This is a genomic window from uncultured Proteiniphilum sp. (genome assembly GCF_937873925.1).
Taxonomy (GTDB): Bacteria; Bacteroidota; Bacteroidia; order Bacteroidales; family Dysgonomonadaceae; genus Proteiniphilum.
Window position 1 is genome coordinate 1 of sequence record NZ_CALNAT010000126.1, and the last position, 42,698, is coordinate 42,698.

35 protein-coding genes and 1 pseudogene are annotated in these 42,698 nt (G+C 45.1%); 16 read left to right on the forward strand and 20 right to left on the reverse strand.

Features of this window, described 5'->3' with window-relative positions; all coding sequences use genetic code 11:
* The 11 genes from Q0502_RS08130 to Q0502_RS08180 form a co-directional block, all read right to left on the reverse strand.
* Positions 1 to 757: MauE/DoxX family redox-associated membrane protein (locus Q0502_RS08130; RefSeq protein WP_366521778.1), on the reverse strand; the 757-nt coding region annotated here is incomplete at its 3' end.
* Between the two features lie 482 nt (positions 758 to 1,239).
* Complete coding sequence (locus Q0502_RS08135; protein WP_298649447.1) at positions 1,240 to 2,088, reverse strand: SDR family oxidoreductase; 849 nt, start codon at positions 2,086 to 2,088, stop codon at positions 1,240 to 1,242.
* Between the two features lie 48 nt (positions 2,089 to 2,136).
* Positions 2,137 to 2,547, reverse strand: a complete 411-nt coding sequence (locus Q0502_RS08140) for an Rrf2 family transcriptional regulator (RefSeq protein ID WP_298649450.1) — start codon at positions 2,545 to 2,547, stop codon at positions 2,137 to 2,139.
* Positions 2,548 to 2,765: 218 nt separating this feature from the next.
* Complete coding sequence (locus Q0502_RS08145) at positions 2,766 to 3,413, reverse strand: Vat family streptogramin A O-acetyltransferase (RefSeq protein WP_298649453.1); 648 nt, start codon at positions 3,411 to 3,413, stop codon at positions 2,766 to 2,768.
* Positions 3,414 to 3,433: 20 nt separating this feature from the next.
* Complete coding sequence (locus tag Q0502_RS08150; protein ID WP_298649455.1) at positions 3,434 to 4,147, reverse strand: DNA alkylation repair protein; 714 nt, start codon at positions 4,145 to 4,147, stop codon at positions 3,434 to 3,436.
* A gap of 129 nt (positions 4,148 to 4,276) precedes the next feature.
* Positions 4,277 to 4,912, reverse strand: coding sequence for a class I SAM-dependent methyltransferase (locus tag Q0502_RS08155; protein ID WP_298649457.1), 636 nt, complete (start codon positions 4,910 to 4,912; stop codon positions 4,277 to 4,279).
* A gap of 18 nt (positions 4,913 to 4,930) precedes the next feature.
* Positions 4,931 to 5,353, reverse strand: coding sequence for a DUF3788 family protein (locus Q0502_RS08160; RefSeq protein ID WP_298649458.1), 423 nt, complete (start codon positions 5,351 to 5,353; stop codon positions 4,931 to 4,933).
* A 50-nt stretch (positions 5,354 to 5,403) separates the two neighbouring features.
* Positions 5,404 to 6,402 (reverse strand): type I glyceraldehyde-3-phosphate dehydrogenase, encoded by a 999-nt coding sequence (gap, locus tag Q0502_RS08165; protein ID WP_298649460.1) that lies wholly within the window; start codon positions 6,400 to 6,402, stop codon positions 5,404 to 5,406.
* Positions 6,403 to 6,596: 194 nt separating this feature from the next.
* The gene (locus tag Q0502_RS08170; RefSeq protein WP_298649462.1) at positions 6,597 to 8,585 is read right to left on the reverse strand and encodes a gamma-glutamyltransferase; all 1,989 of its coding nucleotides are present in this window, start codon (positions 8,583 to 8,585) and stop codon (positions 6,597 to 6,599) included.
* 166 nt (positions 8,586 to 8,751) lie between these two features.
* Positions 8,752 to 10,875, reverse strand: coding sequence for a UvrD-helicase domain-containing protein (locus Q0502_RS08175; RefSeq protein ID WP_298649463.1), 2,124 nt, complete (start codon positions 10,873 to 10,875; stop codon positions 8,752 to 8,754).
* A gap of 303 nt (positions 10,876 to 11,178) precedes the next feature.
* Positions 11,179 to 11,730 carry a CDP-alcohol phosphatidyltransferase family protein gene (locus tag Q0502_RS08180; RefSeq protein ID WP_298649466.1) on the reverse strand — a complete coding sequence of 184 codons (552 nt, stop codon included), beginning with the start codon at positions 11,728 to 11,730 and terminating at the stop codon, positions 11,179 to 11,181.
* 312 nt (positions 11,731 to 12,042) lie between these two features.
* Between Q0502_RS08180 and Q0502_RS08185 the strand changes: the two genes are divergently transcribed.
* The 3 genes from Q0502_RS08185 (at position 12,043) to Q0502_RS08195 (ending at position 16,325) form a co-directional block, all read left to right on the forward strand.
* Positions 12,043 to 13,752, forward strand: coding sequence for a site-specific DNA-methyltransferase (locus Q0502_RS08185; RefSeq protein WP_298649469.1), 1,710 nt, complete (start codon positions 12,043 to 12,045; stop codon positions 13,750 to 13,752).
* 423 nt (positions 13,753 to 14,175) lie between these two features.
* Positions 14,176 to 14,703, forward strand: coding sequence for a hypothetical protein (locus tag Q0502_RS08190; protein WP_298649471.1), 528 nt, complete (start codon positions 14,176 to 14,178; stop codon positions 14,701 to 14,703).
* 407 nt (positions 14,704 to 15,110) lie between these two features.
* On the forward strand, positions 15,111 to 16,325 hold the full coding sequence (locus Q0502_RS08195; RefSeq protein WP_298649475.1) for a PLP-dependent aspartate aminotransferase family protein: 1,215 nt from the start codon (positions 15,111 to 15,113) through the stop codon (positions 16,323 to 16,325).
* 106 nt (positions 16,326 to 16,431) lie between these two features.
* On the opposite strand, the gene Q0502_RS08200 is transcribed toward Q0502_RS08195, so the two are convergent.
* Positions 16,432 to 17,424 (reverse strand): HAMP domain-containing sensor histidine kinase, encoded by a 993-nt coding sequence (locus tag Q0502_RS08200; protein WP_298649477.1) that lies wholly within the window; start codon positions 17,422 to 17,424, stop codon positions 16,432 to 16,434.
* Between the two features lie 33 nt (positions 17,425 to 17,457).
* Positions 17,458 to 18,516: pseudogene (locus Q0502_RS08205) on the reverse strand (sigma-54 dependent transcriptional regulator); the annotation flags it as partial.
* 256 nt (positions 18,517 to 18,772) lie between these two features.
* Between Q0502_RS08205 and Q0502_RS08210 the strand changes: the two are divergent.
* From Q0502_RS08210 to Q0502_RS08235, 6 genes are all read left to right on the forward strand, one after another.
* Positions 18,773 to 19,414 carry an FtsX-like permease family protein gene (locus Q0502_RS08210; RefSeq protein WP_298649480.1) on the forward strand — a complete coding sequence of 214 codons (642 nt, stop codon included), beginning with the start codon at positions 18,773 to 18,775 and terminating at the stop codon, positions 19,412 to 19,414.
* Positions 19,415 to 19,567: 153 nt separating this feature from the next.
* Positions 19,568 to 19,933, forward strand: a complete 366-nt coding sequence (locus tag Q0502_RS08215) for a hypothetical protein (protein ID WP_298649484.1) — start codon at positions 19,568 to 19,570, stop codon at positions 19,931 to 19,933.
* Positions 19,872 to 20,396, forward strand: a complete 525-nt coding sequence (locus Q0502_RS08220) for an FtsX-like permease family protein (RefSeq protein WP_298649487.1) — start codon at positions 19,872 to 19,874, stop codon at positions 20,394 to 20,396. Before Q0502_RS08215 ends, Q0502_RS08220 begins: the two co-directional genes overlap by 62 nt.
* A gap of 200 nt (positions 20,397 to 20,596) precedes the next feature.
* A complete protein-coding gene (locus Q0502_RS08225; RefSeq protein ID WP_298649489.1) occupies positions 20,597 to 22,042 on the forward strand; it encodes a TlpA disulfide reductase family protein in 1,446 nt (481 codons plus the stop codon).
* Between the two features lie 179 nt (positions 22,043 to 22,221).
* Positions 22,222 to 24,294 (forward strand): thioredoxin-like domain-containing protein, encoded by a 2,073-nt coding sequence (locus Q0502_RS08230; RefSeq protein ID WP_298649492.1) that lies wholly within the window; start codon positions 22,222 to 22,224, stop codon positions 24,292 to 24,294.
* Between the two features lie 190 nt (positions 24,295 to 24,484).
* Positions 24,485 to 25,978: a TlpA disulfide reductase family protein gene (locus tag Q0502_RS08235; protein WP_298649494.1), complete on the forward strand. Its 1,494-nt coding sequence runs from the start codon at positions 24,485 to 24,487 to the stop codon at positions 25,976 to 25,978.
* On the opposite strand, the gene Q0502_RS18995 is transcribed toward Q0502_RS08235, so the two are convergent.
* Together Q0502_RS18995 and Q0502_RS08240 are read right to left on the reverse strand one after the other, a co-directional pair.
* The gene (locus Q0502_RS18995; protein WP_366521779.1) at positions 25,912 to 26,139 is read right to left on the reverse strand and encodes a DsbA family protein; all 228 of its coding nucleotides are present in this window, start codon (positions 26,137 to 26,139) and stop codon (positions 25,912 to 25,914) included. The two genes, Q0502_RS08235 and Q0502_RS18995, sit on opposite strands and share 67 nt — an antisense overlap.
* Before the next feature lie 35 nt (positions 26,140 to 26,174).
* Complete coding sequence (locus Q0502_RS08240; protein WP_298649495.1) at positions 26,175 to 27,092, reverse strand: pirin family protein; 918 nt, start codon at positions 27,090 to 27,092, stop codon at positions 26,175 to 26,177.
* 297 nt (positions 27,093 to 27,389) lie between these two features.
* On the opposite strand from Q0502_RS08240, the gene Q0502_RS08245 reads away from it, so the two are divergent.
* A complete protein-coding gene (locus Q0502_RS08245; protein WP_298649497.1) occupies positions 27,390 to 28,022 on the forward strand; it encodes a type 1 glutamine amidotransferase domain-containing protein in 633 nt (210 codons plus the stop codon).
* Between the two features lie 34 nt (positions 28,023 to 28,056).
* Here the strand turns inward: Q0502_RS08245 and Q0502_RS08250 are convergent, their stop codons facing one another.
* The 3 genes from Q0502_RS08250 to Q0502_RS08260 all read right to left on the reverse strand — a co-directional run bounded on the left by Q0502_RS08250 (position 28,057) and on the right by Q0502_RS08260 (position 31,393).
* The gene (locus Q0502_RS08250) at positions 28,057 to 28,527 is read right to left on the reverse strand and encodes a DUF4625 domain-containing protein (protein ID WP_298649498.1); all 471 of its coding nucleotides are present in this window, start codon (positions 28,525 to 28,527) and stop codon (positions 28,057 to 28,059) included.
* Between the two features lie 61 nt (positions 28,528 to 28,588).
* Positions 28,589 to 29,044: a DUF4625 domain-containing protein gene (locus tag Q0502_RS08255; protein ID WP_298649500.1), complete on the reverse strand. Its 456-nt coding sequence runs from the start codon at positions 29,042 to 29,044 to the stop codon at positions 28,589 to 28,591.
* A gap of 141 nt (positions 29,045 to 29,185) precedes the next feature.
* Positions 29,186 to 31,393: a TonB-dependent receptor gene (locus Q0502_RS08260; RefSeq protein WP_298649501.1), complete on the reverse strand. Its 2,208-nt coding sequence runs from the start codon at positions 31,391 to 31,393 to the stop codon at positions 29,186 to 29,188.
* A 302-nt stretch (positions 31,394 to 31,695) separates the two neighbouring features.
* Here Q0502_RS08260 and Q0502_RS08265 point away from each other — a divergent pair, with 302 nt between their 5' ends.
* A complete protein-coding gene (locus Q0502_RS08265) occupies positions 31,696 to 32,103 on the forward strand; it encodes a transcriptional repressor (protein ID WP_298649503.1) in 408 nt (135 codons plus the stop codon).
* A 145-nt stretch (positions 32,104 to 32,248) separates the two neighbouring features.
* Here Q0502_RS08265 and Q0502_RS08270 read toward each other — a convergent pair whose 3' ends face one another.
* The gene (locus Q0502_RS08270; RefSeq protein ID WP_298649505.1) at positions 32,249 to 34,489 is read right to left on the reverse strand and encodes a GH92 family glycosyl hydrolase; all 2,241 of its coding nucleotides are present in this window, start codon (positions 34,487 to 34,489) and stop codon (positions 32,249 to 32,251) included.
* Positions 34,490 to 34,701: 212 nt separating this feature from the next.
* On the reverse strand, positions 34,702 to 36,717 hold the full coding sequence (locus Q0502_RS08275) for an oligopeptide transporter, OPT family (protein WP_298649508.1): 2,016 nt from the start codon (positions 36,715 to 36,717) through the stop codon (positions 34,702 to 34,704).
* Positions 36,718 to 37,219: 502 nt separating this feature from the next.
* Here Q0502_RS08275 and Q0502_RS08280 point away from each other — a divergent pair.
* From Q0502_RS08280 to Q0502_RS08300, 5 genes are all read left to right on the forward strand, one after another.
* Entirely contained in the window at positions 37,220 to 39,382 is a 2,163-nt protein-coding gene (locus tag Q0502_RS08280) for a S9 family peptidase (protein WP_298649511.1), read from the forward strand.
* A gap of 403 nt (positions 39,383 to 39,785) precedes the next feature.
* Complete coding sequence (locus tag Q0502_RS08285) at positions 39,786 to 40,871, forward strand: hypothetical protein (RefSeq protein WP_298649514.1); 1,086 nt, start codon at positions 39,786 to 39,788, stop codon at positions 40,869 to 40,871.
* A gap of 50 nt (positions 40,872 to 40,921) precedes the next feature.
* Positions 40,922 to 41,440 (forward strand): RNA polymerase sigma factor, encoded by a 519-nt coding sequence (locus Q0502_RS08290; protein ID WP_298649516.1) that lies wholly within the window; start codon positions 40,922 to 40,924, stop codon positions 41,438 to 41,440.
* Positions 41,430 to 41,969, forward strand: coding sequence for a hypothetical protein (locus Q0502_RS08295; protein ID WP_298649518.1), 540 nt, complete (start codon positions 41,430 to 41,432; stop codon positions 41,967 to 41,969). The genes Q0502_RS08290 and Q0502_RS08295 overlap by 11 nt, the downstream gene beginning before the upstream one ends.
* Positions 41,970 to 41,976: 7 nt before the next feature.
* Positions 41,977 to 42,471, forward strand: coding sequence for a DUF4252 domain-containing protein (locus Q0502_RS08300; RefSeq protein WP_298649520.1), 495 nt, complete (start codon positions 41,977 to 41,979; stop codon positions 42,469 to 42,471).
* Positions 42,472 to 42,698 lie beyond the last annotated feature (227 nt).

Here is a 42,698-nt window from a genome sequence, read left to right on the forward strand (position 1 = left end):
TCTGGATGGAGCGGAACGGGTGTGCGGTATTGTCAAGTTGTAGTTTAACGGATTTCTTTGTCGTCAAGGTGGTATCCACGGTAGTGAGTATCAAAGGTGCGGTCACATTCCCCAGGTAAACCTGCCCGTCGGCGATACCGGCAAAGTAATAGGAGTCGACGCCCAGGTCGAACGCCTTTTCATCCCTGATCGGATGTTGGCCGAACCGCCTGATAAAATTATTCTCTTTTTTGATGATATGCTCGGACGACAGGAACAATGCCACCACCATGCCCACAGCGGCAATGGAAGGCAGCACACATTTGAGTATCACCGCAAGGGTAGGGGTGCCTTTCTTCGTTTCTGTCAGTATGATGGCAACCAGCGCCAATACGATAAAGCCGATATTAAATACCAGGTGTTCCGTCCAGCTTAACTCCTCGATGATCCCGCCGCAGGAGCAAGGGATAAAATCGCTGTAATTCAATATAAGGTAGATATAGACGGTAAAGGCCACCATCAGGAAGAGGGAGGCATACAGGCCGGTGAGCCGGGTGGCTTTAAAGCATAACAGCAGCACAATAAGCAGTTCGGTGATGATGACGGACGGGGCGATGAATCCGGCATAGGCGCTCAACAGGGGAGACTGGGCCAACTGTATCCCGAAGTTCTCAAAATCCAGCAGTTTACTGATGGCCGTATATATAAAAAGGAGTACGTACAAGTAGGAGATTATTTGTACAATTACGTGGCGATTCTTTGTCAGAATCCTTTTCATACCGATTCCTTTCCAAGCTGGCTTTCGTACCGGATAATGCTTTGCATTTCCTTTGTACTTACATAAATCCCGAATATTCAGACCGGATAATTTCGATACTACTTCACAAATACAGAATTTCTAAGACAGAAGCAACTTCGGCAGATATTTAGAAAGAATCTAAAACCTAAGGCATTAAAATATACACAGTTCACTTCCTGCAAATGTAGGGTATGATCATTGAATCACCAAACTTTTTTTCAAAAAATAATATAATTAACAATTTGGCAATGAACTCTATAGTATCAAAAGTTTCGTGTGGAGATCGGATAGGCATCAGTCCGCTAAAGGAGTAAAATCCCCTTCGCCTGCCGGGGAAATGGTATCTAGGGTTTAACTTGATAGCGCTGGCGGTTTTTTCGATAGCCATATCGTTTTTTGTACCGCCAGCGCTATTCAATATATCAGTTCCACACCAACCTTTTCACCTACAACCGGATTATTTATTTACCTAATGCCTCTTTTACAGCTTGTGCCAAAGGGGTTGTCGGACGGCCGATCAACCTGGAAAGTTGCTTGCTGTCGTCAAATAAATCGTCTTTAGAGGCTCCGATATCAAGACCTGCAATAACCCTTGCCATGTCTTCAGGTAGCCCGAAACCTTTCAGCGCTTCTGCATGTTCGGCTTCAGTAAGATTTTTATAAGGAATGTCTTTACCGGTCTGACGAGAAACCTCTGCTGCCAGCTCTTTTAATGTATAGTAGTCGTCGCCGGCTAATTCGTAAACTTTTCCTTCCTGGTTTTCACTCGTCAATACGACTGCTGCCGCCTCAGCGAAATCTTCACGGGTTGCCGAAGAAATTCTACCTTCACCGGCACTACCGATAAGGATACCGGCCTTCACTGCTCCGGGAACAGAGCCTGTATAGTTTTCGGTATACCATCCGTTACGTAAAATGGTATAGGCGATTCCGGATGCTTTTAATGCGTCTTCCGTCGCTTTGTGCTCTCCCGCCAGACTCAAAGTCGACCTGTCTGCATACAACAGGCTGGTATAAACAATCCATTTTACCCCGGCCTGTTGCGCGGCTTTTATTACATTCTCATGTTGCTGTCTGCGCTTTCCGACTTCATTACCCGATATTAACAATAAATGGTCAATACCTTGCAATGCCCCGGCTAAACTTTCCGGTTTTTCGTAATCGAATGCACGGGCTTCAATGCCTAAATCCGATGCCTTTTCAGGTGTACGTACCAATGCCACGAGATTTTCCGCAGCTACTTTTCCTTTCAAATTCTCTACTACCAGACGTCCTAACTGTCCCGTAGCTCCTGTGATTCCTGTTTTCATACGATTCAAATTGTAATATTAATTGTTACATTTATAATTAAAAAAATATCAGCAAAATTGTTTTACAAAATCTTTCAATGTTTTATGCCTGAGAGAATTGGTCACCAACTGATCAGTTTCTATAAACAGCCTCTCTAAATTCTCATTCATATCCTTACCGACAGGGCATTTGGGATTGGGACTCAAATTCTTTTTTCCCAAAACTTCCGAGTTTTTCACAGAGAGGTAAATCTCCGCCAATGAAATCTCATGGCTTGGCTTGTTCAATTTCGAACCACCTTCTTTACCTTTTCTGCTGATTACAAGACCTGTATTCTGTAATATACCCAGTTCCTTCCGGACAATGACAGGATTGATATTGATACTTCCTGCAATCCAGTCGGAACTTAACCATTCATCGGGAAAGTTTGCCAGAAGGGTCAAAATATGTATTGCTGTGGCAAATCTCGTATTATTCATATCGGGTGCAAATATAAGTATATTTTTAATTGTAATAAATATTATTACAATTAAAAAATTACAAAAGATGATAAGTGTATTGGTAGTAAAGGGTTATGATTTGCATTATTGTATGCCCTATAGTCGAAATATTTTCTTCCGAACTCTTGCGTGATCCGGGTTTTGCCGATTTGACGGGCTCCTCTAAGCAGGATAGACTTACGGTTATCGTTTCCTTATTATGCTTTTGAAGATTTATAAAACTCTTCAAGTTTACGGATATCACCGTTCACAATGAATGGGAGTGCAGAAGTAATTTTTTTAATATTCCAGTTCCACCATGCTATATTCAACAATTTCTTTATTTGTTCATCTGTGAAACGTTTACGGATTAACTTTGCAGGATTTCCGCCAACAATTGAATAGGGCTCTACATCTTTCGTAACGACGGAATGTGCAGCGATAATGGCCCCATTCCCAATGTTGACTCCAGGCATAATAGTAGCTTGATACCCAATCCAAACGTCATTTTCTATAACGGTATCCCCCTTGAAAGGTAGTTGTTCTAATGTTGGTGTGATTACACTCCAGTTTCCACCGAAAATATTGAAGGGAAATGTCGAGATTCCATCCATTTTATGGTTCGCTCCATTCATTATGAATTGAACGTTGGAGCCAATAGCGCAGAATTTCCCTATGATTAATTTGTCTCCAAGAAAATCAAAATGATATAAGACATTCTGCTCAAAATTCAACCCGTCTGTATGATCATCATAGTAAGAATAATCTCCTACGATAATGTTGGGCGATTTAATGATGTTTTTTAGAAAAACCAACCGGTTGTAATCTTTCAATGGGTATATCTGATTGCTATCGGGTATTTGCATAATGAACTTGTTTTGCTGGTTTACTTTTCCATCGCCTTTGCTTTCAAACCGGCCGGCATTTTTTCAATGGCATAGCGTAAGGCCGTTCGGGGTATAACTGCTTTTTTCGACATTACATAATTGAATACCTCTTCCTGATGTGCCTCACTGGCGGCTTTGAGCATCCATCCATAACCTTTCTGCACCAGATCGTCTTTGTCCAACAAGAGTGTATCCGCTATCTCAAAGATATCGTTCAAAAATAAGCCTTTGCGGGCAGGGATAATCAGCGTTACGGCAGACGCACGTTTAACAAACCGTTTGGACAATATTGCCCACTTCTTCAATTCGGCAATGTATTCGGGATACTTCATCACAAACATTCCAACGGTATGATTGCACAGGGTATCACAATCTGCCCAGTTGGTCAGATAGTCATACACCCAATGTTCAAAAACCTTAAAATCGGCGGGCTCGTACTGCTTATGCAGCGATTCCGCCCAGATGCAGGCGACAACAGATTCTTCCAGGTAACCCGACTTCCAAAGTTCTTCACACAAGTTGAATATTTCCTGTTTAGGTAGGTCTTTTATTTGCCTAAAGCTTTCTTTGGCTATTTTACCCACGGTAGCCATTTTGACTCCATGCACTTTGGCTGCTTCGCCTTCTTTGAAAAAACGGTCAGATGAAGCGAGTGCTTTAGGGTCGATGTTGTCAATTAGGGCTTGACGAATATCTGATATAATATTTCTCATTTTGCAATTCAGGATAATCTATAGAGCAATGTGATTAGTTTCATACGATTATTTTATTCTTTTCCATGGAACTCGCATACTATAATGTTTATGTGTAAATGATTTACCTGCTCGTTTCAAAAAAATAAATTACATTTTTCTTGCCACAATAAATTTTTCAGGAAGATTTGACAAATTGATGCTTTCTACAATCGTTAAGCCTGAATCGGTTATTTCTTTCTCAATTTCATTACTGCCAAAGAAATATGTTTTAGGCATAATACGAACAAATCTTAAAAACTTCACAAATAGCGCAGAAAAAGAGCTCATTCCGCCAAAACAAGGAACTGCAATTATTAATTTACCTTGAGGCTCGAGTAGCTTATAGAACTGATTGAATATTTTTTTTCTGTTATCTATATATTGTAAAACATTAAAGATGGTTATAACTTGAAAAAATTTATCTTGGAACATTTCATTCAATGTGGTTATTTTCATGAAAGTCGCATTGTCTGCATTTTGATTTTTTAGATTTTGTTGCGCCCGTTTCAACATCCCTTCGGATACATCCACTCCATAGACTTTTCTTGCATTCCGTGCTATTTGAAGTGTAATAGTTCCTGTTCCGCACCCGTAATCAAGAACGGTATCCTCAGGCATGATATGTATTCCGAATTTACTGTTTATACATTTGACCAAGGTCGAGTTTGCTGCACTTTCCGCCTTGCTCCAACCGGATACCCTATCCCAAAATTTATATGAGGTATCAATTTTTGTTTTATTCATATTATTACTTCCATTCCATCATTTCAAGCTCTTTTTAAATCGAACAACAGTTAACAGATCCTTGAGTTGTTCTTTATCATTCACATCAATAATCATCGGAATCAAACGTCCGACGGGCTTCGCTTTGGCGAACTCATCCTTTATCGTCTCCGAAATATCCAACGCAGCAATCGCTTCGAGGTGTTTTTCGGTGAAATAGAAGCTCACTTTGAAAAAGCCCTTCCATACCGAAAGCCACAGAATGGTCTTCTTCTTGTGTACCACCTTACCGAGCCATGCTTTCCCGTCGTTGTAGAATCTCCACTCAATAGTCAGATCTTCGCTTGTGATCATTCCGAAAAATGACCCCAACACGCTATAAACTGTATCCCCGAGCGCATTTTTTAAGACCTTATCGGATGGGAACATTTCCGGATCTCTTAATAACATTTGTGCATCCATAGCCGTTACTTTTATTATCGTTAACAAAGATACATCCTTATAATCTTTTTTTATAAAGAACCGAAATAGATTGCCGTACGGATCATTTGTGATACGAATGACATTTCATTATCATACCAGGCTACTGTTTTGACTAATTGTTTGTCGCTGACCGAAACGATTTTGGTTTGCGTGCCGTCGAAAAGGGATCCGAAACTTATTCCGATAACATCGGATGAAACTATAGGGTCTTCGGTATACCCGAACGATTCATTAGCGGCATTTTTCATTACGTGGTTGATATCTTCCACGCTGACCTTTTTTTCGAGTATGGAAAACAGTTCAACAACAGAACCCGAATGAACCGGCACACGTTGGGATGACCCGTCAAGTTTCCCTTCTAATTCCGGGATCACCAAACCGATCGCTTTTGCGGCTCCTGTGGTATAGGGGACAATACTGTCCGCGGCGGCACGGGACTTCCGGTAATTGACCTTCGGATCAGGTGTATCCATGAGCGGTTGGGAATTTGTATACGCATGGATGGTTGTCATTTGAGCTGCAAGGATCCCGTAACTGTCATGAAGGACTTTTGCCATCGGGGCTAAACAATTCGTTGTGCACGAGGCACAGCTTATTAACTTGTCCGAGCTCTCCAATATGTCATGATTCACGTTATAAACGATCGTTTTTACATCTTTATCCGATGGAGCTGAAATGATCACTTTATCCGCTCCTGCTTCAAGGTGTGCCTTCGCTTTCTCCTTCGTTTCAAAAATACCCGTGCATTCCAGCACCAGATCAATCTGAAGTTCCTTCCACGGTAAATGATGGGGATCACGTTCGGCATATACGGCTACTTCTTTGCCGTCAACAATTAGTGAAGTATCGGTATTTTCTATATCCCGGTTGAATACCCCTTGTACGGAATCATATTTCAGCAGATATGATAACATGGAGGGTGAACTCAAGTCATTGATAGCAATGACTTCCAACTTGTCACTTTTTACAATTTCACGGAAGGCCAAACGCCCTATCCGGCCAAATCCGTTAATAGCAACTTTAATCATAGCTTTGAAATTTTATAAATTATCTTTCCTTGTTTACCTTACAAAGGTATAATAATAATTTTATGTCTTAAGTGACATATATACGTCAAAAACTGCCATCGATTGCCGTAAGCAACGCATCCCGTAAGAGAACCTTATTGCTTTTCTTTGTATAATTCCAACCAGTGAAGATGGAGGTTCCTTATACCAAAAATTTACCACCCTATGCCGTAGTCTTCCCCGTGATTACTGCTCCCTCCCCAAAAGGATCCATGCTCATTGTCTAAAAAGATAGCATTAATGGGGCCGCTCGTGCGATTCCCTAATTGTATTTCATATCCCATTTTCTTTAATTCGTCGATCACCTCTTTCTCCGTATCCTGACGGACCAGTATGCTTCCGGGTCTGGGCATACGGTCTTTGAACTGGGTTCCGCCCAGTGAAAGCCACAGTTGATTGCTGTTAATGTTGGCTGCCTCGGACGCCTGTTGAACGGTCATGCCGAATTCGACGACATTTAAGAAAAACTGGAGCAGGTTTTGTTCTTGTGTATCTCCTCCCTGTACCGCAAAAGCCAGGAAAGGCCTGCCGTCTTTCAATGCCAGGGAAGGAGTGAGCGTTACCCGGGGGCGTTTGCCGGGTTCTACCACATTAAAAGGATTCAGTAGGGAATCCAGTACAAAACTTTGCATCCGCTGACTCATGCCTATACCCGTCCGTCCTGCTATACAGGCGGGTATCCATCCGCCGCTGGGTGTTACCGATACAACCCATCCTTCCTTATCGGCAGCCACGATACTGGTCGTTCCGCGGGTAAGTCTGTCCTGGTAAAGACTGTCCTGGTAAAGACTGTTTTGGTAATGACTGTCCTGATATCCGTCAACAGGCGAAATATCCGCATGATAGAACGGTTCATCCTTTAAAATGTATCCGCTGGCGCCGGCATCATGCCTGGGGACAAAATCTTTTACTTCCGGAACGATGATCGTAGTGTCAATAAGATGACTCCGTTGTTTCAGTAAGGCTTCATACGGATTGCTTTTCCCTTCATAAGCGTAAGGATTTCCCGGCATGACCAGATGATCGTTTTTATCCCGGCGAATCTCTTTCGATCGTTCACGGGCATACTCTTTACTAAGTAGTCCCTGAATCGGCGATTTGGGAGAGAAATAAGGGTCTCCATAGTAAAAATCCCGATCGGCAAAGGCCAGATTCATGCTTTGATAAATCGTATGAATATACCGGGCCGAATTATATCCCATTTCCTGCAGATCGAAGTTTTCCAGGATATTCAGTGCCTGCAATAACATGGGTCCCTGTGTCCACTCCTGCAATTTATAGACCTCTATGTCTTTATAGGTTGTATGCAGGGGAACTTCTTCTATCGGTTTCCATCCTGCCAGGTCTTCAAGCGCGATCAATCCGCCTTGTTCCCGGCTTCCACGGACGAATTCCTCGGCAATATCTCCTTTATAAAAACGATCCTGCGCTGCTTTGATCGCCTCTTTCCTGTCCTTGCCCTGCCGGATGGCCTGTTGTTCCGCTTCCACCATCTTTTCCAGTGTGTTCAAAAGATCTTCCTGTACAAAGATCTCGCCGGCTACCGGAGCTTCCCTTTGTTCACCTGCATGGGGCAAAAAAACGGCTTTACTGTACGGCCATTCTTTAATACGCTCCTTGTTTCTTTCTATACTGTTTGCCGTTTGGGCATCCATCGGATAGCCCCTGGCCATCTCCATAGCCGGTGCCAGCACTTCTTCCAGGCTCAGCGTACCGTATTCCGCCAGCATATAGCACAATCCGCCCGGGGTTCCCGGAGTTACAGCGGCCAAAGGACCGTATTCGGGTGGAAAAGCATATCCTCTATCCTTGAAAAAGGAAACGGTCGCGCCGCAGGGAGCCACGCCCAAGGCGTTTATCGCCAGAACCTTACCATTATTCGGATTATAAATCAGTGCCTGGGTCTCTCCTCCCCAACTCAGTACATCCCAAATGGTGCAGGTGGCGGCCAGCATGGCACAGGCCGCATCCACGGCGTTGCCCCCCTGCTGAAAAATCATCGATCCTGCTGTGGCGGCTAAAGGTTTTCCTGTTATTGACATCCAATGTTTACCATGCAAGGGAGGCTTTTGTGTGGACTGGGCCAGAATGGCACAAAAAGAAACAGCGCAAACAGCCATTGTAAAAAAATATCGTTTTATCATAATGATCTGTTTTTGAACAAAAGTAACCATCTTCTTCTTTATTTTCAATAAAATCCTGGGCTGGTGTGTCAGGGGCGAAGTCCCCGATGTCTCGCCCTTTCCGGGCTTTTGTTTTTGTTAATGAATACCGCAAAACTTTGCCCTGTGCCGACCTTTTTCCGCTCTTTCAGAGCTTGTTCAGCTTTGCACCGAACTGAATACTGCGTTCTGTTTTTAAACGGTCGAAGAGGATAATATAGACGGATTCATTCATCCGGATCTCCTGAATGGTGCCCGGCCCGAATATGATATGGTCGATCCTTTCTCCTTTCCGGAATGCCTGTTCGGAAAAGACGGAAGATATACGGTTAGTCCCGTTCTCCAGATAAGGATCAATTTCTTTTACAAACTGAATATTCTCTTTGCCTGCATCAAAAATAAACCGTGAAGGAAATTTAAAAACCCCGTCATTCGAGATACCTTCCGAATCGGAAAGGTACACCCGGTTCATTGCCCGTGTCATGGCCACATAAGCCAAACGGCGTTCTTCATCCATTTCCTCCGGGGTACTCACACGGCGACTGGGAAAAACACCTTCGTCCAACCCGCAGATAAACACATAAGGAAATTCCATTCCTTTTGAGGTATGGATGGTCATCAACCGGACGGCCTCCTGCTTATCTTCCTTATCCAGATTGGTATACAAGGCAATCCGTGCCAGGAAATCTTCCAACGTGGCGTCATCGTCCTTGCCTGCTTCTTCCACGGCGCGTTTCAATTCCGCTACATTATCCAGCCGTTCCTGATCGCCCAGTAAACGAAGAAATTCTTCATAACCGCTTCGTGCCAGGATCATTTGCAGAATATCTCCAAGCCGGCTTGCCTTATAATCCGCTTTTACCGATTCAATGGCTTCTAAATACTGAAGAGCCTGGGTCGCACGGAAAAAGCCCGACCGGATGTTTTCTTTTAAGGCCTGGTATAGGGAGCAACCTGTCTTTTCTGCATAATCTTTCAGAAAATCTATTTTCTTTTTCCCTATTTTCCGTGAAGGTGTATTGATCGTACGTAAAAAAGCAATATCATCGCCCGAGGTGATCATACGCAAATAGCAGATGACATCCTTGATTTCCTTTCGTCCGTAAAATTCAATGCCGCTGTAAATTTTATATACCAACCCTTTCTGCACAAAGCACTCCTCCAGGGGACGGGTCAGATAATGCGCCCGGTAAAGGATGGCGATCTTATTCAGGGAGACATTGTTCTCCTTTAACTTCATGATTTCCGAATAGATCCATTCGGCTTCTTCCTTCTCGGTATCTACATGATTGAAAAGAGGTTTCTCGTCATGTCTTTTCGTTGCTGTAAGCTCTTTGGGAAAACGGATCACATTCTTTTCAATCAGCGTATTCGATGCTTTCAGTATTTCCGGAGTGGAGCGATAGTTGGTCGTGAGCAGGATGGTTTTGGCCTCCGGATAGACCTTGTCGAAATCCAGGAATAATTTGATGTGCGATCCGCGCCACGAATAGATCGTCTGGTCGGGATCGCCTACAATAAACAGGTTCCCGTGTTTACCTGCAAGCAGCCGGGCTATTTTATACTGACGCTCACTCACATCCTGAAATTCGTCGACCATGACATATTGCATCCGGTTCTGCCATTTCTCCAATACAGCGGGGAAATTTTCCAGAATATAGGTGGTGAAATTAATCAGATCGTTAAAATCACAACCGAAAGATTTTTTTTGTTCGTACAGATAGCGCAGGAAAATCTCCTCGTCACGATCCGCACACTGCGAGAATTTGGCTTTGAGCTGATCATTGTTCAATTCATAGATATAGTCGATATAAGAGGTGGCATACAACTTTTTTGCCTCAAGTACTTCGTCAAGCGTTCTTTTGACAGTCGCTTCGCGGAGGGTGAGTTTCATTTCTTCGAAGATCTTGAGCAGAAGTTGTTTCTGGTCCTCCACATCCAGAATAACGAAGTTTTTGGGGAAATTCAGGACATGAATATCTTCTTTGAGCAGTTGAACACAAAAGGCGTGGAATGTGCAGATATATCCCAGGTCCATATCCCCCAAAGCCTTTCTCACACGCTGTTTCATTTCGTTTGCCGCACGGTTTGTAAAGGTTGCGCATAAAATGTTTTTGGGTGGGACGCTTATCATATCCGTCAGGTAGCAATAGCGCGAAATCAATGCCCGCGTTTTTCCTGTGCCGGGGCCGGCCAGGACGCGTACGGCTCCCTCTGTGGTTCTGACTGCATATGATTGTTCCGGGTTGAGTGTCTCTAAATAACTCTTCAAAATATCAATTCCTTCCGACTAATTCTTTATCCGTATTCCTGAAGATATCGCCTGTCCTTTTTATCTGATATTGACATGCGATTCTTTTGACGATTACAATGCAAATATAATGAATCCATTATCTTAACCAGTCATTTCCCGTAGAATATTTCAGGCCGTCAGGAGTTTCTGTCATCTGCTTTAGCCCATTCTTCTTGTCCGGTTTATTTGTCTTTCGCCTCGGTTTTTATTGTTCCCGTTATAGGTCAGTTGCTTTGTAAAACGGGTTTTTAAGGCTTTCCACTTATCGAAATAACGGTGCGGCTAGAAAAAAGTTCCCCCGAATATACTTTTTTGATTAAGATTATACTGTTTGGCTGTTAATAATATCAGCGTTTCTTCTATTGCTGCCGTTAAAGCTATGGAGATAACAACAATTCCTACCGTAACAGGTACTTCCGGAAATAGTATATATACCGGTAACAGAAAGTATATAAATAATCCCGATAATTTGTTGCCTAGTGTGTGCACCATTCCCCATTGGCTGAATTTCACCTTGGTGATGACTACATTTAATAGCCTTATGATTATAACAGTAACAACAAGCCACAATATAACATTGTGTTGCAGCAATTCGGTATAAATAAAAAATACCGCCGTTATAAGCAGGTAGAAAACGAAATCACCCAGACTATCAAGTTTAGCTCCTATGTCTGATTCTGCTTTCCAACGACGGGCAATATATCCGTCGGCAATGTCGCTTACCCCGCAATAGAGGTATAATATGGTAAAAAGTACCGGATAACCACCCAGGAAAAATAATAAACCGCTTATTATAATACGGCTTACGGAAAGGATGTTAGGTAATTTTTTCATACGATTAAAACTATTATTTTCACTAAAGTTAGTCATGTTAGAGTGTGTGAACAATTATCATGCTTGTTTCATCCCTATAACTTGTGAGCTTTTTTCCTTCCTTGCCAATTACACATAGTGGATTGACCGGAAAAGAAGAAAAAATGAACTACTTGGTCAGGCAATACGAACAGAAGACAAGCGTGGTTGGATTATGTCGTTACGAGAAATAGCCTAATGTAATTACTACAAAGATAGATAATTTCTGTTTTTATGAGGTCGTAAGCTTCTCCACAAACAGTACGTTTCAAAAATAGAAAAAAAAGCTTAACTTTGAACAGTAAAAGATATGAAACGAGAATGTTATTTGATCAGAAGGGTGGGATGGATATGAGCGTGATAAACAAGGAGCAGGAGCTTATTCATCAAATAAAAAAATTGAAACGGCAATTAACTATAGCTAATAGTCGGGTCAAAACAGCCAAATACGGACTTGTGTGGATGGAAGTACCTGAAGCCTTTGATGATGAATCTGAAAATCAATTGCCAGTCATAGAGGAGATTAAAGAAAAGTCTATCCGGAATAAGGATAAAAAACCGACACATATTCTTATCGAAGGAGATAATTATCACGCATTGACTTGTCTGAACTATACACATAGAGAAAAAGTAGATATTATATATATAGACCCTCCTTATAATACTGGCTCGGATGGATTCAGATACAGGGATAAAAGGATACTTGAGAAATTCCCGGATGGTTCCGACGTACCCAAAGATCATCCTTTAAGGCATAGCTACTGGTTGTCATTTATGAATAAACGTCTGGAGTTAGCATACAATCTGTTAAAGCCGGAAGGTGTTATATTTATCTCGATCAATGAAGAAGAATATGCGCAATTGAAGTTGTTGTGCGATCGCATTTTTCAAGCGTCAAACTACATGACTACCTTTACTGTCAAAGTAAGGCATGAAGATAGAATTCTTAAGGGGGATAAAGATTATCATGAGATTACGGAACAGCTGTTACTATACAGGAAATCCCCCAAGTTTAAGTCAATAAAAAGATTTCAGGATAATACTTCCATTGAGAAATATGTATATACGGTTGAGGAATTAATTGATAACCCGGAGCAAACCACACTGGGTTCAAAAGTAGTCTCTGTATTTAAACCGGGTGAATATAGAATTATCAAATCAATGCCTTCCGCAGATAAGTTTCAAAAAATCAATATCCGGGGATCGATAAAGGAGGGGAACAGTTCGGGACGCTTTCATATGAAATATCTGGAAGAAAGGAATAATATGTTCGGTTATTTATATAAAGTACCCGATATGGGAGGGGATATGTATGATTACAGGTATTTTCTCACACGGGAATCGGCAATTAAAGTAAACGGTTTCTACTTTCAGGGAATTCCTCTGAATAGAAAAGAAGTAAAAGGGGTGCCCTATCCTAATTATATGGATTTTGAAGAAGCTTTTAATAATGTTGGCTATGAAGGAGGAGTCGAATTTAGGAACGGGAAAAAGCCCGTCGATTTCCTGAAATTCATATTTTCGATAGGATCTTCGAATAAAGAGGCGGTTATACTGGATTTTTTTGCCGGAAGTGGTACTACGGGGCACGCAGTGATGGAGCAGAATTATATTGATGGAGGCAAAAGACAGGTAATATTGTGTACCAACAACGAGAATAATATCGTGAATGAAGTGACCTGGCCCCGAATTAAAAATGTTATTCAAGGTTACTCCCTGAGTAAAAATCAAAAAGAAATATTATATGAGGTTACTTTGAATACTAAATTGTTGTTTGATAATACTGTGATCCAAACTGCCAGGGAACGCTTTTTCTCACAACAATATAAGTCCCGGTATGATGAAATAAAAGAAGAGGTAAGAAAAAATAAATATACTATTTATGGTATTATTAAAAAAGGCCACAAAATACCGGGCCTGGGTAATTCTCTGAAGTATTATAAAACTTCATTTGTTAAGAATAATGATATTCTATCCGTTTCGGATGAAGAGAAAGTGATTTAAAAAAATATACCACCTCCTTATAAATTATTCTCACTATTATTTTTAAAATTAATTTTAATTAAATGCATAGACCTCTGTTTGTTGGGTAAAAAGTTATATTATATATTTGCTCCTTAAAGAGAGGTGGGTATTTCTAATTATTTGTATATTATTATGCGGAGAAACAATAAATTACAATTATATCATGAGAATAAAGATTGTTTACTTGTATGCCGTTGTTGTTATGGGCAGCGTCCTTATCCGCACAATTCCGTCCCGGGGAAGGGTAGGGCCTATTTGTCGGGAAGTAGCCCATTAAACCTCCTACTAATAGGTCGACTGCAACCGTTTCGGTAGGGTATTTCTTCTGAAAATTCCGGTGGCATGACTCTTGTTTAATTGAATTTGTATCAATAAATATTTATAATAAATTTATTATTTCGCATGAAAACAAACGGACTTATTTTCTTAGTAATCCTGCTGGCCGGTATGATTATTTTACCGGGTTGCGGCAGTACAAAAGGGTATCAGGGAACAAAACTGGAGTCTACAGACCTTGTCCGTATACACCAGGGTGACCATAAACTGAAGATAAAAGGGAAGAAAACTTCCGAATCAGCGCTCCTTATAAAAGTGGATACGGTTTCGGTGGGTAGTTACATGAAAGGCTTTCCAAAATATACCGATGTATTACCGGGTGAAAGAACCGTGGAAATACGCCATTTCCAGCAATGGAAAGATAAAACCGCTACGGCAGGAGCTATGTTCGGGTTGATCGGTGCATCCATTGCAGAATCCAACAATCCGCACACGCATTATAAACTCACATTCACAACAGAGAAGGGAAGAGAATATACTCTCTTGCCCGTAACGGATGAATCTACCGGAACACCTCTGTTCTACGTGATAGATGCTGTAGCCAATGATACTATCAATCCTCGGGTCGTCCAAATAGAAAAGAAGAAAAAATAAACTTTCGTGCCATATTGACAAAACGCCTCCTTGATCATTTCGGAAATATCGGATGGAGCAATATCTTCAAGATGTTTTTAGATGAAATAGATGTTCGTTTTGGAATAATGGCTATTTTTTTGGATAATAGAAAATAAACGTTACTTTTGCAATTGTTTCGTCTTTTTCAGTTGATTTTTGACAAAAAAAGAATGAATAATATGTTTATACGATACAATAGTGACTGTTGCTTTACCTCACATATGGCAATGTGTTGTTGTATGGCTATGGCATGCCACTGCTGTTGTATCGGATAAAAAATACCGTTTATAAAGGAAGTTGAAGCTCCTCCGATACAGTTTCGGGGGAGTTTTTTGTTATAAAAAAGTGTAAGTTCAAAGAAACAATATACTTAAAAAGTTACTGATATGTCAGGAAAAATAGAATTCTTATCAAGAACCGGAGAACAGACGAAAGCGATCCACGCAGGGGAATTTCCCGATCCTGTGACCCGGGCTTCTTCTCCCAACTTAGTGATGTCCACAACCTTCGTGACCGATGCCGATTCCGGATTTTCGGCAGAGAATATGGAAAAAGATGATATATGGATGTACTCCCGTTGGGGGAACCCGACCGTGCATCAATTGGAAGTAAAGCTGGCTGCCCTGGAAGAAGCGGAAGCAGGTATTGCTTTTGACAGTGGTATGGGAGCGATCTCCGCGCTGCTGTTCCATATATTGAAGAGCGGTGATCATGCCATTGTGAGTGATGTGGCCTATGCGGCTCTTTCGGAATTGACCAATGAGATGATTCCCGGGTTGGGCATCGGGATCACCAAAGTAGATACTTCTGATCTGTATGCGATTGAAAAAGCGCTTCAATTCAATACCCGCCTGATCTATATTGAAACACCCTGTAATCCGTTACTTCGTTTAACCGATATCACGGCTGTATCAGAGATCGCGCATAGTGCGGGAGCAAGATTAGTTGTAGATTCAACCTTTGCCACCCCAATGGCTACCAAACCATTGACATTAGGCGCAGATTTTGTAATTCATTCACTTACCAAATATCTGGGAGGGCATGGTGATGCATTAGGTGGAATTATATTGGGGGAAAAAGAAGAACTGTTTTCACTACGGAAAAAGACGGCAATACGTTTGGGCGGAGTATTGAGCCCGTTCAATGCCTGGTTGATCTTAAGAGGATTGGCTACCTTTCCGATACGTATGCGCGTGCATCAGGAGAATGCGTTAAAATTGGCTATCTATCTTGAGCAACATCCTAAGGTGAAGCGTGTGATTTACCCCGGATTACCTTCCCATCCTCAATATGAGCTTGCCAGCCGCCAGATGAAAAATTTTTCGGGAATGATCACGTTTCAGGTTTTAAACGGGAGAGAGACGGCACAGACGTTGGCGGAAAGACTGCAGATCATCCATTATGCCGTTTCATTGGGGCATCATCGCTCCCTGATTTTTTATATGGATAGTGAGAATCTGCAACAAACATCTTTCCGCCTTGATACTTCCCGACAAGTGGATTCCTGGAACGAGTTTGCCGGAGAAGGTATTTTCCGTTTTTCCGTCGGCCTCGAGGATGCGGACGATCTGATTGCCGATTTAGAGCAGGCATTATTATAAATTACTGAAAAAGGGGCGGAGGACTGACAGAATAATACTTTACGGGCCGATTCAGAGTAAGTTTTTAATATGGTTAATCGATATGTCAGGTCGGTTCGTGTGGTTTTCAGGGGAACTCAATCCTAAAGCGGGTGCCGTTCTTATCAGATTGTACCGATATTTTTCCTTTATGCCGGATAACAATCTGCCGGCAAAGACTGAGGCCGATACCGGATCCGTGTGCCTTTGTCGAGTAGAACGGGATGAATATCTTATCTATTGCTTCGGGTGAAATACCTTGCCCGTTGTCCGAAACTGTGATCTCTATCTTATCACCCACCATTTCCGCTTTCACCTCTATTTTTTCTTCGGATAGTCCGCTACAGGCTTCATGGGCATTTTTCAACAGGTTGATCAGCAATTGCTCCACCATGATCTTATCGGCATTTAGGATCAGTTGTGTAGGGTAGACGTAATAAGAGAAATCGATGCCGTTGGAAGAGGTCAGTTGTTGTATCGATTGGAGCAGGCCGTGCATCAGGATAGGTTGCTTAACGGGTTGCGGCAACCGGGTAAGTGTCCGGTAGTTCTCCACAAAGGAGAGTAATCCTTTGCTTCGCCGGTGGATCGTCTCCATGGCTTGTTGCATGATCCGGTATCTTTCCGGATCGGTACCCTCTGAAATTTCCTGTTCGCTGAGCGTTTCCGACAAAGAGATAATCGGAGCGATACTGTTCATGATCTCGTGTGTAAGCACGCTGATCAGTTTTTGCCACGCTTTGGTCTCGGCTTCTTCCATTACGGAGTCGTGCGTGCGGGTCCGGAATGTTTCCAACGCTTCGTTCATCTCCTGCATCAACAGGTTCAGTTCATCGTTGGAACGATTACCGGGAAAATGGGTGGAGAAATCGGAGTGGCGGATGCCGCCTATCATTCTTCCTATGCGTTCTCTCAGGTTTTTCCGGTCGTAATAGAGGGATACCGCCAATATAATGATGCTCATCAACACTAAAATGGATGAAAAATAGTATTCCTGCCAGAAAAGCCATCCGCCAGCAAGCGATAACAGCACTATGGTTACTATTTTGCTGAGGAAGATATGTTTGGATTGGATGTGCATGGTCGTTGGGGCATTATACCGGAGCTGCAAAGGTTATTGAGCGCCGAGTTTTTCGATTTTCCGGTAGAGTGTAAAACGGGAGATACCCAACAGTTCCGCTGCCCGGTTCATGTTACCGCCGCTTTGGCTGAGCGCTTTCTCGATAGCTTCTCTTTCTAATTGATCGAGATTCAGGTTGTCGGCTTTCGATTTCCGGTAAGCGGCCGATTTCAGCATAAAGTCATCCGGAGTAAGCGTAAATCCCGAAGCAAGGATCACCGCCCGTTCTATCGCATGTTGCAATTCACGCACGTTTCCGGGCCAGTTATATTCACGGAGTTTTTTCATTGCCTGTCCCGAAATATTCCGGATATCCTTTTTGTATTTTTTCCTGTAGCGTTGCAGAAAATGTTCGGCAAGCAGGTCTATATCCCTTCCCCGTTCCCTGAGAGGGGGAATATTCAGTTCGATGGTGTTGATACGGTAGAGCAGATCCTGACGGAACTCCCCGTTGGCGACCATTTCGTGGATATCCGCATTGGTGGCGCAGATAAGGCGTACGTTGATGGAGAGCGGCATCGTGGAACCCAAACGGGTGATCTGCTGTTTCTCGATGGCCGTCAGGAGTTTTGCCTGCATGCCGGGTGTCAGGTTACCGATCTCGTCCAGGAACAGCGTCCCTCCGGAAGCAATTTCAAAACGCCCCTGTTTCTCTTGTCTGGCATCGGTGAACGCCCCTTTCTCATGCCCGAAAAGTTCGCTCTCGAACAGTTGTCCGGGGATGGTCCCCAAATCGATATGTACAAACGGTTTGTCCGTACGGGGAGAGCAACAGCAGAGCAGGTTGGCGATCATATCTTTCCCCGTACCGTTTTCACCGAGAATAAGGATATTGGCGTCGGTATCCTTCAACTTATCGATGGTTTCGAAGAGTGATTGCATGGCCTCGCTCTCGCCGATGATCTCAGGTACGCTCCTGTTGCTCTCAAAGGCCGCCACTTTCTGTTTCAGGTGTGTGACTTCGGTACGGCTTTTCCGCAGCTCTATTGCCGAAGAGACGGTTGCCAGTAATTTTTCCTTTTCCCACGGTTTGGGGATAAAATCGGTTGCCCCTGGTGATACGTTATGGTGGTGATTTTTTACCTAAGAGTCACATCAGGCAGATATCTGGGGAAAGGAGCGACACTAAAGAAAGATATTCGATTTACCAGTTTGAGATTTTTGGTCCCGAATTTGTTGAGTTTTTGATATAAAAATAACGGAAGGACGGAATATTCATGAAGGGGAGAGAAATGTATATTTAATAAACCAAACCGCCGATCGCCTGTTAGCCACCCTGGACTCAACAGGCATAAAAAAAGTCAATGACGTGCCTGTAGTCGGAGTAATCGAGGATATGTATATTGATTCTCCGGTGGTGCCTGTTTTCCCTTCTGTATATGTAATGTCGGATCGGCAACCGTGGGAAGCACAGGGGGAAAGCACTAAATTTTATGCGTACAAATACACGAAAGAATCGCGATATGCTACCGAAAAAGAGATCAAGCGGATAGCGACGGAGGATGTCGGAAATCGTTCTTCTACTATTTTAAATATGGAGGAATTATACGCCGAATACACCAAATCTGAACGCTATTTGCTTATCCTGTTGAGTATAATGACCGCGGTAGCGATTCTGATAGCTGTTTTTGGGGTGTATTCAATAGTTACTCTTGCGTGCAACCGGCGACGGAAAGAGATCGCCATCCGAAAAGTAAACGGGGCAAAAGCATGGGAGATTTTCCTGCTCTTCTTCCGGCAATACTTTATGGTCACGATGCTCTCGTGCATCGTGGCATTCCCGATTGGAATGTACATTATGCAACGCTGGTTAGAACAATATACACGAAGAATATCTATGGAGTGGTGGATTTTCGCCGGAATATTCCTCCTGGTCGTGCTGGCGAGCATCTTTTCCCGCGTCCGCCGGGCAGCAAGAGAGAATCCGGCGGAAGTGGTTAAGTCGGAGTGATATAATGTGCCAATGTGTCGATATGCTGATATGTATCGTCCTGAAAGTTGTTTACAAGGGACTTATTAAATACTGATTATAGTTTGTAAAAAATAGTTTTAATTCTGGCATAGGTTTACAGAGCCGTCGAGATGCGGCATAACGAATAAGTAAATGAAAATGACAATCCGTACATTAAACCGGTTCCGTTTATACACGCTAGTGAATATCCTGGGCATGGCATTAAGCCTGGGCTGCGTTATCCTTATTGCCCGGTATGTGCACCAGGAGACGACGGTGAATCATTTCGCGACTGATCTGGAGCGAACCTACCTGATGACCGAAGAGGATCAAAACGGACAACGCACCTACCGCGGAGCCCGTGATTGGGATCAAGACGGCGATTACCTCGACCCGTTGAGTCACGAAGCAATCGAATGTTTCTCGGTCTTTATTCCTTACGAGGAAGATCATATTTATGGCCCGGTTTGTCCCAGGAAAACAAGAAGAGGCGGTGGCTTACCTCTCGAACCTTTATAAAGAGATGAACGATAATGCGGAGTTCCCTTACAGCTTGTTGGAGGATGATATTGCCCGGCTTTACGAAGAGGATAAACGTGTCAGCAATGTATATGTGTTGTTTGCCCTGTTGGCTATATTTATTTCCTGCATGGGTCTGTTCGCCCTTTCGTTATTTGATATCCGGCAACGGTACCGTGAAATTGCACTGCGCAAGGTCAACGGTGCCACGACGAGGGATATCTCGCGGTTGTTACTGAAAAAATACGTGCAATTGCTGGCCGTCGCTTTCGCGATAGCGGTTCCCGCGGCACTCGTCGTTATCCATAAATATCTCGAAGGGTTCGCGCATAAAGCACCCGTCTCGTGGTGGCTGTTCGCGATCGCCGGCGTGACGGTGGTCGCCATCTCGTTGCTCACGCTTGTATGGCAAGTACAGAAAGCAATGAAAATCGATCCCGCGAAGGTATTGAAGGGAGAATAAACATGATCGTTGTTCAAGTGACTTAAAATCATCTGGGAACAGACTTATCCCGAAGAATATTTCACGTTTACGGATGTATATCGTACATTTGTACAGCGGAATAGCAAAATTACGGAGATGTCGCATTTGCTGCAGATGTATTCGCTCATCAGCGTTCTGCTCACCTGTTTCGGGTTGTTCGGAAAAAATGAAGTAATCGTATGAAAACAAAACGGATCCAGCTACTTTTTCTCTCTGCCTTTCTGATTATGTATGTTTCGGCACAAACTACCCATCCTGTCTTGATCGAAGGCCGTATTACGAACACCACGGAAAAACAGGTGACCCTATTCATTGCAGATGAAAATGGCCTGGGTGATATCGATACCATCCCGTTACAGGAGGATGGCAGTTTTCGTTACCTCACGTATCGGATTACCATCCCGCAGAAGACGAGCCTCAGGAACAAGGATATACAGTTGAACGATTTTTTTATCGCTCCGGGATATCACCTGACAATTACAGGCGACGGAACGGATTTTCTGACGTTAATGAAATCCGCGAAAATTGAAGGGGCCGAAAGCAATCGTTACAAACTCTTACACGATTCCATCATGGTTGCCCGTATGGACAGGACACAGTGGTATGAATTGAAAGGGGACTCGTTGCTGGAATATATCCGTAACCAAAAGCATTTAACGGATTCCCTTGAAAAGGTCGTGTTTCATAAAAACGATACTACCGATCCCTATTTATCCTATTTCGGGCGAATGACCTACCTGAATAACCAATTTCAAAACCTTTATTTCCTTCTGGCCGCCGTAACCATGAAGCAACTGGAGGAGGAAAAAGCCTGCTCTTTTGCCTTGGAAACAGCCGATAAGACGATCCTGAATAATCTTTTTGAGGAAGAATACATGATTTCTGACATGTATAAAACCTGGTTCCTATCGCAGTATCGAACCTATTTGATCAATAAAGATACGGAGAATAACCCGGAGATGGAAAACACGTTGCTCTATCGACTGGAAAAAGTAAAAACCGGGTTCCCGGGAAAAGCCGGAGAATATGTGCTCTTTAACTTAATGGGAGGGAATATCGACACGAATATCAGGACACTGGAACAACTGAATACGTACCGATCGGAGGTTGAGCCGTATATAGCCTCTCTTAGCAACGAGAAATACCGACAGTCGCTAATCAGCGCCTTCGAAGAAAAAGAGCGCTTCCTGAAGCTGACACGGGTGGGGCAACCCGCACTCGGTTTCAGCCTTAAGAGCAGTACCGGTGAAACATACTCGCTGGAACATTTTCAGGGGAAAGTGGTGTACATCGACTTGTGGGCGAGCTGGTGCGGGCCGTGCAGAAAAGAGATTCCCGCGCTTCGGGCGTTCTATGAGAAGTACAAGGACGACGATCGTATTGAGATTGTCGGGATAGCCGTACACGACGGATATAACGATTGGAAAAAGGCTCTGGAAGAAGATAAACCCGAATGGCTGCAACTTCACGATGCCAATGGTGTCGTCACACAAGCTTACGAGGCAAATGCCATTCCCAAGTACATCCTGATCGATAAAAAAGGGAATATAGCGGATATGAATGCTCCAAGTCCAGGTAATAGGGAAACGTTAGTTGACAAATTAAATGCAGAATTAAACAAGTAAAATCTTTACAAAATGAAACGAGCATGAAAATCATTCTTCCCCAAGAACATGATCAAAAGCGAGTTCACTAAAGTTAGTCATTTGCTCGCTATGGCAAAGTTCAAGCAAGTTTGACTTTGCTCATTTAGCTTAAAGGAAATGTTCCATAAGATATCTTTGAAAATAAAAGTTTTAATCATATGAAAACAACAGATTATTTACTTATTGCACTGTTTGCCCTGACAGGGTTGAATATGCAGGCACAGACAAAATCAGTGGAACTGCCGCCAGCGGCATTCGCCAACACACGCTCACTGGAAATCAGCAGGGTGACTCTTTCGGACACGGCCACAGTACTTGAAATGGAGGCATTTTATACTCCCGGATACTGGATAAGGATCGTATCGGACAGCTATCTACAGGCCGAGGGGGAGAAATACATGATCCGCAGCGGTGAAGGCATCGACCTGGATTCGCTCTTCTGGATGCCCGAATCGGGCGAGGCTTCGTTCCGATTGGTGTTTGACCCCTTACCTTCACACACAGAGACATTCGATTTCATCGAAAGCGATTGCGAGGATTGTTTCAAGATCTACGGCATCGACCTGGTGCATAACCGTATGGACTTGCCCGAAATTTCCCTTCAATTCAGGGGCGATCATCAGCCGGAACCCGGATTTAAGACAACATGGCAAAGAGGGGAAACAACCGTGAGTGGCATACTGTGGAAGTATATACCGGGCACAGTCGACTGGACATTGATTTACCGCAATCCAATCACCGGAAGTGAAAATATCGTCCCTGTTGAAGTCGCCGGGGACGGCACATTCAAAACCACAATAACGGTACACAGTCCTACCAATCTTTATCTGGCATCACGAGCCGCCTATATCCCTATCAAGGTGGCTCCCGGCGAAGAATCAACCATCCTTGTCAATCTTCCGGAAATCCATCGTGCGGGCAGCCGGTTATTGAAAGAGCAACCGCCATACGGGAAGAAGTATTACTATGGAGGGTATCTTGCAGGGTTGAACAGCGATTTGACCAATGAGGACATTTCATATGCCGTACAGCTGAATTATGCCGATTCCATTGCAGATATGGATCTGAATGAGTACAAAGATTTCATAATGGATAAATACCATGAAAGTATTGAAAACAACAACGCACTGGATATCCACCCCCTTGCCAAGAAAATTGTCAATATCAAGGAAGCCGTTTCGTTACAGAATAAACTTGTATTTGCCGACTGGGAGATCATGGAGGCAAACAGGAAAAAACACAACCTATCGCAGGAAGATGCCCAAAAAGCATATACACCTGTTCAGAAGGCCGATGATTACAATGATTTCTATCAGTTGATCCCTTATAACGATATGGATATACTGATGGTGCCCGACATCTCTTATACCATACGCGGTTTGGGTTTCGCGAGGCAGGATTCAAACGACCCGTATGAAGTGGTGCGGTATTTGTCACAACACGAGGAAGTAGCCCAGGAGGACCGGGAGTTCTTAAAAAATTATCTTGCCGCTCAGGAAAAAAAAGAGGAATTTGAAGGGGAAGTATCCCTGGAATCTGTAGCTACCAAATATCAGGATCTGGCTGATCAATATGTCAAAACAGCGATAGGTGAAGGGTTCCTGTCGCGTATATGGAAAAGTGATGATGGTTTGATGCTCGACCTGATAAAAGCGCAAAAGCTGAGTACGGGCATACAGGATTTCAATCCTCTTACAGAGGAGCAAAAAGAGGAGCTTTCCGGTTTTCCGGAAGTGATCCGGCAGGTTATACTGGAGGAAAACGAGATGTTGCTGGCAAGAATTGAAGAAAACAAGAAGAAAACGGGATATACCGTGCTCAACACACCTGCGAATGCCGATGAAGAGCTGTTCGTGGAGATGATGAAACCATTTAAAGGGAAAGTGATTCTGGTGGATGTATGGGCAACGTGGTGCGGGCCGTGCCGCATGGCAAACAAGGCGATGGAGCCGCTGAAAGCGCAGTTAGCCGATGAGGAAGATCTGGTGTTTCTGTATCTGGCAGGTGAAAACTCGCCTGAAAATACGTGGAAGAATATGATCACCGATTTAAAAGGTGAGCACTACAGGGTAAATCAGGCTCAATGGGATTATCTGAGCGAGAGCCTGAATGCAAGAGGGGTTCCCACCTATCTTATCATCGACAGGGAAGGGAATCATACGTTCCACTCCGTGGGGTTCCCGGGTGCAGACACCATGAAAAGGGAACTGATGAAAGCATTGGGGAAATAGATATAAATGTGCATGGGCATTACTGACCACAGACTGCTGCTGGTACTCTTTAAAATTTGAAATAATGTTTTAAGCGAAAACTCCCTGATTAAAAGAAATCACCGTTCCACAACATCGAAAAGAATTGCAGGAGCGGCATAATAAAATTACGGAAATATCGCATTTGCTAAAGATGTAAACGAAAAATCGTATGAAGACAAAACAGATCTTCCTCATTACTCTTTTCCCTTTGCTTTTTGCATGCCAGCAGCAGGAAAAGACAAATTATCTCCCTTTCAGTCAGCAGCAGGAGCCTGAAAAAGGAAAGAAAGCAGTGATAGAGGGCAGAATCAGCAACCTTCAGGTGTACCCTCACGTGCGAAAGATACAATTGATACTACCCGACTTTTCCTTAATGGGGGAAGTGCATACTTCGCCCCTCGACTCATCGGGTGTCTTCCGATTTGAAATATACCCGGTGGCCCCGCGAGAGTTCTCGCTAACTCCCATCCAAGACAGGATGTTGATTGCTCCAGGGGATAGCTTGTATATCGAACATGATTTTGCAGATTTCATGAATACCCATGTCTCAGGAATAGGTTCGGAAGTAAATATGCAAATCATTCGATTCCGGAATGGTTATTTAGGTCGGTATTTTTTTGATTATGATACTCCTTATCTTGAATTCAAAAGCCTTTGTGATAAGCAACTGGAGGAGACATGGGAGAAGCTGAAAGTGTTTCAGGCAGACAACAACACTTCGGAGGTTTTTAACCGGTGGGCAGAAAAGCAGGTGAAGATCGATTATTTCACGGCGCTGATACACTTCCCGTATCAGTATTATTTGCGGTCACGCAAAGAGTTCACGGAGAAGGATGCTTACTATTCCTTTATTTCCGAACTGGAGCAGACCATTGATCAAACCATGATCTTGACCGATTATTTTCATGTGGTGGAGTGGTTTAATATGCTAAATTTGATTGGGGTAGATCTGGAACGGGAAGTCAAAGAGGCTCCCTTACCTCTTAAAGAAAGCATGAATTTACTTTATGAATCCACGGACAATCCCTTTTTATCCCAATTCGCGGTTGCATCGTACGTGAGCATCGAAACGAAGTCAAATCGCACGGAGACAATCGATGAAGTAGAGGAAGAGCTACACCGGATGATTACCGATCCTTTCCTGCGTGCCTCGTTGCAGGGGGAGTACAACCGGGTGAAAAAATACCAGGCTAACCCGCGCGTTTATTCGGATGCCGTGATGGGAAATAACAGGCTGAAAAGGTCCGGTGCGGGTGTTTACCCGGAAGATTCAGCTAACGTAGTGAAGCACCTTCTCGAAACAAATCGAGGTAGAGCACTCTATATTGATGTATGGGCCACGTGGTGTCGTCCCTGCATAGTGCAAATGCCGTATAGTGAAGAATTGTCCGATCACTTTGAAGGCGAGCCGATAATGTTTGTCTACCTTTGCACGGGTGATAGCCGCGAACAGTGGCAGGAAACCATTGAAAAATACGATCTATCAGGGGTGCATATCTACCTTTCGGAAAGTGAAAGGATGGATATGATGAAACGTTTCAACATCAAAGGTATTCCATACTACCTGTTATTTAACCAGGAGGGTGTTATGGTCGATTATGGCGTACACCTGCAACCGAGCATTCCCGAAACAAAAACAGCCATTGAAAAATTATTGAAATAATGGCCCGCTGCTTTTTCAGATGCCAATGTGTCCCATTGAAAACTTTTCCAGCTTACTTTTATATGATCGCTATCTTTGAATTGCGACAGTGCAGTCTCAAAATTTCTTTTTCCGATGTAACAGAAGGGACACATTACATCGCTCCATATTTCAATGTTCATTTTAGTCTTATGTATAGTTGTTATTGATTCTATTTTCACGAGAGCGCTTCGGGTTGGGGCGCCTCTCCGGTTGATCTGAACCGGGTTTCGGGAAGGGGGATAAATTCCTGGTTGTCGTTGGGCGGCAGTATAATCCTGCCTTCCTTCCAGTCGGCCTTTGCCTGCTCTATACGCTCCCGCCGGGAGGAGACAAAGTTCCACCAGATAAACCGCTCACCCAGAGGCTCCCCGCCCAGCAGCATGAGAGTGCAGTCTTTGGTGGCCGTCAGTATTGGATTCTCCGTCCTGGAAAAGACCAGCATCTGTCCCATCGAGTATTCTCGGCCGGCAATCTCCAGCTCTCCCTTCGCGATATAGACACCCCGCTCGGAGTGCTCCCGTGGAAGATTCAACTTAGTGCCGGCATCCAGCTTTACATGTAGGTAAAACAGGGGGGAGTGCGTGCTGACATTGCTTTTCAGCCCGTAGGCATCCCCCGCGATAAGGCGTATCCAGACGCCCTTGTCGGAATAGGTGGTGAGCTGCTCGGGCTGGTAATTGGCAAAAGTGGGTTCGCATTCTTCGTCCCTCTCGGGCAGTGCTACCCAGGTCTGTACCATTTCCAAAGAGCTGTTCGCCAGCAGTTCGGGGTCTTCAAACCGCTCGGAATGGGATATGCCCTTGCCGGCAGTCATCCAGTTGACTTCCCCGGGCCGGATGGTTTGCAGGGAACCCAGGCTGTCGCGATGGGTTACCCGTCCGTCGAAAAGATAGGTGACGGTAGAAAGCCCGATATGAGGGTGGGGCAGTACATCCATTGCGGTTACTTCTGCCGGTTGCAGCGTAAGGGGACCGGCATGATCCATGAAAATAAAGGGACCTACCATGCGTCGCTCGCGGAAAGGAAGGATACGACGCACTTCAAGTGTGGCGCTTATGGCGGCGCGGCGGGCGTTGATGATTAGTTCTGGCATAATATTATTTTTTACTGAGTGAGTCGCTTTTTGATAGTGGCGGTTTCATACTTTCAATCAATCCGGTAAAATAACATTACAAAAAGCGGTTTAGTTTTTAACCTCCGTAAAAGTATAAAAAATATATTACGCAAGGGTAAATGTCTCCTTCCATGTTTGTAAACGAGTGAACAATATCGGAAAAACTATTGTTTATCTTATGGTTACATATTTTGGATTTGGAATGTAAATGGATTTGACAGTTGCAAACCCATAATAATTATCATTATGAGGCACATCATTTTAAACCTGTTTTTTATGTTGAGTATTGTATTGTTTGCAGCCGGATGTTCCGGTAGCGGGAGCGGAGAGAGAAGTGTTAGTGGAGAGAGTAGACCCGAAGCGGCCGGACCGGATATAATGCTATCGGGCAACTGTCCCCAGGTAGCGGTGTTATTGACCGAGGGATTTCAGGATGCCGAGGCCTATATGCCGATCGGTTATCTGGAGAACAAAGATATAGATATTACGGTGATAGGTCCCAAAACGGGGCGGGTGAAAGCCTATAACAGCGATTTTGAAATCGTGGTACAAAAAACAGTGGGTGAGGTGAGCATCGATGAATTTGACGCACTGATCCTGCCGGGAGGAAAAGCGCCTGCCGTGCTGAGGGAAGACCCGACAGTAGTGGCGTTTGCGAAAAATTTCTTCCATACAGGGAAGCCGGTGGCTGCTATCTGTCACGGCCCGCAGGTATTGGCTACTGCCGGGGTACTTCAGGAAGTGACCACGACCGGTGTGGGATCTATCCGGGAGGAACTGGAAGATGCCGGTGCGAATTACGTGGACGAGGCATTGGTAATAGATGGAAATCTGATCACTTCGAGGGTGCCGGACGATCTGCCGGTGTTCAGCAAGGCTATCGAGGAAGCGATCAAAAAGGCTCGCTGATCCGTCTTTTTCCACTCTCTGTTCGGCAGCGGATTTACTGCTCTCTTACTTTTATGCCGACGGCTTTCAGTTGTTGCCAGCCCGCTTTGTCGGTCAGCCGTATCATGAAGTGATAATCGCCGGTATCCACATCTTCCGGGATATAGATACTTTGTTCAGCTTCGTAAGAAACCACCCCTTGGGGAATAGGGAAACTTTCATTGTAGACAAACGGATTGACCGGTGTTTTCTTTTCATCCGGTTCACATTCCACATCATCCGTGCTGTGTGAATGATGATCAAAATTATTATGGATCTCGATATTATAATTTCCCAATTCCCCGTTATCGGTGAAAACCGCTTTAAAAGTAAAGCTCTCCCCTTTATATACTATATCGCAGGTTAAAGGAAAGGCCGATACCCCGCTCATATCGATCACCGGTTTCTCCATATCGTGATCGTCTTCCCGACCGCATGAAAGCAACAACCCAACAGCGGCCAGACAAAGTAAAGTTTTTCGGATCATATATTTTCTTTTAAAAGCCTATGGCCATCAATAAGATAACGGCCATAGGCAAAGTTTTTAATTAGTGATCATCGTCATGGTCATCTTCATCGGATTCCATGATTGTCAAATGCGATTCCGCTTCGCCTGTCTGTCCCTGCTGGTCTATCACGGACAGATGCAGGTGGTATTCGCCTTCCGGTGCTTCAGACGGTATTGCCAGGTGCTCATGGAATGTGGTGTTTTTTACTCCTACATATTGGGCATCGGTATATACCTTATTGAATGTGTAATCTCCGTCTTCCTGATGGACTTCTACTGCTATTTCCCGGATCAACCCGTCGGCGGTTATCTCCGCTTCAATATGGGCCTCCGATCCGGCATAAGCGATCTTGTCATTCGGGTTATCATGGCCCGACCCCAGTTCGGTAATCTTGACGGTTGGGGCTAAAGGCTTATCATCTTTATCACAGGAAGATAAAAATAGTACGCTAGCGCTGAGAAAGAGCATTGCTCCCCAAAATAATTTTCTTTTCATAATTTGTTTGATTTTAATGATTTATATAAATGATGATTGTTTTACGAGGGTATCTCACAATATGATCTTCCCCTCTTTTACCTGTACTCTTGTTTAAAAATATATCTAACTTTTTGCGGACTCATCCATCGTTATCGTGAATTAAAAAGTAAAGCCAAACATTACGGATATATTCCTGCCGGGTTCAGGGATACCGATCAACCGGTAGAAACCGGTATGGTCGTAATATCGCTTGTTTAGCAGGTTCTGTATCTGTAACCGCAATTTCATGGCGTTATTCCTTATTTGCCAGCTACGCCCCAGTGACAGGTTGAGTAGTTGGTAACCTTCCGTTTTTTCTTCCGGAGGAACAATCCTTTCCTGGGAGCCTGTTACCTTGTATTCCAACAGTATATCGCCGTCAGTTCCCAAAAAGCCGCGACCGGGGTGGTAACCGATACTGAAATTGGCAGACCAGGGAGGAGAGAAGGGAAGTGAATACCCCTTTTTATCTCCGGAAAGCTGTTCCGCGTATAAATATTCCGATTGCATTCCCAGGGTGAATTGCCGGGTTAGCTGTAATTGTATGTCCGTTTCAAAACCATAGCGGATCACCCTGGCCTGTGCATAGTGATACATTTGCAGTCCCTCGTAATATTCCGGAGTGGGATTCAGGTATATATAATTGGGGAAGTAGTTCAGGAAAGGCTCCCATTGGATTGTCATCATGCTGTTTTGCCAACTGATCCCCATGTCCATCTGATACGCCTCTTCTGCCTGCAGGTTGTAGTCCCCTCTTTCATAGCGGAATATATGATAATTCACACCGTCCGAGCCCAACTCTTTAGGGGTAGGTGCCCGGAAACTCTTGCCGATATTGGCTTTCAGCATCCACTCGCCTCGTTGGTAGTTTAATCCTGTTGACCATGTGAAACTGCCGAACTTTTTCCGCAGGTCGGCAGCCCGTTCCTTATGTACAAGATTACCGTGCTCATCCGGTGTCTCATACCAGTCCCGGTAACTATCGATGTGTATCTTCACCTTATCGGCACGTACACCCGTACTGAGGATCAAGTCATCTGAGATATGGTAGCGGCCATAGACAAACATTCCCACGCTTGTAGTGCGAAAATCAGGGATCACAAAACCCCATCCGCCCCTTTTGTTGTGTTGATGCTCCATCGAGAATCCGCCTTGTAAGCTGAGTCGATCTTTCACCGGCATTCTGAGAAGGGTGGTGGCGGTATAGGTATTTTTGTCGAATTTACGCTCCATCGGGTTAGGGGGAACAGGCATGTACCCATGCGATACGGGTTCGGATAATTCCTCCCGGAGATTCTTCTGGAATGCGATATTTCCCTCCCAGGTGACAGAGCCGATGCGCCATACCGAGTTATTGACCAGTTTGAAATGATTGACCGAATGATAGGGTAGGTCGATATCCCGGAAAGATCGGTCATAATTTATGTCAGACAGTCGAACCTCCAGGCCGTGCGCATCGGCAAAGAAGCCGCTCCGGGTATTGATATTCGAGATCAGCAGGTTCGACCGGAAATTCTTTCCCAGGAAGCCCAGTGTAACGCCGGCGTTCCGGTCTCTTCCCGCCGTGTTACGCAAACGTCTGTCCTTTAACCGGATGTAGTAAGAGTAGTATTGTATGCTGTCTGTCGGTACTTTATAATCTGCATAATCCATATAGGTGGCGTTCACTTTATAATACCACCTGTCTATCCGGCCGGCAACCTGTCCCGAGACTCCCATCGACTCGTTATTGCTCCTTCCGTACAGATTGATATTGCCTTCTGTCCTTTCCGTGGGAATGTAATTGTTACGCAGTTGGATCGCTCCGCCAATGGCATCCGATCCGTATAAAAGAGACCCCGGCCCTTTTACGATCTCCACTTCATCGACCGAGAACTGGTCTATTTCCAGGCCGTGATCCTCGCCCCATTGCTGCCCTTCATGTTTTATCCCGTTTTCCGTCACGATCATCCTGTTAAATCCCAGACCCCTGATAGCAGGCTTGGATTGACCGGAGCCTATGGTCATAGCCCTTACCCCGGGAATTTTTTCTAAGCTTTGCATCAGGCTCCCGGAAAAGTTCTCTTCTATATAGGATTTGTCGACCCGGACAATATTCTGTGCCGACTTCATCTGGATATTCCTCTTGCGATCTCCCCTTACGATCACCTCTTCCAACTCTATCGGCGTTTTCTCCTCATCCGGTATATTCACGCCGATCGTATCGGGTGGCTGTGGAAACTGGGACGGCTGGAGTGTCGTGGGTGTCGTGGGTGTTTGAACTGATTGAGCCCGTAAATTACCCCATAAAAAAAGAAGGACTATGGAATATACCAATTTTATCTGCATCTGTCTGTTGTAAGAAATCCCGATGGCCAGCCGTGGACAGTCATCGGAAAAAGTGAAATACTTTGCAAATATACAAAATATTCAATTGCAACAATGATGCAGTATAAAAAAATTATTTTTGCGGAATTGGAGGAGATGAAATAACCTGTGGAGTAAGGATGGAAGGAGTATTAGGGTAAGCGCGCCAGTGGCTCAACGAAAAAGAAAGAGTGATTTTGTTACAAAAAAAGGTGAAAGATGCGGATTATTGATAAAATAGCTGTACATTCGTAACATAATATCATTTGAAGTGTTGTTGCATTATGACAGTAGAAGAAATTTTACATGCCCACGATCTGAAAAATACCGGCTGCAGGAAATATATCCTTGGTGAGCTGCTGAAAAACGAAGCGGCGATGTCGGAGAATGAGTTGAAAGAGTTTTACCCTGATCTTTTCGACCGGGTTACACTATACCGAACCTTGAAGACGTTGGAAGACCGGGGCATTATCCATCGGATCGTGCTGAATGACAATACGGTAAAATATGCGCTGAACAGGCATCACCATGATGACAAAGTGCATTCCCATTTCCATTGTGAGAAATGCGACGAGGTATTGTGTTTAGATGGCACCACGCAGTTTGATGCGGAGTTACCGAAAGGTTTTGTTATCAAGGATGTGTTTGTCGTTGTAGAGGGCCTCTGCGCTGATTGTGTGCATATTTCCTGAAACCGGTCGTAGTGAAGTGAGACACTTTTACCTCATTCTGGTGATACCGTGAAATGGCGGGGACGATGTGAAAAACAAAGAGACGCAGGGTGATCACGCGCCTCTCTGATTCCTTTAATGAAAACTGTTACCGGTTCTTTTTCATCTATTTTTTCGGAGTATTTGTCATATAAAATACCAATGTACTCCCGTTTATGATATCTTCGTAGGTGATGAATTTCTTGTCATAGGGCTGTCCGTTCAGTTCTATCTTCTCTACATACATATTTTCTGCCGAAAGATTTTTCGCCTCCATGGTGAAGTGTTTCCCGTTGCCCACATTGATGCTGGCTTTGGGGATCTGCGGGGCGCCGATGACTAGTTCTCCGCTCACCGGATTCATGGGGTAGAAGCCTATTGCGGAGAACATATACCATGCCGACATCTGTCCGCAGTCGTCGTTACCGATCAATCCGTCCGGTTTGTTCCGGTAGAAATCGGTGGTGATCCGGCGTATCAGCCGCTGCGTATCTTCCGGCCTGTCGAGATAGGAATAGATGTAGGCCACGTGGTGGCTCGGTTCATTGCCGTGTGCGTACTGACCGATAAGGCCGGTCACGTCGGAGAGTTGACCGGTGGTTTCCTGCGTGGTGTTGAAGAGATAGTCGAGTGCCTTTCCCGCGGCCTCTTTTCCGCCCATCAGTTCAATGAGTCCTGGGATATCCTGCATCACGTGCCACGTATATTGCAGAGCATTGCCTTCCGTATAATGGCCCCCGATCTGAGAATCGGCATGCGCCAGTTCATAAGGATCGAAAGGGGAGAGCCATTCGCCTTTGGAATCTTTGGGACGCATGGCGTTGGTCTCCTTGTCGAACAGGTTCCTGTAATAGCCGGCCCGTTTCATAAAAAATTCATAATCTTCTGTTTTCCCTAATTTTTTTGCCATCTGTGCGGCGGCATAGTCGCTGAATCCGCATTCAAGTGTGCGGGAAACCGACTCCACCTTGATCAGGTCGTAGGGATAGTAACCGTATTGATCGTAGATATCCCAATTGGATTTGTAGTGCTTGCTTTCGGTGATCGATCTTTTGATCTCCCGGTAGGCCCTCTCCGCATCGAACCCATCGAATCCTTTCAGGTAAGCATCCACGATCATGGAGACGGAGTGGTTGCTGATCATGGTATAAGTCTCCTGTCCCATCAGCGCCCAGATGGGGAGATGCCCCTTTTGCCCGCTGTAGTCGACCATGGAATTCACCAGGTCGGAGACGATCTCCGGACTGAGGATGGTGTACATGGGGAAAGCGGCGCGGAAGGTGTCCCACTGTGAGAGGGTGGAGTAGAACTTTCCGGTGGGCGACTGTGTGATCTCGCGGTTGGGCCCTACATAACGCCCATCGACATCGGCGATGTTGTTGGGCTGTATATAGAGGTGGTAAAGCGACGTGTAGAAATTGACCTTGTCATCTTCCGTCCCCTCTATCTCCACTCGTGAAAGATAGCTGTTCCAAGCCTTTTTGGCGTCGCGGTGCACCTCGTCGAAATCCCATCCGTCCCCTTCGGCGGCGAGGTTTTTCTTTGCTCCCTCAACGCTTGTGGTGGACATGGCGATCTTCATTTGCAGGGTAGGATCGTTCTGCATGTCGAAGGTAAAGATATATCGGGGTGCTTTCTCCCGTGGATCCCGCGGTTCGAGCTGTTCCGAAGAAAGGATCGGTTTGTCGAACTCGATAGCGAAATAGTAAGTGCGTTCTACCCATTCGGTGCGGCGGGTATAGCCGGTAATAAGGCGGTCGCTTTCGATGTTGACCTTATTGTCGAGCACATGGGTGAAGAGCCGGTCTTGCTGCCATACCAGCCCGCTCTGGAAGTCGGCCAGCATATTCGCCGGTTTGCCCTCGGCAAAGGTGTAACGGTGAAACGCCACATGCGGGGTGGTGGTAATCTCTACGTTTACCTCATTATCAGCCAGTTCTACCGCATAGTAGCCGGGAGAGGCTTTCTCCGTAGCCTTGTCGAAGCTACTGCTCAAATCGTCGCGTTTCCTGCCGGAGAAAGGCTGCATCAGCAGATCGCCCAGATCGACGCATCCCGTACCGTTCAGCCTGTTCTGTGAAAAGCCGTTGATACGCTCATCATCGTAGAAATAGCCGGAACAGTATTCCCATGAGAAATTGCCTGTCTCCGGTCCCGGCTGCATCATCCCCAGGGGGTATGTGGCGCCCGGAAAAGTATGTCCCGTGAACGCCGTTCCGATAAAGGGGTTTACATATTGGGTAAAGTCCTTCTCACGGTCGTTTTCCGGTGTTTGTGTACAGGAAACGACCGGAAGTGCAAGTAAAGCAAATAGAATTGGTTTTATTTGCTGTAAGATATTTGTCATTTGTTTATTTATTGTTCGCATACGATTTTATTATTTCGGATTTGACTACGTCGATTCTTAATTCAGGATTTCGAATTTCAGGATTTCGAATTTCAAAATTTCAAGATTTAGCTACGCTGATTTTGGCTCCGCCGAACGTTGTTTCAATTCAGATTTCATCATCAAATCATTGAATCATCAAATCATCAAATCAATTAAATCTCATTACCCCATTATTCACATTGGCACATTATTCAATCCTCCCTCTTTGCCCGTCTGGTCTCCCAGACAAAGTAGGCGATCAGTCCGATGAAGGCAAAGAGCGCCACGATCTGCGCTCCTGTGCCGTGGGGATCACTCCATAGGTTGAAGTTAAGCGCGTTGCCGTCTCCCGTTATAAATATGATCAGTGCACCCAGTACGCCGAAGAGCGCTGCACCTGCGATAAATCCGGAAGAGATGAGGATAGCGCGCTGATGGCGTGCATTTATCAACTGCTTATCAGCGCCTTTTTTGTTAATCCAATGGTTGAGCAATCCACCCACGATAAGCGGAGTATTCAACTGGAGCGGGATAAACATACCGAGAGCGAATGCCAGGGGTGACACACCGAGCCAGTTCACAAGGATAGCGATCACTGCGCCGATACCCAGCAGCATCCAACTGACGCCGCTTCCTGCCATCAACGGTTCTATGATGGCAGCCATGGCGTTGGCCTGTGGGGCCACCATTGGATTGGGATGTTCAGGCGTAGCCACGAAGCCGTATGCCTCGTTCAGGATAAAGATCACCGCACCGACGGTAGCAGCCGAAACCAGCGTTCCGAGGAACTTGTAGGATTCCTGCTTTGCGGGGGTAGTACCAATCCAGTAACCGATCTTCAGGTCAGTGACAAAACCACCCGCCATGGAGAGCGCAGTGCAGACGATACCACCGATGATCAATCCGCTTACCATTCCCCGCCAGCCTTCCAGCCCCACGGCAACAAGGATCACCGACGAGAGGATCAGTGTCATCAGCGTCATTCCCGATACGGGGTTGGTACCCACAATAGCAATGGCGTTGGCGGCGACGGTGGTGAAAAGGAACGATATTATGGTGATGGTGAGCAGGGCTACAATAGCCTGTATAAGCGTAATCTCCACACCGATGATCAGGAAGATAAAGACAGCGATGAGCGTGAGGAACAGGAACAGCATCACGAATGACATCTTCAGGTCGCGGCTCGTACGCTTTACGTCCGTCTCCACGGTGCCCGTAGCCACCTTTTTACCGACGGCCAGCTTAAAGGCGCTGCCGATCACGCCGGAAGATTTAATAATCCCTATGATACCCGCCATGGCGATGGCGCCGATACCTATCGGGCGTACATATTCTGCGAAGAGCGCTTCGGCCGACATCGCCGCAAACGGGTTCACACCCCCGCCCGCGGCTGCGGCTAACGCACCGATCTCATTCACCAACGGGATCAGTACCAGCCAGGAGAGTAACGAACCTACCGTGATGATCAGGGCATATCGCAATCCCACCAGGTAGCCGAAACTGAAGATCAGGGCGCTCACATTGAATTTGAGCACCATCTTGAATCGCTCGGCCATCAGGGCGCCGGCAGGAATGATGCGTGTGGTGATCTCTTCGCTCCAGAGGCGGAAAGCAGAGAAACAGAAATCGAATAACCCTCCGATGAGTCCACTGGTGATCAGCAATTTTGCTTTGTTGCCACCCTTTTCTCCGGTCATCAGGATCTCGGTAGTGGCTGTGGCTTCGGGAAAAGGCAATTTTCCGTGCATATCTTTCACGAAATATTTACGGAAGGGGATAAGGAAGAGGATTCCCAGGAATCCCCCCAATAGTGACGAAAAGAAGATCTGCCAGAAGTTGATCTGAATTTCGGGGTATCTGGCCTGCAGGATATAGAGTCCCGGAATGGTGAAGACCGCTCCTGCGACAATCACTCCCGAGGAGGCGCCGATGGACTGGATAATGACATTCTGCCCCAGCGCGTTCTTCTTGCGGAAGGCAGCCGATGCGCCCACGGCTATGATGGAGATAGGGATGGCCGCTTCGAAGACCTGACCGATCTTCAGGCCGGAATAGGCTGCCGCTGCCGAAAAGATGACCGCCATAAGCAATCCCATTCCTACCGACCAGGAGGTCACTTCCCTTACCGGCTTATCGGGTGGAAGTACCGGTTTGTATTCTTCTGCCGGCTGTAATTCCCGGTATGCATTCTCGGGCAATTCCGTAATTTTCTTTTCTTCTAATTCCATATATTTGATCTATTAATGTGCCAATGAGACTAATGTGCCAATGTGCCAATGTGAATAATATGACGAATGTGACGATGGGACTTATAAGAATAATTGATTTGATGATTCAATGATTCGATGATGAAATCCTGAATTGAAACAACGTTCGGCGGAGCCAAAATCGACGTAGTCAAATCTTGAAATCCTGATTCCCACCTCCTACATCCTACATCCCCACATCCTAATTTCCCGTTCCCGAAATTTTTGCCGAAAATACAAAAAAATATGTAAAAGGAGACCCTATTTTCGTAACTTTGTCGTAAATTGAAATAGAATCATGAGTGGAAAGTGTGTAGGCGATTAGGTTGATTTCATGATTTGACGATTTAATTTTGAAATCCTGGTTCCCAGATCCAACATCTTAAATCCCAAATCCCAAATCCCAAATCCAACATCCTAAATCCAACATCCCATATTTTAAAATGAATTATATTTGTATTTCTAAAACTTTAAGACAAGAGAGATGAGAAAACTTCTTTTTACCGCCATGACGGCGATATGTGTTGTGACGGCATCGGCACAGCACTATACACTGGAAGATCTGTTGAGTGACGAATTTGCGCCCCGCAGCATAACGGCGATGGTGTCGTCGGAAGACGGGACGCATTTTTACCAGGCCGATCCGCAACAGACGGCGGTGATCAAATATTCCTATTCCACTGGCGAGGCGGTGGATACCCTGTTCAATACGCGTACGGCCCGGAACTGTTCCTTCGACAATTTTCAGGGGTTTCTGGTGAGTTCCGATGAGAACCGGGTGCTGATCTACAGGGACCGGGAACAGGTATACCGCCATTCGTTCCGCGCCAACTACTACTACCACGATGTGCGGCGCAATATGGTGAGGAAGCTTTCGGAGCATCTGTCGAAACAGATGATTCCCACTTTCTCTCCCGACGGGAAGATGGTAGCCTACGTGATAGAGAATAATATCTGGCTGACAAAGTTCGACTTTGATACGGAATCGCAGGTGACAAAAGACGGGGAGCTGAATAAAGTGATTAACGGGGCGACCGACTGGGTATACGAAGAGGAATTCGGGGTGACCCGGTTGTTGGAATTTTCGCCCGATAACCGGTTGCTGGCTTTTGTACGGACGGACGAGTCGGCCGTGAAGGAGTTCTCTTTCCAGACTTTTAATAAGCAGTTGTATCCTGATTTTTACCGCTTTAAGTATCCCAAGGCGGGAGAGGCCAATTCCACGGTAGAATGCCGTGTATTCGATATCGAATCGCGTACCATACGTGCCCTGGATGTGCCGTTGGATGCAGGTGGGTATATACCCCGTATCAAATTCACACACGACCCGGATCAACTGGCGGTGATGACACTCAACAGGGATCAGAACCGGTTCGACATGTATTTTGCGAGTCCCCGTTCCATGGTGTCGAAACTGGTGTTGAGAGAAGAGAGCAAGTATTATATCGATTCGGATTGGCTCAACTCGGTCCATTTTTTAAAAGACCGGTTTACCTACATATCGGAGAAGGACGGCTACAGCCACATTTATATCTACGGCCTTTCGGGGACGATGCAGAAACAGCTCACCACCGGCAACTACGACGTGATCTCGCTGCTGGGTGTGGATGAGCCAACGGAAACGGTCTTTTATGAAGCAGCCGATGAATCGCCCATAAGACGCAATATCTATAAGGTGAACATCAATAAAGGGCAACCGCAGAAATTGTCGCAGCAACCGGGATATAACAGCGCCTCTTTCAGCCGTCAGGGTAAATTTTTCGTGAACCGGTGGTCGGATGCGGATACCCCTACGGTGATCACTTTGCATGATGGAAACGGAAAACAATTGCGGGTGCTGGAAGATAACCAGTCCGTCCGCGCGAAAGCAGCCTCTGCCCAATTTCCCCGGAGGGAGTATATTACCGTGCCCGCTGCCGACGGCATTACCCGTCTGAACGGATGGATACTGAAACCCCACAATTTTGATCCTACCCGAAAATATCCGGTAGTAATGATCCAGTACAGCGGTCCCAACTCGCAACAGGTGCTGGACCGATATAAGGCCGACTGGTATTATGCGCTGCTGAATGAAGGCATTGTGGTGGCGTGTGTGGATGGTCGGGGGACAGGTGCGCGGGGAGAGGAGTTCCGCAAGAGCACCTACCTGAACCTGGGTATCAAAGAATCGGACGATCAGATTGCCGCTGCCCGCTATCTGGCCTCGCTACCCTATATTGATAAGAACGGTATCGGTATCTGGGGATGGAGTTACGGGGGATATAACGTGCTCATGAGTATGAGCCGGGGAAACGGCATCTTTAAAGCGGGAGTAGCCATTGCGCCCGTGACGGACTGGCGTTTTTACGACACGGTCTACACGGAACGTTTTATGCGTACTCCACAGCAGAACAGCGAAGGTTATGAAAAAGGATCAGCCATCGCCCTTGCCGGCCGGTTGGAGGGTAACCTGCTGCTGATACATGGTATGGCTGATGACAATGTGCATTTCCAGAATTCCGTAGAATACACCCGGGCGCTGGTCGAAGCCGGTAAACATTTTGATATGTTCTTTTTCCCCGATAAAGATCACTTTATTGCGGGAGAAAATGCAAAAAGATATCTCTATGGGAAGGTGATCGATCATTTCAAACGTAATCTGAAGTGATCTCCTGTTCCCGCTATATTTATTTTTAAGGGTCCGTTGCCGAATGGTTTTCACTATTCGGCAATGTTTTTTATGTCTAAACAAAAAAGCCGCTTTGTTGTTATTAGTTGGATGCGTTTCGAGGGAGAGGGTGTGTGATAGAAGTTATTTATCAAAGAGTTTTTCGGTTAGATTTTATCTTTTGCCGGGTGCACAAACGTACACAAAACGTACAGAAGGTAATTCGGGGTATGGTTCAATAAATTTAGTCGTTTTCAATTTTATTGCCCTATTTCTACACTCGGCAAAACCAAAGCAAGCTTTGTTTCTGCTCTCATTTAACGAAATAGTTCTCGCGATGGCATAATGCAGATAAGTTTGCTTTCTGCTCATTTAGCTTAACGGAAACAGTCACTTTTCTAACATGCAAAGAATATTCAGGAATCCCGCATTCGGGCTTATGTCGATATTTATTTTCTCAATCCTGGTACTGTATACGGACTCCCGTATCGCCACAGGGATTGCGTTGGCGTTGTCTGTGGCGGGATATATCGCAGTGAAGAAATATAGTCGGCTCATCTATGATATTTCCATCGTCACGTTTGCTGTCTCTTTGTTGTTTTCTTTTACCGTCTTCTCACGACTGCCGGCATTTAACCGGTTTGCAATCGTGGAGATTATCTTTGTGCTGTCTCTTATCATTATGCGGCTTTCGAGAGGGAAGATCGTTACCCGGGTGGCCAAGGGGCGCAACCTGATGTTGAAAAACTATCTGAAAGAATCGTTCCGCGTGGCTTTTCAAACGCAGTACGGATTATCGATCCACCTTCTGCTCGTACTGGCGTTTTATCTCTTTAATGCCGCTGAATTTCGCTTTGTGAATAGTGTGTCTATGGTGGTCATGTGCCAGATTATACTGCTGGTCATTATGATTATGGAAACCGCCCGGCTATACATCCTGGATAAAAAACTGTACCGCGAAGAGTGGCTGCCGGTAGTAACAGAGAGCGGAGACGTAACCGGCAAGGTGGCGAAATCGATCACGAAAGACCTGAAGAATAAATTCATGCATCCGGTGGTGCGTGTGGCATTGATCTATAAAGGAAGGATCTACCTGCAGGCGAGGGATCAGGACCGGCTGTTGAATCCCGGAAAACTGGATTATCCGTTTGAAAAGTATATGCAGTTTAATGACAAAGTGGATGAAACCCTGCGGAACAGTATCAGAAAAGAGTGTGGTGGCAACGATATCCCCCTGCGCTTTTTGTTGAAATATACTTTCGAGAATGAAATTACCAAACGCCTGATTTTTCTCTATGTGTCCGCTATCGAAGATGAAAAGACTTTTAACAGTCTTCATTTACAAGGGGGGAAATTATGGACTGCTTCCCAGATTGAAGATAACATGGGTACTGAAATTTTCTCTGAATGTTTCGAACTGGAATATGAATATCTGAAAAACACGGTTTTGCTGGCCCATCAATTTCTGAATAACAACAGGCAGTTGTAATTTTTCCTGAATCTTTTGTAACTTTTTGCCTGCTCACCCGTCATTATACAATGAACATTGATTCTTTCCATACCGTCATCCTCCCGCTGAAGGATAAGCTCTTCAGGCTTGCATACAGTATTGTAAGGGAACAGGCCGAAGCCGAAGATATCTTGCAGGACGTATTGCTGAAACTCTGGAGCAAACGGGATGAATGGAGTTACATAGAGAATCTGGAAGCCTATTGTTTCAGGATCACCAAAAATACGGCGCTCGACAGGCTGGCTTCCATGACTGTCAGAAAAACGACAGTGATCGATCCGGAAAAAGAGAATTTGTTTTTCGTTGAGAATCGCTCCCCTTACACCGAGATGGTGAGAAAAGAACAACGTTCCGCCATAGATCAGTGCGTCGATGCGCTTTCGGAAAATCAACGGTTCGTTTTTACTCTCCGGGAAATCGAAGGAATGAGTTACCGGGAGATAGCGGAAGCGCTCGCCATCAGCGAGGATATGGTAAAAATAAGCCTTCACAGGGCAAGAAAGAAAATGAAAGAAATGTTATCGGTATATCACAAAGATGAACAGTGAACGGATACATAGTTTATTAGAAAAATACTGGAACTGCGAAACTTCGGTACAGGAAGAGAAAGAACTGCAGGATTTTTTCCTGGGTAGCGATGTGGCCGAGGAACTCCGGCATTATATCCCTCTCTTTTCTTATATCAGGGATGAGCAGACGGTCACACTGAGCGAGGGATTCGACGAAAGGTTGCAGAACGCCCTGCAAGCGGAAGGGAAGGAACAGTATATAACTATCCGTATTTTTGCGCCGCTGTTGCGCATTGCGGTCTCCGTTCTGCTTATAATAGGGTTGGGGGTAAGTTTCTATTTTATCTCAAAACAGGATAACAGGCCACACTTTGTAGAAACATTCGAAGATCCCGATGCAGCTATGCAACAGGCGGCTTTCGCCCTGGAAAAATTATCGCATGCATTACAGAAAAGCGAAACAGCGTCGGTTGAGACCATTCATCTTATAGATGAACTGGATATTGACTGGGCGGCTATTGACTCATTGAACAAAATCGATCCGGATAGTCTGAAAAAAGAAAGGTAAATTATATATGAGAATAATAATAGTGATGTTGTTTTCCGTCCTCTTGCCGGCCACCCTGTCCGCCGATAATTTTGTATCGGTATTTATGGATAGATGTGTCGAAGAGGAGCGCGCGCTCAACAATGTGAATATCGGTAAAACAATGCTCGACAAGATGGCGGCAAATACCGACGATGAGGAGTTGAAGACTGCATTCAAAGAACTGAACAGCATTCGCATAGTAAGCACCGACAATGTGGAGGATTCTAAATATTACTTTAAAAAAGCAAATGAACTGATCAAAGAATCGTTCGGCGATTACGAAGAGGCCGTCTCGGTGAACGAAATGGATTCGAAGATTTCTGTCTGGATAAAGAGGCAGCATGAAGAGAAGCAAGATCTTATTCTTATCTCTCTGGATGGTGACGGCAAGCTGACCATCATCACCGTTTCGGGGAAAATAGACTTCAATTCCCTCTCCAAATTGTCGGGATCGTTGCGGAACGGACAGCAACTCCCCTGACAGCGATTGCGCCGGGCAACGGTCCGGCCAGCGGGTGGGAGCGATATTCAAAGAACTATATTTCGGATTTTAAACATACATTAATGGTCTTTTTAAAATAACTTTTTTCTTTTTTATATTTAAACGATGAACAGGCAGCCGAGCGTGAGTTTAGCTGCCTGTTGCTATGAAAGCAGAGGCTCTTTATTTTTGCCTGCGGCCAATAGGAGATGTAGCAAAAAAACAAT

Excerpts from the sequence above, each read along its gene's own strand:
- Q0502_RS08135 (WP_298649447.1), bottom strand. The coding sequence starts at position 2,088 with ATGAAAACAGGAATCACAGGAGCTACGGGACAGTTAGGACGTCTGGTA.
- Q0502_RS08140 (WP_298649450.1), bottom strand. The coding sequence starts at position 2,547 with ATGAATAATACGAGATTTGCCACAGCAATACATATTTTGACCCTTCTG.
- Q0502_RS08145 (WP_298649453.1), bottom strand. The coding sequence starts at position 3,413 with ATGCAAATACCCGATAGCAATCAGATATACCCATTGAAAGATTACAAC.
- Q0502_RS08150 (WP_298649455.1), bottom strand. The coding sequence starts at position 4,147 with ATGAGAAATATTATATCAGATATTCGTCAAGCCCTAATTGACAACATC.
- Q0502_RS08155 (WP_298649457.1), bottom strand. The coding sequence starts at position 4,912 with ATGAATAAAACAAAAATTGATACCTCATATAAATTTTGGGATAGGGTA.
- Q0502_RS08160 (WP_298649458.1), bottom strand. The coding sequence starts at position 5,353 with ATGGATGCACAAATGTTATTAAGAGATCCGGAAATGTTCCCATCCGAT.
- gap (WP_298649460.1), bottom strand. The coding sequence starts at position 6,402 with ATGATTAAAGTTGCTATTAACGGATTTGGCCGGATAGGGCGTTTGGCC.
- Q0502_RS08170 (WP_298649462.1), bottom strand. The coding sequence starts at position 8,585 with ATGATAAAACGATATTTTTTTACAATGGCTGTTTGCGCTGTTTCTTTT.
- Q0502_RS08180 (WP_298649466.1), bottom strand. The coding sequence starts at position 11,730 with ATGAAAAAATTACCTAACATCCTTTCCGTAAGCCGTATTATAATAAGC.
- Q0502_RS08190 (WP_298649471.1), top strand. The coding sequence starts at position 14,176 with ATGAAAACAAACGGACTTATTTTCTTAGTAATCCTGCTGGCCGGTATG.
- Q0502_RS08195 (WP_298649475.1), top strand. The coding sequence starts at position 15,111 with ATGTCAGGAAAAATAGAATTCTTATCAAGAACCGGAGAACAGACGAAA.
- Q0502_RS08200 (WP_298649477.1), bottom strand. The coding sequence starts at position 17,424 with ATGCACATCCAATCCAAACATATCTTCCTCAGCAAAATAGTAACCATA.
- Q0502_RS08215 (WP_298649484.1), top strand. The coding sequence starts at position 19,568 with ATGAAAATGACAATCCGTACATTAAACCGGTTCCGTTTATACACGCTA.
- Q0502_RS08220 (WP_298649487.1), top strand. The coding sequence starts at position 19,872 with ATGGCCCGGTTTGTCCCAGGAAAACAAGAAGAGGCGGTGGCTTACCTC.
- Q0502_RS08225 (WP_298649489.1), top strand. The coding sequence starts at position 20,597 with ATGAAAACAAAACGGATCCAGCTACTTTTTCTCTCTGCCTTTCTGATT.
- Q0502_RS08230 (WP_298649492.1), top strand. The coding sequence starts at position 22,222 with ATGAAAACAACAGATTATTTACTTATTGCACTGTTTGCCCTGACAGGG.
- Q0502_RS08235 (WP_298649494.1), top strand. The coding sequence starts at position 24,485 with ATGAAGACAAAACAGATCTTCCTCATTACTCTTTTCCCTTTGCTTTTT.
- Q0502_RS18995 (WP_366521779.1), bottom strand. The coding sequence starts at position 26,139 with ATGAACATTGAAATATGGAGCGATGTAATGTGTCCCTTCTGTTACATC.
- Q0502_RS08240 (WP_298649495.1), bottom strand. The coding sequence starts at position 27,092 with ATGCCAGAACTAATCATCAACGCCCGCCGCGCCGCCATAAGCGCCACA.
- Q0502_RS08245 (WP_298649497.1), top strand. The coding sequence starts at position 27,390 with ATGTTGAGTATTGTATTGTTTGCAGCCGGATGTTCCGGTAGCGGGAGC.
- Q0502_RS08250 (WP_298649498.1), bottom strand. The coding sequence starts at position 28,527 with ATGATCCGAAAAACTTTACTTTGTCTGGCCGCTGTTGGGTTGTTGCTT.
- Q0502_RS08255 (WP_298649500.1), bottom strand. The coding sequence starts at position 29,044 with ATGAAAAGAAAATTATTTTGGGGAGCAATGCTCTTTCTCAGCGCTAGC.
- Q0502_RS08260 (WP_298649501.1), bottom strand. The coding sequence starts at position 31,393 with ATGCAGATAAAATTGGTATATTCCATAGTCCTTCTTTTTTTATGGGGT.
- Q0502_RS08265 (WP_298649503.1), top strand. The coding sequence starts at position 31,696 with ATGACAGTAGAAGAAATTTTACATGCCCACGATCTGAAAAATACCGGC.
- Q0502_RS08270 (WP_298649505.1), bottom strand. The coding sequence starts at position 34,489 with ATGCGAACAATAAATAAACAAATGACAAATATCTTACAGCAAATAAAA.
- Q0502_RS08275 (WP_298649508.1), bottom strand. The coding sequence starts at position 36,717 with ATGGAATTAGAAGAAAAGAAAATTACGGAATTGCCCGAGAATGCATAC.
- Q0502_RS08280 (WP_298649511.1), top strand. The coding sequence starts at position 37,220 with ATGAGAAAACTTCTTTTTACCGCCATGACGGCGATATGTGTTGTGACG.
- Q0502_RS08285 (WP_298649514.1), top strand. The coding sequence starts at position 39,786 with ATGCAAAGAATATTCAGGAATCCCGCATTCGGGCTTATGTCGATATTT.
- Q0502_RS08290 (WP_298649516.1), top strand. The coding sequence starts at position 40,922 with ATGAACATTGATTCTTTCCATACCGTCATCCTCCCGCTGAAGGATAAG.
- Q0502_RS08295 (WP_298649518.1), top strand. The coding sequence starts at position 41,430 with ATGAACAGTGAACGGATACATAGTTTATTAGAAAAATACTGGAACTGC.
- Q0502_RS08300 (WP_298649520.1), top strand. The coding sequence starts at position 41,977 with ATGAGAATAATAATAGTGATGTTGTTTTCCGTCCTCTTGCCGGCCACC.